31 protein-coding genes, 1 pseudogene and 1 riboswitch are annotated in these 47,606 nt (G+C 67.0%); of the genes and pseudogenes, 18 read left to right on the forward strand and 14 right to left on the reverse strand.

All coding sequences use genetic code 11. The annotated features are described in order from the left end of the window. The 8 genes from I55_RS13650 to I55_RS13685 form a co-directional block, all read left to right on the forward strand. A partial coding sequence (locus I55_RS13650) for an efflux RND transporter permease subunit (protein ID WP_044561133.1) occupies nucleotides 1-1,927 on the forward strand: 1,927 nt, incomplete at its 5' end. A gap of 114 nt (nucleotides 1,928-2,041) precedes the next feature. Beyond that, a complete protein-coding gene (locus I55_RS13655) occupies nucleotides 2,042-4,333 on the forward strand; it encodes a TonB-dependent receptor (protein ID WP_044561134.1) in 2,292 nt (763 codons plus the stop codon). An 8-nt stretch (nucleotides 4,334-4,341) separates the two neighbouring features. Then, nucleotides 4,342-5,991: a carboxylesterase/lipase family protein gene (locus tag I55_RS13660; protein WP_044561135.1), complete on the forward strand. Its 1,650-nt coding sequence runs from the start codon at nucleotides 4,342-4,344 to the stop codon at nucleotides 5,989-5,991. A 63-nt stretch (nucleotides 5,992-6,054) separates the two neighbouring features. Next, nucleotides 6,055-6,762: a TetR/AcrR family transcriptional regulator gene (locus I55_RS13665; protein ID WP_044561136.1), complete on the forward strand. Its 708-nt coding sequence runs from the start codon at nucleotides 6,055-6,057 to the stop codon at nucleotides 6,760-6,762. Nucleotides 6,763-6,765: 3 nt separating this feature from the next. After that, nucleotides 6,766-8,412: an AMP-binding protein gene (locus tag I55_RS13670; protein WP_083901095.1), complete on the forward strand. Its 1,647-nt coding sequence runs from the start codon at nucleotides 6,766-6,768 to the stop codon at nucleotides 8,410-8,412. 125 nt (nucleotides 8,413-8,537) lie between these two features. After that, a complete protein-coding gene (locus I55_RS13675; RefSeq protein ID WP_044561158.1) occupies nucleotides 8,538-9,839 on the forward strand; it encodes a glycoside hydrolase family 1 protein in 1,302 nt (433 codons plus the stop codon). A gap of 62 nt (nucleotides 9,840-9,901) precedes the next feature. Next, entirely contained in the window at nucleotides 9,902-11,095 is a 1,194-nt protein-coding gene (locus I55_RS13680; protein WP_044561138.1) for a DUF3089 domain-containing protein, read from the forward strand. 98 nt (nucleotides 11,096-11,193) lie between these two features. Further along, nucleotides 11,194-12,489: an MFS transporter gene (locus I55_RS13685; RefSeq protein ID WP_044561139.1), complete on the forward strand. Its 1,296-nt coding sequence runs from the start codon at nucleotides 11,194-11,196 to the stop codon at nucleotides 12,487-12,489. A gap of 35 nt (nucleotides 12,490-12,524) precedes the next feature. Here the strand turns inward: I55_RS13685 and I55_RS39030 are convergent, their stop codons facing one another. After that, nucleotides 12,525-15,962, reverse strand: a complete 3,438-nt coding sequence (locus I55_RS39030) for a LamG-like jellyroll fold domain-containing protein (protein ID WP_199902587.1) — start codon at nucleotides 15,960-15,962, stop codon at nucleotides 12,525-12,527. Between the two features lie 195 nt (nucleotides 15,963-16,157). Between I55_RS39030 and I55_RS13695 the strand changes: the two genes are divergently transcribed. Then, entirely contained in the window at nucleotides 16,158-17,477 is a 1,320-nt protein-coding gene (locus I55_RS13695; RefSeq protein ID WP_044561140.1) for a sugar porter family MFS transporter, read from the forward strand. A gap of 204 nt (nucleotides 17,478-17,681) precedes the next feature. Next, the gene (locus I55_RS13700) at nucleotides 17,682-18,659 is read left to right on the forward strand and encodes an NAD-dependent epimerase/dehydratase family protein (protein ID WP_044561141.1); all 978 of its coding nucleotides are present in this window, start codon (nucleotides 17,682-17,684) and stop codon (nucleotides 18,657-18,659) included. Nucleotides 18,660-18,668: 9 nt separating this feature from the next. Here I55_RS13700 and I55_RS13705 read toward each other — a convergent pair whose 3' ends face one another. After that, entirely contained in the window at nucleotides 18,669-19,334 is a 666-nt protein-coding gene (locus tag I55_RS13705) for an O-methyltransferase (RefSeq protein ID WP_044561161.1), read from the reverse strand. Between the two features lie 97 nt (nucleotides 19,335-19,431). Here I55_RS13705 and I55_RS13710 point away from each other — a divergent pair, with 97 nt between their 5' ends. Next, a complete protein-coding gene (locus I55_RS13710) occupies nucleotides 19,432-20,064 on the forward strand; it encodes a TetR family transcriptional regulator (RefSeq protein ID WP_044561142.1) in 633 nt (210 codons plus the stop codon). A gap of 34 nt (nucleotides 20,065-20,098) precedes the next feature. Here the strand turns inward: I55_RS13710 and I55_RS13715 are convergent, their stop codons facing one another. The 5 genes from I55_RS13715 to I55_RS13735 all read right to left on the reverse strand — a co-directional run bounded on the left by I55_RS13715 (nucleotide 20,099) and on the right by I55_RS13735 (nucleotide 27,711). Next, nucleotides 20,099-21,634, reverse strand: a complete 1,536-nt coding sequence (locus I55_RS13715; RefSeq protein ID WP_085940014.1) for a carboxylesterase/lipase family protein — start codon at nucleotides 21,632-21,634, stop codon at nucleotides 20,099-20,101. 97 nt (nucleotides 21,635-21,731) lie between these two features. Then, nucleotides 21,732-22,961, reverse strand: a complete 1,230-nt coding sequence (locus I55_RS13720; protein WP_044561143.1) for an ROK family protein — start codon at nucleotides 22,959-22,961, stop codon at nucleotides 21,732-21,734. Nucleotides 22,962-23,104: 143 nt separating this feature from the next. Beyond that, entirely contained in the window at nucleotides 23,105-25,213 is a 2,109-nt protein-coding gene (locus I55_RS13725) for a hypothetical protein (protein ID WP_044561144.1), read from the reverse strand. Nucleotides 25,214-25,230: 17 nt separating this feature from the next. Next, nucleotides 25,231-26,487 carry an acyltransferase gene (locus tag I55_RS34460; protein ID WP_083901096.1) on the reverse strand — a complete coding sequence of 419 codons (1,257 nt, stop codon included), beginning with the start codon at nucleotides 26,485-26,487 and terminating at the stop codon, nucleotides 25,231-25,233. A 150-nt stretch (nucleotides 26,488-26,637) separates the two neighbouring features. Then, the gene (locus I55_RS13735; protein ID WP_044561146.1) at nucleotides 26,638-27,711 is read right to left on the reverse strand and encodes a putative zinc-binding metallopeptidase; all 1,074 of its coding nucleotides are present in this window, start codon (nucleotides 27,709-27,711) and stop codon (nucleotides 26,638-26,640) included. A gap of 123 nt (nucleotides 27,712-27,834) precedes the next feature. On the opposite strand from I55_RS13735, the gene I55_RS13740 reads away from it, so the two are divergent. The 3 genes from I55_RS13740 (at nucleotide 27,835) to I55_RS13750 (ending at nucleotide 31,976) form a co-directional block, all read left to right on the forward strand. Then, nucleotides 27,835-28,719, forward strand: coding sequence for a Ku protein (locus I55_RS13740; RefSeq protein ID WP_044561147.1), 885 nt, complete (start codon nucleotides 27,835-27,837; stop codon nucleotides 28,717-28,719). Nucleotides 28,720-28,722: 3 nt separating this feature from the next. Continuing rightward, nucleotides 28,723-31,299, forward strand: a complete 2,577-nt coding sequence (gene ligD / locus I55_RS13745; RefSeq protein ID WP_044561148.1) for a DNA ligase D — start codon at nucleotides 28,723-28,725, stop codon at nucleotides 31,297-31,299. 62 nt (nucleotides 31,300-31,361) lie between these two features. Continuing rightward, nucleotides 31,362-31,976, forward strand: coding sequence for a glutathione S-transferase family protein (locus tag I55_RS13750; RefSeq protein ID WP_044561149.1), 615 nt, complete (start codon nucleotides 31,362-31,364; stop codon nucleotides 31,974-31,976). Between the two features lie 43 nt (nucleotides 31,977-32,019). Here I55_RS13750 and I55_RS13755 read toward each other — a convergent pair whose 3' ends face one another. Further along, nucleotides 32,020-32,832, reverse strand: a complete 813-nt coding sequence (locus I55_RS13755) for a Ku protein (protein WP_044561150.1) — start codon at nucleotides 32,830-32,832, stop codon at nucleotides 32,020-32,022. A gap of 167 nt (nucleotides 32,833-32,999) precedes the next feature. Here I55_RS13755 and I55_RS13760 point away from each other — a divergent pair, with 167 nt between their 5' ends. Continuing rightward, a complete protein-coding gene (locus I55_RS13760; RefSeq protein ID WP_044561151.1) occupies nucleotides 33,000-34,547 on the forward strand; it encodes a tryptophan halogenase family protein in 1,548 nt (515 codons plus the stop codon). Between the two features lie 186 nt (nucleotides 34,548-34,733). Here the strand turns inward: I55_RS13760 and I55_RS13765 are convergent, their stop codons facing one another. The 4 genes from I55_RS13765 to I55_RS13780 all read right to left on the reverse strand — a co-directional run bounded on the left by I55_RS13765 (nucleotide 34,734) and on the right by I55_RS13780 (nucleotide 40,944). Further along, entirely contained in the window at nucleotides 34,734-35,675 is a 942-nt protein-coding gene (locus I55_RS13765; protein ID WP_252181135.1) for a cupin-like domain-containing protein, read from the reverse strand. A gap of 76 nt (nucleotides 35,676-35,751) precedes the next feature. After that, entirely contained in the window at nucleotides 35,752-36,465 is a 714-nt protein-coding gene (locus tag I55_RS13770; protein WP_044561153.1) for a SapC family protein, read from the reverse strand. Nucleotides 36,466-36,474: 9 nt separating this feature from the next. Further along, nucleotides 36,475-38,010, reverse strand: a complete 1,536-nt coding sequence (locus tag I55_RS13775; RefSeq protein ID WP_044561154.1) for a tryptophan halogenase family protein — start codon at nucleotides 38,008-38,010, stop codon at nucleotides 36,475-36,477. Nucleotides 38,011-38,190: 180 nt separating this feature from the next. Then, nucleotides 38,191-40,944, reverse strand: a complete 2,754-nt coding sequence (locus tag I55_RS13780; RefSeq protein ID WP_199902588.1) for a TonB-dependent receptor — start codon at nucleotides 40,942-40,944, stop codon at nucleotides 38,191-38,193. Between the two features lie 811 nt (nucleotides 40,945-41,755). Between I55_RS13780 and I55_RS13785 the strand changes: the two genes are divergently transcribed. Beyond that, nucleotides 41,756-42,883, forward strand: coding sequence for an SGNH/GDSL hydrolase family protein (locus tag I55_RS13785; RefSeq protein WP_199902589.1), 1,128 nt, complete (start codon nucleotides 41,756-41,758; stop codon nucleotides 42,881-42,883). Between the two features lie 18 nt (nucleotides 42,884-42,901). Here I55_RS13785 and I55_RS13790 read toward each other — a convergent pair whose 3' ends face one another. Further along, nucleotides 42,902-43,762: a MipA/OmpV family protein gene (locus I55_RS13790; protein ID WP_049974102.1), complete on the reverse strand. Its 861-nt coding sequence runs from the start codon at nucleotides 43,760-43,762 to the stop codon at nucleotides 42,902-42,904. A 499-nt stretch (nucleotides 43,763-44,261) separates the two neighbouring features. Continuing rightward, nucleotides 44,262-44,454, forward strand: a riboswitch (cobalamin riboswitch). A 152-nt stretch (nucleotides 44,455-44,606) separates the two neighbouring features. Between I55_RS13790 and I55_RS13795 the strand changes: the two genes are divergently transcribed. After that, nucleotides 44,607-46,505 carry a TonB-dependent siderophore receptor gene (locus tag I55_RS13795; RefSeq protein ID WP_159107191.1) on the forward strand — a complete coding sequence of 633 codons (1,899 nt, stop codon included), beginning with the start codon at nucleotides 44,607-44,609 and terminating at the stop codon, nucleotides 46,503-46,505. Nucleotides 46,506-46,572: 67 nt separating this feature from the next. Further along, nucleotides 46,573-47,367, forward strand: coding sequence for a fructosamine kinase family protein (locus tag I55_RS13800; RefSeq protein ID WP_252181136.1), 795 nt, complete (start codon nucleotides 46,573-46,575; stop codon nucleotides 47,365-47,367). Here the strand turns inward: I55_RS13800 and I55_RS34465 are convergent. Then, nucleotides 47,281-47,606, reverse strand: a pseudogene (locus I55_RS34465) (hypothetical protein); the annotation flags it as partial. The gene I55_RS13800 and the pseudogene I55_RS34465 sit on opposite strands and share 87 nt — an antisense overlap.

Below are 47,606 nucleotides of genomic sequence, written 5' to 3' on the forward strand. Positions count from 1 at the left end.
GTCGCACCGTGTGCGGGCCACCATCGACGCGGTGGCTGAGGTGGGCAACCCAACCATCGTCGCCACCTTGACGGTGGTCACCGCCCTGCTGCCCATGCTGTTCGTCTCCGGCCTCATGGGCCCGTACATGGCGCCCATCCCGGCCAACGCCTCGGCCGCCATGGTCTTCTCCTTCTTCGTCGCCATGGTGATCGCCCCCTGGCTGATGCTGCGCCTGGCCCGCTGGCGGCGCGGCGGCGGCGGCCCGGATGTCCCGCACGGTGATGACCATGCCGACGGCGGCAGGCTGGGCCGGATATACCTGCGCATGGCCGCCCCCGTCATCGCCAGCCGCCGGCGCGCCTGGTTCTTTCTGGCCGCCGTGGGCGTGGCCACCGTCTTGGCCTGCGGCCTGTTCGCCACCAAGGGCGTGACCGTCAAGCTGCTGCCCTTTGACAACAAGTCGGAACTGGACGTGGTGCTGGACCTGCCCCGGGGCGCCACGCTGGAGGACACGGAACGGAACCTGCAGGCCATTGCCACCGTCGCCGGCGGTCTGCCCGAGGTGCGCTCGCAGCAGATTTACGCGGGCACCGCCGCCCCCTTCAACTTCAACGGCCTGGTACGCCACTATTACCTGCGCCAGGCGCCCGAGCTGGGGGAGGTGCAGGTCAACCTGGCGCCCAAGGGGGATCGCTCACGCAGCAGCCACGCCGTCGCCCTGGACCTGCGCCAGCGGTTGGCCCACCTGTCGCTGTCGGCCGGTGCGGTGGCCAAGGTGGTGGAGGTGCCACCCGGGGCGCCGGTCATGGCCACCCTGCTGGCCGAGATCTACGGGCCCGACGTCCCCACCCGCCGCGCGGTGGCGGAGAAGGTGAAAGGCCTGTTCGCCCAGGTGCCTTATATCGTCGACATCGACGATTCCTACGGCAAAGCGCAGCCGCGCCTGCACGTCGTGATCGATCGCGACAAGCTGGACTACTACGGCGTTGACGAGGCCGGGGTGCGCGACGCGCTCCGCCACCTGCTGGGCGGCATGCCCCTGGGCTATGTCCATCGTGGGGACGAACGCCCCCCCCGGGAGCTGGTGGTGGCTCTATCCAAGGCCGACCGGGCTTGGTCGGCGCGGCTGTTGGCGGCGGTTGTGCCGGCGTCCCGTCATTCCGGCGCGTCCGGCGTGGTCGCCCTGGACCAGCTGATCCATGTGGAGGAGGAGGCCGGCTCCCCCGCCTTGTATCGACGGGATGGCCATTATGCCGACATGGTCACGGCGGAACTGGCCGGGGCGTTCGAGGCGCCGATCTACGGCATCTTCGCGGTGGACGACGCCATCCGCGCCGCCGACTGGGGCGCCCTGCCGCCACCCGCCATCGCCTTCCACGGCCAGCCCACCGACGAGTCCAGGCCCACCCTGCTGTGGGATGGGGAGTGGGAGATCACCTACGTCACCTTCCGTGACATGGGGGCCGCCTTCGGCGTCGCCATCCTGGGTATCTACATCCTGGTCGTGGCCCAATTCGGCAGCTTCCGGCTGCCGCTGGTCATCCTGACTCCCATTCCGTTGACCCTCATCGGCATCGTGCTGGGCCACTGGCTGTTCGGCGCGCCGTTCACCGCCACCTCGATGATCGGCTTCATCGCCCTGGCCGGCATCATCGTGCGCAATTCCATCCTGCTGGTGGACTTCATTCGCCATGGATCGGCGCAAGCGGCGGAAACGGGGCAGCCCTTGCGGGCCATCCTGTTGCAAGCGGGCGCCGTGCGTTTCAAGCCCATCCTGCTGACGGCGTTGTCGGCCATGATCGGGGCCTTGACCATCCTGCTGGACCCCATCTTCCAGGGACTGGCGATCTCACTGCTGTTCGGCCTCGCCTCATCCACACTGCTGACGGTACTGGTCATCCCCGCCGTCTACGTTGTCCTTCGTGACGCGGACAGCGTGCCATAAAACAAATACTGACTTACTCGTCAGTCAGTATTGACGCCTTCCGGGGGATGTGCGAACGTCCTCCCGTTCGCGAAACAGCGCCACCAAGGCGCGATCGCAAACAGGGAGGAAACAATGACCCGCTTAGCTTATGCGGCGTCGCTGGCTGCGCTGCTTGTCGGTGCGTCCGCGGCCCTTGCCCAGACCACGCATGCCCAGACCGGTCCGGCGGAGGCACCGGAATCAGATCAGAGGCGCGATGGCGCGTCGGGACTTGAGGAGATCGTCGTCACGGCCACCCGGCGGGCCGAGCGGCTGCAGGACGTGCCGATCAGCATCACGGCGTTCACCCAAGGCGACCTGAATCGGAAGGGTATCGTCGGGGTGGAGGGCATCGCCCGCGAGACGCCGGGTGTCGTGCTGGACCACCGCAGCGACAACAATCTCAGCGTCACCACCCGCGGTATTTCCGTCAACGGCTATGAGGCTGGCCTGCAAAGCACGACCACGGTCTATCTGGACGATCTGCCGCTGACCACCATCGGCAATTCGGTGACCCTGGATCCCAGCATGTTCGATGTCGAGCGTGTGGAATTCCTGCGCGGCCCCCAGGGCACGCTGTTCGGGTCGGGCTCGCTGTCCGGCGCCCTGCGCGTCCTGACCAAAAGCCCGGACCTCCGGAACTATGACGCGTCCGCCCTGACCGACATCGGCTACACCCCCGACAGTGGCGGCGTCCGCCAGCGCTACAACGGCATGCTGAACGTGCCCCTGGTCGATGACAAGCTGGCGTTGCGCGTCGTCGGCTTCTATCGGCACGAGGACGGGTATGTCGACAATGTCGGTACGGGCGTCAAGAATTCCAACACCTTGAAGGATGGCGGCGGCCGCGCGATCCTGTTGTGGAAGCCCACCGATCGCCTGGGCATCCGGATGATGGGCCTCTATGAGGACAGCCATCCCCAGGACGCCTCGCTGGTCACGCCCTCCTTGGGCGACCGCAAGCGCTACACCACCATGCCCGACCTCTACACCTCCAAGACGCAGCTCTACAACGCGACCGTCGACTATCAGTTCGACTGGGCCCACCTGACCAGTTCCACCAGCTACGGCTACCAGGACGGGCTGTTCGACGTCGATCTGGCCGGCACCTTCGCCCTGGCGCTGCCTTTCAACCTGTTCGACCACGGCATCTGGAAGACCCTGGTCCAGGAAACCCGCCTGGTTTCGGAGAAGGGTGGCCGTTTCGACTGGACGGTGGGTAGTTATTATCTGCACCGCGACCAATACCTGAACGCGCGGGAGGCGTCGACGCCGGCCTATCTGGCCACGCATGGCATCACCGGGCTGCCGGCCGACGGCACCTTCTATTCCAACATCAGCAACTCATCGTCCTATGAATTGGCCGGTTTCGGGGAGCTGACCTATCATATCACCGACACGCTCTCGGCCATCGGCGGCCTGCGCTACGGCAAGTACGCCACGACGGTGGACATCTCGCCCGGCTTCAACTCGCTGTACTTCGCCTACGCCTTGGGTGGCATCAAGGGGCCGCTGGCCCTGACGCCCACCGCCGCCTCCCACACCGAATACCCGTCGGCCGAAAAGGCCTCATGGAAAGCAAGCTTGACCTATGAGCCGACACGGGACCTGACGCTCTATACCACCGTGTCCACCGGCTATCGCACACCCGTCTATAACGCCCGTGCCGGCAGCGTCAGCACGGTCAATCCCTCCGACCTGGTCATTCCGACCGGGGCGAGTTCGGATGATCTCACCAATTACGAGGTCGGCGTAAAGGGGCGCTGGTGGGATGGAAAGCTGCGCGCCAACCTCGCCGCCTACTACATCGACTGGCAGAACCTGCAGGTCCAGGCCAACCGCGTGTCGGACTCCGTGCAGTTCGCCACCAACATCGGCCGCGCCGAAAGCAAGGGGCTGGAGGCGGAAGTGACGCTGGAGCCCGTGTCCGGCCTGGTGCTGGGCCTGAACGGGGCGCTGAATGACGCCAAGGTGACGGAGCTGTCGGCGCAGGAAGCGCAGATTTCCGGCGCGGTGGACGGCACCAGCCTGGCGTCGCCCCATGTGCAGGGGTCGTTCTTCGGTACCTACAGCTACACGCTGTTCGGGGACACGCCCGGCTTCACCAGCTTCCAGGTCCAGCATGTCGGGTCGTTCCCGGTGGGCTTCCCCAACACCCCGGGCAAGCCGGGCACGCCCAGCGCCCTGTATGACCGCACCGACAGCTACACCCTGCTGAACCTGCAGACCGGCGCCACCTTCGGCAAGGTGACGGCAACCCTGTACGGTGAGAACCTGACCAACAGCCGGGCGATCACCTATGTGCATCCGGAGGCCTTCGTCTACAGCCGCTACGCCATTGTCCGGCCCCTGACGTTCGGCCTGCGGCTGGGGGCTGACCTGTGAGGGCGGCGATGACGCGGCGGCGCGGCTGGTTGGCGCTTGCCTGCCTGTGCCTGGCCATCACCTCGTGCGCGGACGCGCCCGTCGGCTCAGGCGACGCCCGGCCCCGGGTACGTACCGCCGGCGGCGTGGTGGAGGGGGTGATGGCTGCCGGCGCCCCCGGCACCGCCGTGGCGGCCTACAAGGGCATCCCCTACGCCGAGCCGCCGACGGGGGACCGGCGCTGGCGTCCGCCGGTTCCCGCCCATGGCTGGACCGGCGTGCGCGACGCGCGGGACTTCGGCCACGCCTGCCTGCAACCGCCACCGGCGCTGGGCAGCGTCTATTACGGCGGCATGGCCTCGATGAGCGAGGATTGCCTGACCCTGAATGTCTGGGCCCCGGCGGACGCCAGGCATGCGCCGGTCATGGTCTGGATCCATGGCGGCGCCCTGGTGGGGGGCGGCAGTTCCGAACCCCTCTACGATGGCGCCAACCTGGCGCGACAGGGCATCGTCGTCGTCTCCATCAATTATCGCCTGGGGCTCCTGGGCTATCTGGCGCACCCGGCCCTCGGCGCCGAATCCCCCCAGCACCTGTCCGGCAATTACGGCCTGCTGGACCAGATCGAGGCGCTGCGCTGGGTGCGCGCCAACATCGCGGCCTTCGGCGGCGACCCTGGCAAGGTCACCATCGCGGGCGAGTCCGCCGGCGGGCTCAGCGTGCTCGGCCTGATGGCCAGCCCGGCCGCGCACGGCCTGTTCCGGGGCGCCATCACGCAGAGCGGCTACATGCCCGCATACCGCGCGCTGCATGAGGATACGCTGGGCCTGACATCCGCCGAGGCGGCGGGGGCCGCCCTGGGCAAGCTGGCCGGGGCCACCGACGCGGCGGCCCTGCGCGCGGCCGACCTGGTGGCGCTGTTCAAGGCCGGCCTGGCCACCGGCTGGCAGCCGGAGCCGGTGATCGACGGCGTCACCCTGCCGCGGCAGTTGGCGGAGACCTTCGCCCGGGGGGAACAGGCGAGGGTTCCGGTGCTGGCCGGCTTCAACGAGGGGGAGATCCGGTCGCTGCCCTTCCTGATGCCCAAGGCGCCGGACACGCCCGCCGCCTATCAGGCGGACGTCCGCCGCCGCTTCGGGGCCGAGGCCGCCACCTATCTCGCGGTCTATCCCGGTGCCGACCCGCGGGCCGACGTCATGGCCTCCATCCGCGACGGCCTGTACGGCTGGGCCGCCCAGTACGTGGCCCGGCAGCAGGCGGCGGTGGGCCAGCCGGCCTTCCTCTACTATTTCCGCCACGCCACACCGGCCGAGAAGGCCCGCGACCTGGCGGCTTTCCATGCCAGTGAGCTGCCCTATGTCTTCGGCCAGGTGGGACCGGATGCCGCGCTGGGTCCCAACTGGCCCCGCCCGCCGCTGACCGACGCGGAAGCCAGGCTGTCGCGGGCGATGATGGGGTATTGGGTCTCCTTCGTCCGCGATGGCGTTCCCGCCGCTCCGGGGGAAGTGGCGTGGCCCCGGTACGATGTGGGGCAGGGCGGCTACCTCGACATCGATGACCAACCCACCGCCCAGCGCGCTTTGCAACCCGCCGCCTTCACCCTTGCCGACACGCTGGTCGCCAAGCGACGCCAACAAGGGCGCGCCTGGCGGCTCGACATCGGCTTTTCCGCCTTTTAACCGTACTGGCGAGGCGGGGCGCCAAGCAGGCGCCCCACCAATCCGGTCGGGAGTTTGGAGCTTATGAGCGACGTCAATCAGCCTACCCGTGGCCGGGGCCACAAAGCCCGCGTCCGCGAAGAGTCCATCGAACGCATCCTGGACGCGGCCGAACAGCTGTTCGCCGAGTTCGGCTACCACGGCTTCACGTTGAAGGACGTCGCCGCGCGCGTCGGGGTCAGTTCCACGCTGATCCACTACCACTTCAACGGCAAGGACAGCATCTGCGAGGCGGTCTGGGCGCGCCGGGCGCCGCTGTCCGCCCGCAACCGCCTGGAGGCCATGCGGCGCTACGCCGAGGAGGTGGGGGACAAGGTGACGGTGGAAGGCGCGCTCAGCGCCTGGATCGACGCCGACCTGGACGTGCAGATCGACGATGCGGAGCACTGGACGGCCTTCGGCAAGATCGCGGCTCAGGCCAACAGCGCCGCCGGCTGGGGCGCGGAAAAGATGACGAAGTACTTCAATCCGGTCGTCCTGGCGCTGATCGACCTGCTGAAGAAGGCCATGCCGGAGTGCGATGAGGAGACGATCTTCTGGGGGTATCACTTTGTCTCCGGCGCCATGACCCACAACATGGCCCGCACCGGCCGCCTGGACGAGCTGTCCCACGGCCTGTGCTCCTCCAGCGATTTCGTTTCCATCAAGCGGCACATGGCCAAGTTCATGGCCGCCGGCTTCGAGGCGATCTGCCGCCAGGCGGCCGCCGACAAGCAGAACCGGACCGGTTGAACGATGGCGGATCGATACAACACCCCCAAGTCCGCGATTTCCGCCCCGTCTTCCGCCTCATCTCCCGCTGGGACGATGCAGCCCTACGCGCTCACGCTGGATCGCTTCATCGACCATGCGGCCAAGTGGCATGGTGCCACCGAGGTGGTGACGGTGGGGGGCGGGGGGCACAGCGGCCGCATCGGTTACGCCGCCCTGCGGGACCGCAGCCGGCGGCTGTCCGGCGCCTTCCGCGCGCTGGGCCTGCGGGCCGGCGACAATCTGGGCCTGCTGGCCTGGAACAGCCAGGCCCACCTGGAATGCTGGTACGGCGCGCTGGGCGTCGGCATCGTGTGCCACACGTTGAACCCCCGCCTGTCGCCCGCCCACCTGGCCGGCATGATCCACCAGGCGGCCAACCGCGTGCTGGTGGTCAGCGCCGACCTGACGGCCCTGGCCGGAACGCTGGTCCAGCTCTGCCCCACCATTGACCATGTGGTGGTGCTGGAGGAACCGGGCAGCGCCGCGGTCCCGCCGGACTACGACCGTGTCACCAGCTGGCTTCATGAGGACCTGCTGGCGAGATTGGGGGCGGAGATGGCGTGGGGCGGCTTCGATGAGAATGCGCCGGCCGGCCTATGCTTCACCTCCGGCACCACCGGGGCGCCCAAGGGCGTGACCTACACCCACCGGTCGAACTACCTGCACACCGTCCACCAGTTGCAGGCGGATGCCAGTGGCCTGACGGCGCGGGACAGCGTGCTGGTCGCCGTGCCCATGTTTCATGCCAACGGCTGGGGCTTCCCCTTCTCCGGCCCGGGGGTGGGGGCCAAGCTGGTCCTGCCCGGGCGCCACCAGGACGGCGCCAGCCTGGCGCGGGTGATCAACACGGAGGGCGTGACCGTGGCGGCCGGTGTGGCCACCGTCTGGCTGGGCCTGGTCGACCACCTGGACCGCACCGGCGGGGAAACGCCCACGCTGCGGCGGATCATGCTGGGTGGTGCCGCCGTGCCGCAGGCCTTGATGGACCGGCTGGAGCGGCGGCTGGGGGCGCTCGTGCAAACCAGCTGGGGCATGACCGAGCTGTCGCCCCTGGGCACCACCGCGTCGCCGACGGCGCCCGTGCGGCGGGCCGCGCAGTCGGGCCGCCCGCCCCTGGGCGTCGACCTGCTGCTGACCGACGCCGACGGCGCGCCGCTGCCTGAGCAGCGCGGCCAGGCCGGGCGGCTGCGGGTGCGTGGCGCCAGCGTCGTGGAACGCTATTTCGGGCAGGACGCGCCCGCGGTGGACGCCGATGGCTGGTTCGACACCGGCGACCTGGCCATCATCGACGCGGATGGCAACGTCAGCATCACCGGCCGGGCCAAGGACCTGATCAAGTCCGGCGGGGAATGGATCAACCCGATGGAGATCGAGGCCATCGTCGGCGCCTTGCCCGGGGTGGCGCAGGTCGCCGTCATCGCCCGCGCGGACGCCAAGTGGGGCGAACGCCCCGTCCTGGTGGTCGAGGTGTGCCAGGACGCCAAGGTCACCGACCAGGCGCTGCTGGACGCGCTGCGGCCCCGGGTTCCATCCTGGTGGCTGCCTGACGCCATCGTGCGGCTGGCCGGCATGCCGCTGGCGGCCACGGGCAAGATCGACAAGGCGCGATTGCGGGCCGACCACGGCTGACACGCTGTGGGCCCGCGACCGGAGCCACCGCAGGTTTCAGGGGAGCATGGCGGACTGGAAGCCGAGGGTAAGCAAAGCGGCTGGCATCTGAGGGACCAAAACAAACCAAAACAAAAGGGATGGACATGACCACGACACGGCGTGATGTACTGGCAGGATTGACGGCGGCCACGGCGCTGGGTGCCCTGCCGGCGCGGGCGGCATCCCGCCCGGCCATGCCCCCGGGCTTCCTGTGGGGGGCGGCCATCTCCGCCCATCAGAGCGAGGGCAACGACGTCAACTCCGACAGCTGGCTGCTGGAGCACCTGCCGGAGACGGTCTACAAGGAACCGTCCGGCAGCGCCTGCGACAGCTACCACCGGTATGAACAGGACTTCGCCATCGCCCGGTCCATCGGGCTGAACTGCTATCGCTTCGGCATCGAGTGGGCACGGATAGAGCCGGAGCCGGGCCAGTTCTCACAAGCCGAGCTGGATCATTACGTCAAGGTACTCGCCGCCTGCCGGGCGCAGGGGCTGCTGCCCATCGTCACCTACAACCACTTCACCGTCCCCCTCTGGTTCGCCAAGCGCGGCGGGTGGGAAGCGCCGGACAGCCCCGACCTGTTCGCCCGCTTCTGTGAGCGGGCGACGCGGGCCCTGGGTGACCAGATCGGCATGGCCTCCCCCTTCAACGAGGCCAATATACATCTGCTGGTCAAGGTCCTGCGGGGTGGCGCCACGCCGGAATACCGCGCTGCCCGCAGCGCCATGATCGCCGCCGCCGCGCGGGCGACCGGCGCGCCGCAATTCTCCTCCATCCTGTTCGCGGATCCCGACCGCATCGACGCCCACCTGCTGCAGGCCCATGCCCAGGCCTATCAGGCCATCAAGGCGGGGCCGGGGGACTTTCCCGTTGGCGTCACGCTGACCACCCAGGCCGTCGAGGCGGTGGGCGACAACAGCCAGGCCCCGGCGGTGGAGGCCATGCTGTACGGCGGCTGGTGGGATGCGGTGAACGCCAGCGACTTCGTCGGCGTGCAGGCCTATACGCGCCTGCGCGTCGGCGCCAACGGCCTGGTGGCGGCACCCCAGGGCGCCGAAATGACGGCCGCCGGGTATGAGTACCATCCCCAGGCGCTGGGGAAGGTGATCCGCCTGGCCGCGACCAAGACCACCAAGCCCATCTACGTCACCGAAAGCGGCATCGCCACCGAGGATGACGCGCGGCGGGCCGCCTGGCTGGACGCCTGCGTCGCGGAGGTGGAGCAGTGCCTGCGCGACGGCATCGGTGTCCACAGCTACATCTACTGGTCGCTGCTGGACAACTTCGAATGGACCCAAGGCTATGGCCAGCGCTTCGGCCTGGTGGCGGTGGACCGCGCCACCTTCGCGCGCACACCCAAGCCCAGCGCCCAGCACTTCGCGGAGATCATCCGCGGCCGTTGAGCTCTTTAATGCGAGTTTTCCGAGAGTTTTGGCAGAGGCATAAACAAACAGGGGACGACGTCATGGCGGGATTTTGGAAGCGCGCGGCGCTGGGCGCCGCGCTATGGGCCGGCGTCATCCCGGCGCAGGCACAGACCACCGCGTCCGGCCCGGCCGACTATGGCGTCGACGCCAACTGGCTCTGCCGCCCGGGTCGCGCCGACGCCTGCGCCCAGGATGAGACGGCCACCGTCATAAGCGCGGATGGGCATCTGACGCGGGAGGCCCACACCCCCGCCACCGACCCGCCCATCGACTGCTTCTACGTCTACCCCACCGTATCGCGCGACCCAGGCGGCAACAGCGACCTGATACCCGGCCCGGAGGAGCGCTTCGTGGTGCAGGGGCAGTTCGCCCGCTTCGCCGCGCGCTGCCGGCCCTTCGCCCCGATGTACCACCAGGTGACCCTGACGGCGCTGCACGCGCGCATGACCGGCGCGACCAGCCCAGTGCCGGACCGCGCGCTGGCCTACAACGATGTGCTGGCGGCCTGGCGTCATTACCTGACCCATGACAACAACGGCCGGGGCGTCGTCCTTATCGGCCACAGCCAGGGCTCCGCCGTGCTGATGCAGTTGGTCAAAAGTGAGATCGACGGCCAGCCCGCGCAGGGGCGACTGGTGTCGGCCATCCTGCTGGGCGCCAACGTGGTTGTCCCCGACGGTGCCGATGTCGGGGGGACGTTCAAACACATCCCTGCCTGCCGCGCGGTGGAGCAGACGGGCTGCGTCATCTCCTACGTTTCCTTCCGCGACACGGCGCCCCCGCCGGCGGGTGGCGCCTTCGGCCGGGCCATGGACCCGCTGTCGCCGCAGGTGGCCGCCCACGCCCACGCCCTGTGCACCAACCCGGCGAACCTGGCGGGGGGTGCGGGGACCCTGCGCAGTTATTTCCCCGCCGATTTCGGCGCCTGGGCTCCTACCGGCTTTTCCTGGATCCAAACGGGCCAGAAGATCGACACGCCCTTCGTGACCACGCCAGGGCTGCTCAGCGGCCGGTGCGTCACCGATGGGCCCGTCACCTACCTGGCCATCCACGTCAACGCGGCCGCTGACGACGTGCGGGTCCACGACATCCCGGGTGATGTGATCGTCGATGGCCGCCTGTTCCCCGATTGGGGGCTGCATCGCATCGACATGCACGAAACCATTGGGGACCTGGTGGATATCGTCGGCCGCCAGGGTGCCGCCTACGCCGCGGCGCATCCTTCCCGGTGAACCAGCGGCGCATGCCGCTGTAGGACGCGATAGCGTGCGCCGGAGGTTTCCGGGAAGCGCCCGGCGTATGATGGAACATAAAAAAAATGGGAGGAGAGATGACTGACACGGCGCCGGCGTCCGGCACGTCCATCGTCAAGGTCGCGGTCACGGCCGCGGCCGCGGCGGCCATCGAATGGTATGACTTCTTCATATACGGCACGGCCGCCGCCCTGGTGTTCCCGGCCCAGTTCTTTCCCAGCGATCTGCCCCCGTTCGTGGCACAGATCGCGGCGTTCAGCACCTTTGCCGTGGGTTTCATCGCCCGCCCGGTGGGGGGCGTCCTGTTCGGACATCTGGGCGACAGGGTGGGGCGCAAGCGGGCGCTGACCGGCGCGCTGCTGGTCATGGGGCTGGCCACCACCGGCATCGGCCTGCTGCCCAGCTACGCCCATGTCGGGGCCATGGCGCCGCTGGCCCTGGTGGTGCTACGCTTCGCCCAGGGCTTGGCCGTGGGCGGGCAATGGGGTGGCGCCGCCCTCATGGCCATCGAGAGCGCGCCGGCGGGCCGGCGCGGCTTCTACGGCAGCTTCGTCCAGATCGGCGTGCCGGCCGGCTTGGTGCTGGCCAACGTCGTTTTCCTGGCCGTCAGCACGGGCGTATCGCCGCAGGATTTCCAGGCCTGGGGTTGGCGCCTGCCTTTCCTGCTCAGCGTCGTGCTGGTCGCCATCGGCGCCTACATCCAGTTCCGCCTGGAAGAGCCGGAGGCGTTCGAGAAGGCCGCGGTGGCGCCCGGCGCGCGGCGGGAACTGCCGCTGGCCCGGGTGCTGCGCGGCCACCTGCCGGACGTGCTGCTGGCCGGCGGCGCCTTCGTCGCCAACAACACCTGCTTCTACGTGGCCATCACCTATGTCGTCGCCTATGGCACCACCACCCTGGGCATCGCGAAGGAAACGCTGCTGACGGCGGTGATGCTTGCCAGCGCGCTGATGGCGCCCGTCCTGATCGCCTGCGGCGGAATATCCGACCGCTACGGGCGCCGGGGCATCTTCATGGTCGGCGCCGTGCTGGCCGGCCTGTGGGCCTTCGCCCTGTTCCCCTTGCTCGAGACCGGGTCGCCTCCGCTCATCATCATGGCCATCACGGGGGAGATGTTCTTCCTCAGCCTGATGTACGGGCCGCAGGCGGCGTTGTTCGCCGAACTGTTCCCGGTGGAGGTGCGGTATTCCGGCGCGTCTCTCGGCTACCAGATCGGGTCCGTCGTGGGCGGCGGCTTGGCACCCATCATCGCCACCGCCCTGTTCGCGCGGTTCCAGTCGACTCTGTCGATTGCGGTCTACCTGGGCGCCATGTGCGCCGTCTCATTCCTGAGCGTTTGGATGCTCCGCCTCAGGGCCCGGCCTTCCCCTGCCTGACCCCCGTCCGCTGGCGGACGGGGGCTGCAAAGGCCTCAGGGTAGCGCCACAGTGGCGGTGGCGGGCTGGGTGTTCCAGCCGCGCAGGGCCACCTTGGGCTGCCCCTGGGCCAGGCCGGCGGGATAGGCGATGGTGACCTCGCGCCGGTCGCCCGGCAGCAGGGAGACGTAGTTGTCGCTGGCGTAGGCGGGCAGCAGGCGGCTGCCGTCGGCGTTCTGCAGGGTCAGCTTGTTCATCAATGACGCGCCAGTGCCGGTGTTGGTCAGGGTCACATGCACCTTGACCTCGTCGCCCACCCGCTCCGCCGTGGTGGCCACGGTGACGGCCTGGGGCGCCAGGTCGTTCAGGCGGCGGGTGGCGGCCTCGTCGGTCACGCGCCAGTAGACGTTCTGCGACACCGGCCCCTTGGCGTCGGCCAGTTCCAGTTCCACCAGCACCAGGCCGTTGGCCTGCAGGGCGGCGGCCAGGTCCAGCTTGGTCACCGCCGTGGCGGCGTCGGCCGGGGCGTCCACCTTCTGGGTGTGGTCGCTGACCGTCTTGCCCTCCACCGTCAGGACACGGGCGCGCAAGATCAGGCCTTTTGCCGCCTCCCGGGTGTTGTTGACCACGGCGACGCCATCATCCGGCGCGTTCAGCTGCACGTGCAGGGGCTCCGCCGCCTTCTGCACGCCGTAGAAGGCGCCGTGGGTGTCGTAGTCGTGGCTCATGATCTGCCAATTGGTGCTGGGCCAGGCCGGTTGCGTCATCCACAGCAGGCGGCCGCTGTTCACCGTCCACAGGCCGGCGTTCATGCCCTCGAAGATGGCCCGGTGGCTCTCATAGTTCATCAGTTGGGCCTTGCGCTCGAAGTCGGCCAGGCTGGTGGCCTCTCCCAGCTTGCGGTCCATCGCCGCCATGAAGCCGTGGGTGTCGCCATTCCCGCTTTGGTGCCAGTCGTGATAGGCCCAGGTGTCGCTGACCGGCCAGCGGTCGGCCTCCGGCACCGCCGCCTGGAACGCCTCCAGCGTGGGGAAGGAGGGCGTGCCCACCTCCACCGCGAAGCCCCGGGACAGCTTGGTGAAGTACAGCGACGGGTCGCGGTAGTCGTAGGGGCCGCTGTCCTGCAGGTTCACCCGGTTGGAACTGCCGCTGTAATAGCGGGTGCCGTCCAGGGTGGTGACCAGGCTTTCCAGTCCCTCGTTCAGCACCGGCTGCGGCACGCCCTCATTGCGGCCGAACCACAGCACGATGGAGGGATGGTTGCGGTAGCGGCGGATGACGTCGGCGGCGTTGTCCAGGAACAGCGGAACGTCCTGGGCCTCGATGTTGTAGTCCTGGGTGCTTTCCCAGAAATCATTCAGCACCATCAGGCCGTACTCGTCCGCCAAATCGAAGAACACATCCTCCGTGTTCTGGCCGACCCAGTTGCGGATGATGTTGACGTGGGCCTCGCGGTGCAGGCGGAAGTAGGGCTCCAGCCGGTCCCGCGACACGCGCTTGCGCCAGTCGTCGGTACCCCAGCTGCCGCCGCGGGCGGGCACGCGCACGCCGTTGACCTTCAGGACCATGTAAGGGGCCAGGCTGCTGTCCTCCAGCGGCTTCACCGCCGGCGATTTCTCGGCTCCCGGCACCAAGGAGGAGACCCAGCCGCCGGCCACCTTGTGGATGCCGGTGTGGCTGCCGTCCACCACCTGCTGGCCGGGCGCCAGGGTGGGATCGACCTCCACCCGGCGCAGGTGCCCGCCCTGGTCCATCAGCGACAGCTCGTAACTGACCTCACGGATGCCGAAACGGGTGTGCTTCTCATCCGACTTGGTGCCACCGGCCGCCGCCGTCAGGGTCAGAGTGTACAACGCCGGCTCGCCCAGACCGTTGGGCCACCACAGCTTGGGGTTCTTCACGGTAAGTTGCGGGAATTCGGCGGGCGTAAGGGTGACGCTGCCGGCACCGGGCGCCAGGGTCACGGTCTTGGCGACCGTCACGTCGTCGAAGGCGGCGCGGATCTCGGCCTGTACCGGCTGGCCGGTCAGGTTCTCCACCGGCACGGTGATGGTGATGTCCGCCTTGCTGGTGTCGGGCAGGGGCAGCTTGGTCACCACCTGGCTGTCACCGATGCGCACCGGGCCGGTGGCGGTCAAGGTCACGTCCTGCCACAGGCCGGTGTTGCGGTCGCGGACGGACGGGATCCAGTCCCAGCCTTCGCTGGCGATGAAGGTGGGACCGTCCAGGGCCTGCATGCCGCCGTTCTCCCCCACACCGGCGGCGATGGACTGCTCATGCGGCAGGCCAGGGTGGGGCGGCGGGGTGATCTTGACCGCCAGCACGTTCTTTTGCCCGGGGCGCAGGCGGCCGGTGACGTCGAACTGGCCCCGGATGAAGGCGCCCTTGACACCGCCCAGCCTCTCCCCGTTCAGCCACACCTCGGCGGCGTAGTTGATGCCCTTGAAGGTCAGCAGCGGATGGCGACCGTCCAGGGTGGCGGGCGCGTCGAATTCGGTGCGGTACCAGTAGGCCTGCCGGTTCAGGCTTTCCGGGATGGCCAGGTTGTTCAGGCCGTAGTCGGGGTTGGGATAGACGCCCCGGTCGACCAGGGTGGTCAGCACCGTGCCGGGTACGGTCGCCACATACCAGGACGCGGCGTCGAAGCCGGGCAGGGAGACGCGGGCGCCGTCGCCCTGCACCTTGGGCCCTTCCGCCAGGCGCCAGCCGCCCACGGTCCACGTGTCGGCACCATCGGCCTTCAGCGCCGGGCCGGTGGGCAACGGCTTGGCCACGGGCTTGGAGAAGGGGGCGCCGGACCTGGGCAGGGTCCAGGCGTCCTGCGGCGTCACCTGGCCCATCATCTGCTTCACCTGCACCGGCCAGGTGGGGCTGGCGGCCTCGAAATTGATCAGGCCGGCATCGGGCTTGTTCTGGGCGGCGGCCCTGGCCTCGTCAGCCGTCAGCGCCTTGCCCATGACGGTGAAGCCGGCGATGCGGCCGGCGAAGGCGCCGCCCGCGCGCGGCGCCAAGCCCACCACGGGGCTGACGGCGCCTTGGGCCGGCATGCCGTGGGCGATCTCCGCCCCATCCAGGAACAGGCGCGCGGTCTTGCCGTCGAAGCTGGCCAGGGCATGGTGCCAGGTTCCGGACTTCACGGCCGCGCCGCCGGTGATGGCCTCAGCGCCGGTACGCAAGGACAGCTTGCCACCGGTCAGCGCCAGGTAGCGGCCCTGGGCCGGGTCGCCCAAACCGGCGACCAGCATGGTGCCGGGCGCCACCTCATCGGCCTGGAACCAAGCGGACAGGGTCCAGGGGCCGGCGGCGGGCAGCGTCACGCCGGTCAGCGGCTTGGTCAGCCCGTCACCGCCCGCCAGGATGACGGCGTTGTAGGGGCCGTACACCGGGGTGGAATCGGCCGCGTGCGCCTCCAGCGGCGCCATAAGGGCGGCAGTCACCATCAGGGATGCCCACAGCAGGCTGCGGCCTGCCTTGTTCGTCTTGGAACCACGCATCTCGAAGACCTCCCTCCCTTGGGGGCTCAAGGCCGAGCCGCCCGTTTTTCTTTGATCTCGAACTGGGGCGGTTTTGGAGCGCCACGTCCGGTTTTGCCAGTTGAAGACGGCCATGATGAAGGGCTATCGACAAACAGGCGATCGCAATTTAATAAAACAAATTGGTTAAATAAAAAAGAGGGAGGAAGCGGGATCATGGTGTTTTTATTCTTAAGCATCGCCACGGCCGCTCTGGCCGGCCTGCTGTTCGGTTTCGACACGGCGGTCATCGCCGGCGTCACCGGCGATCTGCGCATGGTCATGGGTCTGTCACCGGGTGCGGTGGGTGTCACCGTGTCCAGCGCCTTGGTGGGCACCTGCATCGGCGCCCTGGGCGCCGGGCGGCCAGGCGACCGCTATGGCAGCCGTGACTGCCTGCGGGTCATGGCGCTGTTATACCTGGTGTCGGGCGTGGGGTCGGCGTGCGCGTGGAACTGGCCGTCCCTTGTCTTCTTCCGCTTCATCGGTGGCCTGGGCATCGGCGGCTCGTCGGTGCTGGCCCCCGTCTACATCGCGGAGATCGCGCCGCCCCGGCGCCGGGGCGCGCTGGTCGGCCTGTTCCAGCTGAACATCGTGCTCGGCATCCTGGTCGCCTATCTCAGCAACTACGCCGTGGGGGGCTTGGGCCTGGGGGATGCCGAATGGCGGTGGAAGCTGGCGGTGACCGCGCTGCCGTCGGCCGTCTTCTTGGCGTTGCTGGCCTTCATTCCCCACAGCCCGCGCTGGCTGGCGACGAAAGGCAGGGTGGAGGCGGCGGCGGCGGTGCTGCGGCGCATGGGGATGGCCGGCGTGGACGCCGCAGCGCAGGCTTTGGCGTCGGCCAGGCGGGAGGGGGCCAGGCGGGAGGAGGAAGGGCGCCTGTCCTGGCGCCGTCACCGCCGGCCCATCCTGCTGGCGGTCAGCCTAGCGCTGTTCAACCAGTTCAGCGGCATCAACGCCATACTCTACTACCTGAACGACATCTTCACCGCCGCCGGCTTCGGCAAGGTCTCGGCCGACCTGCAATCGGTGGCGGTGGGGGCGACCAACCTCCTGTTCACCGGCGTCGCCATGACGGTCATTGACCGGGCGGGACGCAAGACCCTGCTGCTGATCGGCGCCGTGGGCATGACGGCCAGCCTGGCACCCGCCGCGCTGATCCTGTCCGGTGTGGGCGGCGGTGCCTATCTGATCTGGGCCTTGCTGGGCTTCATCGCCTCTTTCGCGTTCAGCCAGGGGGCGGTCATCTGGGTCTATATCGCGGAGATCTTCCCCACGGCGGTGCGCGCGCGCGGGCAAAGCCTGGGCAGCGCCACCCATTGGCTGGCCAACGCCTTTCTCTCCGGCGTCTTTCCCCTGGTCGCGACATATTCAAAGGGGGCGCCCTTCTTCCTGTTCGCCGCCATGATGGCGGTGCAGTTCGTCGTGGTGCTGCTGTTCTTCCCGGAGACCAAGCGCGTGTCGCTGGAGGAGATGGCCGAACGGCTGGAAACCTGACCGAGGCGACCCCCAGGCCGTCGCCGCCCGGTATTTTGCACCGTTCCCAACCGGGGTGATGATCCCCGCGCGCCGGTATGCTAGCGTGGCCACGGGCAGGTCAGGCGCCAGATAATTTCAAGTTGTCTCGCGCGGAAAAGCGGCCCGCTTCTTGGCTTTATTTGATAATCACGGCCTGGGCGATTTAAGAGTGGGACAAGGGTGATGGGGAAGCGTGTATTGGTGTGCGGTGCCGGCGGTTTTATCGGCAGCCATCTGGTTACCCGGCTGAAGGCCGAGGGATGCTGGGTCCGGGGCGTGGATTTGAAGTTCCCGCGCTACGCGCCCACCGAGGCGGACGATTTCGTCATCGGCGACCTGCGGCAGGCGGACTTCGTGCGCGGCGTCGTCGACCAGCCCTTCGATGAGGTTTACCAGCTGGCGGCCGACATGGGCGGTGCCGGCTATGTCTTCACCGGCGACCATGACGCCGACATCATGCACAACTCGGCCCTGATCAACCTGAACGTCCTGGAGGCGCTACGCCGGCGCAACTGCAAGAGGGTGTTCTATTCCTCCTCCGCCTGCATGTACCCCCAGGAGAACCAGGAGGATCCGGACAACCCGAACTGCGCCGAGGACAGCGCCTATCCCGCCCATCCGGACAGCGAATACGGGTGGGAAAAGCTGTTCTCCGAGCGGCTCTACCTGGCCTATGGCCGCAACCACGGCCTGTCGGTGCGCATTGCCCGCTATCACAACATCTTCGGCGAATTGGGCTCGTGGCAGGACGGCAAGGAGAAGGCGCCCGCCGCCATGTGCCGCAAGGTCGCCCAGTGCCCCGATGGCGGCACCATCGAGGTCTGGGGCGACGGTCGGCAGACGCGGTCGTTCCTGCATGTCAGCGAGTGCCTGGAGGGCACGCTGCGCCTGATGCGCTCTGATTTCACCGGGCCGGTGAACATCGGCTCGGATGAGATGGTCACCATCAACGATCTGATCGACCGTATCGCCCGCATCGCCGGCAAGACGGTGCGCCGCAACCACATTCCCGGGCCCCTGGGGGTGCGCGGTCGCAATTCCGACAATCGGCTGATCGCCGAAAGGCTGGGCTGGGCGCCCAGCCTGCCTCTGAACAACGGTCTGGAGCGCACCTACGCCTGGATCAGTGCGCAGGTCGCCCAAGGAAAGAAGGACGCCTGATCGCGGGGACTACCCCAGGCGCATGGACAGTTCCACATCCTCGGCGAAGGGCGTGGACAGATAGCCGCTTGCGGGCGACCGCACACGGGCCAGGTAGTCGGGGCTGTGGTCGGCGTTGTCGGCGATGATCAGCGCTCCAGGCCGCAGGTGGCTTTCCACCAGGGCCAGGATCTCCGGATACAGCGCCTTGGCGCCGTCCAGCAGCAGCAGGTCGATGCTGTCGGGCAGGTCGGCGCCCAGCGTCTTCAGGGCGTCGCCCTGCCGGATCTCCACCAGGTCGGCCAGGCCACCGGCGGCCAGGTTGGCTTGCGCCCGCGCGATCTTGGATGGCTCGAACTCCGTGGTGATCAGCCGGCCGCCGCCGTTGTCGCGCAGGGCCGCCGCCAGATGCAGGGTGGAAATGGCGAAGGACGTGCCGAACTCCACGATGGCGCGTGCCCCCATGCCGCGCGCCAGCATGTAGAGCAGGGTGCCGGTCTCCCGCGACACCGCCAGCGGCATGTCCTTCAGGGCGCCGTAGAAAGCCAGGTAGTCGGTCTTGCTGCGCATCAGGCGCGTCCGTTCCTCCGGCGACAGGGCGGTCGCGGCCGGAATGGAGGCTGGCGAAGTGGCCTCGGCTTCCGCGAACAGCCGGTCAAGCAAGGGGGCCAGCGGGGTGGTGGTCAGGGTGTTCATGGGCATGGTCCCGGGGTTTGGATCAGGCGCCGTCTTGCGCCGGCCTCAAAATACGACTAATCCGTCAGGTTCCCTATTCGCATTGCCGAAGACGCCCATGGCCGATCGCCGAAGCCCGCAGATTTCCTCACGAAAACAGCCCCGGCAGGCCCGTTCGACGGATCTGGTCGCCACTATCCTGGAGGCGGCGCTTCAGGTTTTGGCGGCGGAGGGGGCGGCGCGTTTCACCACCGCGCGCGTGGCGGAGCGGGCGGGGGTCAGCGTCGGGTCGCTGTACCAGTACTTCCCCAACAAAGCCGCCATCCTGTTCCGCCTGCAAAGCGATGAGTGGCGGCGGACGTCCGACCTGCTGCGCGCCATCCTGGAAGACAGGGGCATGCCGCCGTTGGACCGCCTGCGGGCCTTGGTCCATGCCTTCATCCGTTCGGAGTGCGAGGAGGCGGCGATGCGCGTGGCCCTCAGCGACGCCGCCCCCCTCTACCGCGACGCGCCGGAAGCCGGGGAGGCCAAAGCCTCGGGCGCCGGCATAGTCGACACCTTCCTGCGGGAGGCGCTGCCCCAGGCTTCGGATGCGGTCCGGGCCATGGCGGGGGACCTGATCAAGACCACGCTCAGCGCCGTGGGCAAGGAATTCTCCGAAACCCCGCGTACGGAAGCGGAGATCGTGGCCTACTCCGACGCCCTGGCCGACATGGTTTGCGCGTATTTACGTGATCTGGCCAAGGATTGACGCTTCCCATCCATCGCCTGGACAGGATTTGGCTCTAAGGCATCGGCGGGCGCAGGTCGCACAGGGGACCGCGCAGTCGGGATTTGGCCTGCGGCCCGGCGTCGGTGAAGGCCAGGTAGCCGCCCTTGGGGCCAAAGGCCGGCCAGTGGACCAGGCCCTTGCCGTTGGGGTCGCCGCTGCGGGCGAAGTTGATCCAGTAGCGTTGCACGGTGGGCGTGGCGTCGCCCGGGGCGCCGGCCGGCAGTCCGCTGAACAGGAAGGGCAGGTCGCTGCCGTGGGTGACGGGCCCCTTCGCCGGGCTGCGGTCGAAGTGATAGACCCAGGTGGGGATGTGCCGGGCGGCCTGCGCGGCCGCCACATGCAGCGATGGGCAACGGAAGGTCAGGTCGTCGGCCAGCTGCGTCGCCACGTCGCCCAGGCGCGGGTCGGGGGCCGGCGCGATACCGTCCTTGACGCCATAGAACGCCAACGCCTGCGGGGCCTTGGGACCGAAGGCCCGGTGGATGGTGGGCACCACCGCGTCCGGCCCGCCGTACAGCGTCAACTCGCGCGCCAGGCTGCCGATCATCAGGGGCACGGGGGCGGCGTCGGCCAGCAGATCCTCCGGCGCCTTGGGCAGGACCCAGCCATCCACCACCGCCTGCAACCAGATGAAGCTGTCGTCGGCGATGGTGCTTGGCTTCAGCGTGTCGGTCGCCGCCAGGATGTCGGCGCCGGACAGGGCGCGCAACTGCGCCAGGGTCTGGACGCCCGCCGCGTCCAGCACCTGTTGGCCCAGGGTCTCATTTTCCGCCAGGCTTCGCGGTGGCACACCGAAGCCCGCCGTGCCGCTCTGCGCGATGGCCTTGGCGAACAGGCCACGGGCCTCGGGCGCCAGCATCAGCTGGCCCACATCCTGCCCGCCGGCGGATTCCCCGAAGATGGTGATGTTGTCGGGATCGCCGCCAAACAGGGCGATGTTCCGCCGCACCCAGGCCAGCGCCGCCATCTGGTCCATCAGGGCATAGTTGCCCGAGGCATGGTGGGGCGATTCAGCCGTCAGTTCGGACAGCGACAGGAAGCCGAAGGCGCCCAGCCGGTATTGCAACGCCACCAGCACCACGCCTTGGTCGGCAAGGTTGGAGAGCACGGTACCGTCGGCGCCTCCCGCCCGGTTGGCGCCGCCGTGGATCCAGACCATTACCGGCAAGGCCTTGGCCGGTGTCATCGCCGGCGTGCGGATATCCAGGTACAGGCAATCCTCCTGGCTGCGCGCCGCCAGGGCGTCGTTCCAGCCATAGGGCGCTTGCAGGCAGGGAGGGGAGGGATGGGTGGCCTCGCGGACGCCCGTCCAGGTCAGGGGCTGCGGCGGTTCCCAGCGCAGCCGGCCCACAGGGGGCTGGGCGAAGGGGATGCCCAGGAAAAGCGCGCCGCCTTGGCCCGTGGCTTGGCCTGCCAAGGCACCCGTGCTGGTGACGACGTGCGGTGGGGCCATGGCCTGGGCGGGCCCGGCCGGAAGCGGACACAGGCCCACCATCCAGGCGGATGCCAGGACGCTGATGAAAAATGTCCGGAAACTCCGCCGACGCATGGGCCGCCCTCCCTGGCTCGCTTATGGCGGTCAATTAAATGAATTCGTTTTTGTTAATCAAGCGCCGTGCTCTGTCCTAACAGGACAGAGGGGCGCCTCAGTTGTCCGCTGTCTTCATCAAGGCGGCACGGCTGGGCAGCAGGCGGTCGGTGAAGGACAGCATGCCGGCACCAATGGCGGGGGCGTCGGCGGCCATGGCGGCGCGCAGGACAGGCGCCACCTGGGGTACCAGGTGCCGGTGGTCGGCCAGGCGGCTGTTCAGGGCCGCAGCCAGGCGATCCACCAGCGCGGCGGGCAGCCGGCCACCCAGGAAGACGGCCTCGGGATTGACCAGGCAGTTGGTGGCCACCAGCGGGTCGGTCATCAGGTCGGCGGCCAGGTCTATCCAGTCCGCCACCACCGCCTCCCCCGCCGTGCCGTGCAACTGGGCCAGTTGCTCCGGCCGGTTGATGGGGTATCCGGCGGTGGTCAGGCGGTCATACAGGGCGGACAGGGAAACCGCTTCCTGCAGGGTGCGGGCGGGGGTGCGGTCGGACCGCACGGGCAGGAAGCCAATCTCCCCGCTGCGGCCCCGGGCGCCGCGAAACTGGGTGCCATCCACGACGATGCCGCCGCCCAAGCCGCCGCTGATCAGAATGTAGAAGAAGCTGCGGTGGCGCAGGCCGTGGCCGAACTGCAATTCGCCCAGGGCGGCGGCGGTGGCGTCATTTTCCACGAACACCGGCAGGGGCAGGATGTCGGCGAACAGGCGGGCCACGTCCACGTTGCGCCAGGCGGCATAGCCCTCCGCCCAGTGTGCGAGGTTGACCCGGCCGAGATCGTCCGGCATGGCGACGCCGATGCCGATGAAGCGCGACAGCGGCAGGCGCGTGCGCGCCAGGATGGTGGTGATCTCCGTCCGGAAGAAGTCCGCCACCTCACCCGGAGGGGCGAAGGCGATCTCCCGCGATGCGCGCGCCCGCACCTTGCCCAGCAGATCCATCACCACCAGGGTGACATGGTCGCGGTCGATGTTGACGCCGATGGAGAAGCAACCGTCTGGGTTCATCTCCAGCAGGATGGCGGGCTGGCCCCGTCCGCCATGCTGCCGCCCGGCCTCCACGATCAGGCCGTCCGACAGCAGGCGCTTGGTGATGTTGGCGATGGCCGGCAGGGTCAGGCCCGTCAGTTCCACCAGTTCCGCCCGCGTGGTCTGGCCGCTGACGCGAATGGCCTGCAGGGTCACACGCTGGTTATGGTCGCCAGCCCGTTCCAGGTTGGTGCCGGACAGGCTGGCGGCGATGGTGTACATCCCGTCAGCGTGGGCGAACTGGTTGTACGGCTGCATGCGGCCGAGTCCTCACGGGAATAGGCGGGCTGTGACACTATTGTCTGGGTCACATTGCACTCTGGCTTGTGGCGGTCGTCAAGCCACAAGACGGGCAAAGGCTCTGTCTTTGAAGGACAGGCCCGCCCGGGCCCCGGTGCGCCTTATTGGGCGGATGGGCGAAGGGCGATCATGGAGCCCAGGGGACTGGTCGCCACCGTGTCATATCCGGGGAAAAGGCCCAGGACGTCCGTTCCCAGGGTCACCGCGCTTTGGGGGCCGAGGCCGACGAAGACGCAGGCGAAACGGTGGCTCGTCAGCTGCTGGATCAGGGCATCCTGATCCCGGACCGTCAGCAGCTCGATGTATCCCGGTCCCTCGACCGGGGCGGACAGCCCCGTGGCGGCGTAGTACAGACCCTGGCGCAGGGAGAGGATGACGCACTCCTGGCCCGGCGTGCTGTAGCTGCGGATGAACGCCAACTCATCGGCCACCAGCGGTGAGACGGCAGCCCCGCGACTGGCGAACGCATCCCCGGCGCCGGCCCAAAGCGCGCCGGCATGCGTCACGAAGGGAACGGCGCAATAAAGCAGCAGGCCCAAGGCGACCGATGGCAGGATCAGGTGCGGCCGGCCCAGCCGGCCGCTGCGCACGAAGCGGATCGCCCGGTCGGCCAGGATGGTTCCTATCATCAGCGCCGGCCAGCAGACGGTGATGAGATTCAGAATGTGCGATCGGCCCTGGTAGTACACGAACAGGCCCCAGCCCAGGACGCTGAGATAAAAGACCAGGTCCATGGTTCGGCTGGTGGCGGCCCGTTGCCCCGCGATGGCGGCGGTGACGATGCCCAGCAGGTACACACCCAGGACGGTCATCCAGGGATTGCTGACGCCCAGGGGCAGGGGCAGCATCTGCAGTCCCAGGCCGTAGAACAGCTGTTGGTAGGCCGTCAGCCATTCCCAATGGGGCGCGTGGTCACCCTTGACCAGGATATAAAGCGCCGTGACGCCCAGAACTCCCAGGAAGATGGCCGCATGCAGGGCCGCCGCCCTGATGAGATGGCGGCGGGGGGCCGTCGTGCCCGCATGCCCCAACAGGCACAGCCATTTCACCGCCAGGAAGGCAGTGAAGGCGCCGGCGATGACCAGGCCGGAATCCGCATTCCAGATGCTGCCGACCGCACCGATGAGGGATACGGTCGCGGCGCGGCCGAGGGTGGGCCGCAGGCGATAGAAATGAAACGCCAGCACCGACAAGGCGGGCCACAGGAAACGCAGTGGCCAATATTGGAAGTAGAATTCCGCCACGTCGTTGATCCGGATGACCGTCTCGAACGTCACCATGACCAGTGCCAAGGCAAAGGCGAGTTGAAGGACCAGATGCAGCGTGTGCTTCAGGATCACCTGGAACAGGGCGGCCAGGGCGAAGATCTGCATCAGGGCGAAAAGCGACGTCATCTTCAGGACGGAAAAGCCGATCATCCTGAACAGGTTGCCCAGGAATTCCGCCGCGAAGCCGTATTGCGACGGCAGATCGACGAGAATGGTCCTGCCGGAGATGACCTGGGCGATGGCGTAGGTCACGGCGTCCATGTGGATGGACCAGGCGATGGCTGGTTGCATGGAGGTCTCGCCCACCACGCGCCAGGACACCTGGGTCGCCAATGCGACGATGAACGGTCCCCAGGTCGCCGCCGCCAGGGAGGCCGGTGCCGGCCGGGGTAGCCGCTGTTTCCGGCCAGCGCCCACCCACGCGAAAGTCCAGGCGGCCGCGAGGCCGACGCATCCAAGAAGGATGGGCAGGGAACGTTGGTCCAGGGCCGCCTTGCCTTTCAGCGTGGACAGCCCGAAGTCGAATTCGGAAAAGCCGATCAGGATCAAGGCCGCGATCATCGCGTACAAGGCAGCCGACAGGGCTGCGCAACCCCGCCGGGAAAGCGACACCGCCATGGTCCCCCCCATGGCCACAAGCACCAAGGCCGCGGCCGGCACCAGCACGGACCCCAGCATGAAGGCGAAGCGTTCCACTGGCTCCGGCGCCACGTTCGGGCGAAGCTTGGGGATGATGATGTCGGCCGACGGCAAGGTGGCGGGGACGCCATGGAAGGTCACGGCCGCGATGGCGACGCCGATGGCGAAAAGGACAAGAACGGAAAATGTCAGTGTGACTCGGAAGGCGGATATCTCAGTTCCGCTGGCGGGCGGAACATCCGCGGCCGGCCGTATGCTGATTTCCGCTGGCAGACCCACCGCGTCAGAACCGGTGTTTTCCATATCGTAATTCCAATGACTCAGGGCGTCGCGGTGGATTTGGCCGGGCTGTCCAGAACGACGGCGGACCGCTTCAGCTTGGCTTTGCGGCTGAGGTAAATCGCCGGCTGGTCGACAAACCGATGGAACAGGATGGCGGCCGGCAGGGATACGGCCGTGCCGACGCCGGTGGCGAGCAGGGCGGCGGCCAGATAGCCCATATGCGGTTGGGCGACGACAAACGTGCCCACCCCGACGGTGAACAGCAGCGGAAAATGTGTCAGGTACAACCCGAAGGAAATCTTGCCCAGCCAGACGGCGAAAGGTGTGGAAAGAAAGCGGCGCAGCCCGGGCAGCAGAATGATGCCCGCCAGTATCAGGACGGCACCCAGCTCCTTTTGTATCTGCACTCCCGCAAAAGCCTGCATCCAGACGAAAGACCGGAAGCGGTCCTGCAGCCAATTGAAGGGAGCCGAGCTGACGCAGCTGGGGATGTAAATGCCGGCCGCCAGCAACAGAAGGCCGATGATGGTGGTGGCCATGCCCCGCCGGCTATCCAGTAGCCGATCCCGGTGGATGTAGGTCGCTAAGCCAATGAGGAACAGGGAATAGAACCCCACGCCGGTCAAGTATAGCAGCAGGGCGAATACGGACCAGAAGGTGCGACGGGATACCCGTCGGTAGAGTTGCGCGACCCCCAGCACCAACAGTGATCCCCAAAATTCCGTGTGAATGGTCCATAAAGGGGGATTCAGGCCGGAGGTCAAAGGCAAAAGGCCGGGAGTTGATAGTCTCATGGTATCAAGAACAGTGCCATTCTTGTAACCAATAATCATTGAATTAAAAAATATCTCACCGAAAAACGAATATGAAAATAAATCAGACACATTGTAGAGGCTGCGAGCCCAGCCGGATATACTTACTGCTTGGAAAGACAGGCGAATGTCCCGGAAATTATAAATAAGCACAGCAGAAAAAATTAAAGAGAAGAATACTGGAATGTATAAGCGAATGAATCTCTTGGCTATTTGCTGTGTCACCGTGAGTTCGGAGTTGATAAAAACGCCGCCGAGCACAAAACCGCTCATGGTAAAGAAGATGAAAACGGGTATTCCGCCATCAAAAAGGAACACTATTGGGCTGTCAATTGCGCGTTTCTCCCACGAAAATTGAGGCGCTCCACCAACGCGAGCAAGAGCTGGAAAGAACGCGCAGCAGTAGTGTGTAAATAAAACCTGCAACGCGCTAAAGCCGCGAATGCCTTCGATGAATTTAATTTCTCTATTATCTTTTTTCATCGTAAATGTGACGATTTCTGACGATAGGTGATAGTCTTGTGACCAGAGACACTTACTATAATTGGTTTAAACCGTTTGTGGAATGTGGTGGATTATCTTTATTTGGAGTTACCCGATTGGAAGAGGGGGGCCCCAACCGGTCTATGACCGTTAGGTGCCGGTCGCCCTGTCAGCCCCCACCAGGCTGTGGATGAAGCCCAGCTTGGCGATGACCGGTTCCGTCAGGATGAAGGGGTAGACGTCGGTCTGGCCCATGCTGCGGTTGATGTTGTTGACGGCGAAGGCGATGGGCAGCCAGGCGTCCACAATGTCGGCGATGGTGCCGTGGCGATAGGGGTTGAAGTCCACCCGGCCGGACAGGTCGCCGGTGGGGTCAACCGCCGGGCGGACGTGCATGCCGAAAGCGTGCGCCGTTTCCAGCGTGTCGACGATGTGCAGGTAATGCGCCCAGGTTTCGGCGAAGTCCTCCCACGGGTGGCTGGTGGCGTAGGCGCTGATGTAGGACTGCTGCCAGTCGGGCGGAGGGCCCTGGTCATAATGGCGCTGCAGGGCGGCGGCGTAGTCCTGGCGCTCATCGCCGAACAGGGCGCGGGCGGCCTCCAGCCTGTCCTCGTCGCGTACCAGGCGGTCCCAGTAATAATGGCCGATCTCATGCCGGAAATGACCCAGCAGGGTGCGATAGGGTTCGTGCAGGCGGGTACGGCGCGTCTCCCGCTCGCCATCGTCGGCCTCTGACAAGGCCAGGGTGATCAAGCCATTGGCATGGCCGGTCATGACCGGCCCTTCGGATGCCCCGGGGGCCGGATCGCCCAGAAAGTCGAAGGCCAGGCCGCTGTCCGGATCGTCCGACCGGTTGGCCAGGGGCAGGCCCAGCTTGATCAGGGTGTAGAACAGGCGATGCTTGGCCAACTCGATCTTGCGCCACTGGGCCAGCGCCTGGGCGTCGGACACGTCGGGGATGGTATGGTTGTGACGGCAGGCGGCGCACAGGGGCTCCTCTGATCCTGCGGGGACCAGCCAATTGCAGGCGTCCTGCTCGGCGTTGGCGCAGAACCGGTACAGGCGCTGCGGCGCACCCAGCGCGTGCCAGGCCTCGCCCTCCGCCTCCAGCGCATGCATCCTGTCGTCGTCGGGGAGATAGCCCAGCCGATGTCCGCAGCGTTCGCAGACGCGGTTCTCGAAATACAGCATCTGGCCGCAAGCCTGGCAGTTGAACAGCTTCACCCCACCCCTCCCTTGAAATGGCCCTCGCTAAACCGGGAAGGCCTGACGCCGGTTCCCCGGAACCCACGTCCCATCACCGGTGTTGAGTCGCGTTCTTGAACGTCGTGGTTCGGGAGGTGCGTCATGGCCCCCAGGGCGAACTGGAAGGGGTTTCTGAAGATCGGTGAGGTCAGTTGCCCCGTGGCGCTCTATACCGCCGCCTCGGCGTCGGAGCGCATCGCCTTCCACACCGTCAACCGCGCCACCGGCCACCGCGTGCAGCGCCAGTTCGTGGACAGCGAGACAGGAGAACCGGTGGATCGCGAGGACCAGGTGAAGGGCTATGAGGTGGCGCGCGGCGATTACGTCATGCTGGAACCGGAAGAGGTGGCGGCCGCCGTGCCGGAAAGCGACAAGACCCTGTCGGTCATGGCCTTCATCCCCTGTGCCGATGTCGACGACGTCTTTTTCGACAAGCCCTATTATCTGGCGCCCAGTGACCGCCATGCGGACGAAGCCTATGCCCTGATCCGTGAGGGCATGCGGGCCAAGAAGGTGGTCGCCTTGGCGCGGACGGTGCTGTTCCGCCGCGCCCGCACGGTGCTGATCCGCCCCCATGACGCCGGCCTGATCGCCACCACGCTGAACTTCGATTACGAGGTGCGCGCCGCCGCCCAGGCCTTCGATGAGATCCAGGATATCAAGATCGAGGGGGAGATGCTGGACCTGGCCAAGCACATCATTGGAACCAAGAAGGGCACGTTCAATCCCGCCGATTTCGACGACCGGTACGAAGCGGCGTTGGCCGAACTGGTAAAGGCCAAGCTGGAGGGCAAGGCCCTGCCGGCGCTCAAGCGCGCGCCGCCGAAGAAGACCACGGACCTGATGGCCGCGCTGCGGGAAAGCGCCGGCCTGGGCGCGGCGGCGAAGAAGCCGCCCACGAAAAAGCCGGCAGCGAAGAAGACAGCGGCGAACGCCAACCGCGTCAAGCCGCGCAAGGCCGCCCCCGCCCGGCGGAAGGCGGGCTAGGCCATGGCGCTGGAGACCTATCACAAGAAGCGCGACTTCGCGGCCACGCCGGAACCCCGGGGCCGCAAGGGGCGGAAGGCCGGGCACAGTTTCGTCATCCAGAAGCATGACGCCACGCGTCTGCATTACGATTTCCGGCTGGAGATGGACGGCGTGCTGAAAAGCTGGGCCGTCACCCGTGGCCCCAGCCTGGTGCCGGGGGAAAAGCGCCTGGCCGTCCATGTCGAGGATCACCCGCTGGACTACGGCGACTTCGAAGGCACCATCCCCCAGGGAGAGTACGGCGGCGGCACCGTCATCGTCTGGGACCGGGGGGAATGGTCGCCAGTGGGCGACCCGCACAAGGGCTATGCGAAGGGACACCTGGATTTCGAGCTGCACGGGGAGAAGCTGGGCGGCCACTGGCATCTGGTGCGCATGCACGGGCGCCCGGGGGAAAAGCGGGAGAACTGGCTGCTGATCAAGGGCGACGACGAAGCCGCCCGGGCCGAAGGCGATCCCGATATCCTGGAGGAGCGGCCGAACTCGGTGAAGACCGGTCGCGGCCTGGATGAGGTCGCGGGGGAGGAGCCGGGCTGGTCGTCCAAGACGGGCAGGATCGTGAAGAAGGCGCGCGGAGCCGCCGGCAAAGGGCCTTCTGCCAACGCTTCCACTGCCCGCGAGACGGCGGCCAAGGCCGAGGCTGTGGCGGTGCCCAGGCTAAAGGGCGCCAAACCGGGCGAGCTGCCGGATTTCGTGGAACCGGCGCTGGCCACCCTGCAGGCCAAGCCCCCCACGGGTGGGCGCTGGGTGCATGAGATAAAGTTCGACGGCTATCGCCTTCAGGCGCGGATCGAGGCCGGGCGGGTGAAACTGCTGACCCGGAGCGGCCTGGACTGGACCAAGAAGTTCGGCAAGGCCGTGCCCGAGGCCTTGGCCGCGCTGCCCGTGGGCCGGGCGCTGATTGATGGCGAGCTGGTGGTGGAGAGTGCCGCCGGCGCCTCCGACTTCTCTGCGCTTCAAAGCGACCTTAGCGAGGGGCGGCAGGACCGCTTCGTCTTCTACGCCTTCGACCTGTTGTACCTGGAGGACCAGGATCTCCGGGGCGTGGGACTGGAGGATCGCAAGGCGGCGCTGGCGGCCCTGCTGGCCGGGGCGGGCGGTCCCGTGCGCTACAGCGCGCATTTCGAGGAGAGCGGCGGCCTGGTGTTGCAACACGCTTGCCGGTTGAGCCTGGAGGGCATCGTCTCCAAGGTGCGGGACGCTGCCTACAAGCCGGGCAGGGGCAAGGGCTGGATCAAATCCAAGTGCGGGAACCGGCAGGAATTCGTGGTGGCCGGCTACGTCCCATCCACCACCGCCCGCAAGGCCATCGGCTCCCTGGTCATGGGGGTGTATGAGGACGGCAAGCTGCGCCATGTGGGCCGTGTCGGCACCGGCTATACCGTTTCGGTAGCGGAAGAATTGTTTCGCCGCCTGGAGCGTATGCGGGTGCAGGACAGTCCCTTCGACGACAGCCTGACGACAGAGGAGCGGCGCCTGGTGCGCTATGTCCGGCCCGACTTGGTGGCGGAGGTGGACTTCCGCAGCTGGACCGGCGACGGTAACATCCGCCACGCCGCCTTCCGCGGCCTGCGCGAGGACAAGGACCCGAAAGACGTGGTGCGCGAACCGGTAGCCAACGCGCCGGCGGGCAGGCCCCGCCCCGCGCCCAAGCCCCAGGTGACGCTGACCCATCCGGATCGCGTGTATTGGCCGGATGAGGGGGTGACCAAAGCCGGCCTGGCCGATTATTACACCGAGGTCTGGCGCCACATCGCCCCTTTCATCGTCGGCCGGCCCTTGGCCCTGCTGCGCTGCCCCAGCGGCATCACGGGTGAGAGCTTCTTCCAGAAGCACGCGTGGAATGGTTTGAACAAGGCCATCGTCCAGGTGCCCGATCCGACCGAGCCGGGAGAGGGGCCCTTGATCGCCGTCAACGACCTGGACGGCCTGCTGGGCTTGGTCCAGGCGGCGGTGCTGGAGATCCACCCCTGGGGAACGACCCTGACGGATTGGGAGCGGCCGGACACCATCACCCTGGACCTGGATCCGGGGGAGGGGGTGGCGTGGCAGGCCGTCATCGACGCCGCGCGCGAGGTCAAGGACAGGCTGGAACAGGCGGGGCTGGCCGCCTTCGTCAAGACCACGGGCGGCAAGGGCCTGCATGTGGTGGCCCCCTTGAAGCCCCAGGCGGATTGGGAGGCGGTGAAGGCCTATACCAAGGGCATCGCCGAGGCCATGGCCGCCGACAGCCCGGACCGCTTCGTCGCCACCATCACCAAGGCCAAGCGCAAGGCCAGGATCCTGGTGGATTATTTGCGTAACCAGCGCGGCGCCACCGCCGTGGCGGCCTATTCCACCCGGGCGCGGCCGGGTGCCGCCGTGTCCATGCCCCTGGCCTGGGACGAACTGAGCCCCGCCATCGGGCCGGCCTATTTCACGGTCATGACGGCGCCCACGCGCCTGGCGACCCTGAAGGCCGATCCGTGGGCCGATTTCCGTGCCGCCGCCCGGCCGCTGGAGGAAGGGAAGGGGCCGTCGCGCAAGGCCAGGCGCTAAGGGCTGGCGCCCGTCGCCGTTTCAGGCAGAATGCGCCTCCCCACATGAAGGAGGCTCGCCCCATGCGCCTGATCGGTATGCCAGATTCCCCCTACGTCCGCCGTGTCGGCATCTCGCTGGTGGCCATGGGCCTGACCTTTGAGCATGAGGCCGTTTCCGTCTTCCGCCACTATGACACCTTCGCCGCCATCAACCCGGTGGTGAAGGCGCCGACCCTGGTGCTGGACGACGGCACCGTCCTGATGGACAGCACCTTGATCCTGCAGGCGCTGGAGCGGCTGGTGCCGGCGGACAGGCACCTGATGCCGGCCGACCCCGCCGCCTTCATTCGCGCCCAGCGCATCATCGGCTTGGCGTTGGTGGCGTGCGAGAAGACGGTGCAGGTGGCCTATGAGCTGAACCTGCGGCCGGAGGACAAGCAGCACCAGCCTTGGCTGGACCGCGTCCGCGCCCAGGCCGTCACCGCCTTCGACCTGCTGGAGAAGGAGGTGGGCGACGGTGCCGCCTGGCTGGGCGGCGACCGCCCCGACCAGGCCGACATCACCACCGCCGTCACCTGGTATTTCACCCAGAACATGACGCCCGGCCTGGTCGATCCCGCCAAGCACCCGGGCCTGGTCCGCCTGTCGGAACGGGCGGAGGCGCTGCCGGAATTCCAGGCCGTGCCGTACGCCTGAGGCCGGGGAAACAAGGCCGACATCGATCTGCAAGGGCATCGGTCTAGCGCCGCTTGGGCGTGCCCTTGCCTTCCGCCGCCAGGCTTTTTTTCAGCGCGTCCATGATGTTGATGACGTTGCTGGGGGCATCCGCCTCCACCGCCTTGGCCTTGGCCGGGCGCTTGCGGCCCTTTTTCTTGGCGGCGATCAGGTCCAGCAGGCGCTCCTGCACCGGGTCGTCCACCAGGGAGGGGGCCCAGGCCTTCGTGCGCTCCTCGATCAGCGTCTTCACCAGGGACAGCAGCTTGGGCGCCGGCTTTTCCTCGCGGATATCGCCGAAATAGGCCTCGGCGTCGCGCACCTCGTCGCCATAGCGTAAGGTCCAGACGATGATGCCCTTGCCCTGCGGCTCCAGCATCACCGCGCGCTCCCGCCGGTACATCACCAGGCGGGAAATGCCGACCGTGCCGGTGGCGGCCATGGCCTCACGGATGACCGAGAACGCCTCCTCCCCCACCGGGTCGCTCGGGGTCAGGTAATGGGGGGTGTCATACCAGATCCAGCAGACGCTATCGCGGGGCACGAACATCTCGATGTCGATGGTGCGGGTGCTTTCCAGCGCCACGGCGTCCAGTTCGTCATCCTCCAGGATCAGGTAGTCATTCTCGCCCCGGGGATAGGCCTTGGCCTCGTCCTCCTCCTCCACCGGGTCGCCGGTGCCGGCGTCGACATAGCGGCTGACCACGCGGTTGCCGGTGTGGCGGTTCAGGGTGTGGAAGCGGACCTTCTCATTCTCCGACGTCGCCGGCGTCATGGCCACTTGGCAGGTGACCAGCGACAGCTTGAGATAGCCTTTCCAGAACGAACGCGGCGCCATCGTGGCGGCCCTCCCGGTGGTGATGTCACCAAACCGTCAGGGGGCGAGGGTGGTTCCGGGGCTGCCTCCCCCGCATTCGTGACGCCTGCCATAAAAAGTTGTAACGCGGCGCCCCGCGCCAGGATAGAAAGGGGGTACAGGGAGAAATCGCCAGGACCAAAAAAGACATGGCCGCGCCGCACGCTGAAGATGATAACGCTAACAGCGGTCCTTTGCGCCGCATCGTCATCGTCGGCGGGGGCACCGCCGGCTGGATGGCGGCGGCCAGCCTGGCCAAGTTCCTGCACAACCTGAAGTGCGACATCCAGCTGGTGGAATCCGAACAGATCGGCACCGTCGGCGTGGGCGAAGCGACCATCCCGCCCATCATGAACTTCATCCGCGTGCTGGGCCTGGATGAGGACGATTTGATCCGCCAGACCAACGCCACCTTCAAGCTGGGCATCCGTTTCCAGGACTGGACCCGCGTCGGCCATTCCTATTTCCACCCCTTCGGTCACACCGGTTTCGAGATGGAAGGGATAGGCTTCCCCGCCTACTGGCTGCGCCAGCGCCTCATGGGGGACGCCGCCCCGTTGGAGGAGTATTCGCTGCAGGCCGTGGCGGCGGCGCACAACCGCTTCATGCGGCCGGTGCGGGCGCCGGGGTCACCGCTGGAGGGCATCACCTACGCCCTGCACTTCGACGCCGCCCTGTTCGCCCGCTATCTGCGGACCTATTCCGAGGCGCGCGGCGTCACCCGGGTGGAAGGCAAGGTGGTGCAGGCCGAGCTGCGGCCGGAGGACGGCTTCATCGCAGCCCTGCAATTGGAGGACGGGCGCCGGATCGAGGGCGATTTTTTCATCGATTGCAGCGGCTTCCGCGGCCTGCTGATCGAGGAGGCCTTGCAGGCCGGCTATGAGAACTGGCAGCGCCACCTGCCGTGCGACAGCGCCATGGCCGTGCCCAGCGAGCGCGCCGGGCCGCCGCCCAGCTATACCCTGGCGACGGCGCGCGCCGCCGGCTGGCAGTGGCGCATCCCTTTGCAGCATCGCGAAGGCAACGGCCTGGTCTATGCCCAGGACTTCCTGGACGACACGGCGGCGCGCGACACGCTGCTCGCCAACCTTGCGGGCAAGCCCCTGGCGGATCCCCGGGTGTTGCGCTTCGTCACCGGCCGGCGACGGGAGACGTGGAAGCGCAACTGCCTGTCCCTGGGCCTGGCCAGCGGCTTCCTGGAACCTTTGGAGTCCACCAGCATCCACCTGATCCAGCGCGGCCTGGCCCTGTTCATCCAGATGCTGCCCGACCGGCGGTGTGAGCCTGCGGACATCCAGCGTTACAACCGGATGCTGGCCTTCGAGTATGAGCGGGTGCGCGACTTCCTGGTGCTGCATTACGCCACCGGCGAACGGCGGGACAGCGACTTCTGGCGCCACTGCGCGGCCATCGAATGGCCGGACAGCCTGAAGACCAAGATCGAGCTATTCCAGAGCCACGGCCGGATCCAGCGGGAGGACAGCGAACTGTTCCCGGAGCAGAGCTGGCTTTACGTCTTCACCGGACAGGGCCTGATTCCGCGCCGCTACGACCCGCTGACCGACCTGCTGGATCCGGAGAAGATGCGCGGTGCCCTGGCCAACATCCACGATGTCATCGGCCGCGTGGTCCAGACCATGCCCCACCACCAGGCCTTCATCGACCGGCACTGCGCCGCCCGGCGATTGAGGGAATAAAATCAGCGGCACGAGATATAGACTCGTGGCGCTGTAGCCCGCGACTGCGGGCGCCGGAGCTTTCCGGGGAGCGGAGCGGACTGGAAAGCGAGGATCAGCCAAGGCGGACGGATGTCCGCCGCCCGGCGCATGAGGGGACGTTTGAGCGGTTACGATCAAATGTCACTGTCATAATAACAGCTTCTCTCATCCACCCCGCAGCAGGTGCATCACCCGGGCGCGGATGCGGCCGTAGTTGCCGGCCTTAAGGGGGCCCAGCACGCCGTGCTTCTCCTCTGGCAGATGGGCCAGGGGATGGCCCTGTTGGCGGAAAGCGTAGTGGTCGAAGAAGGCGCGCCAGGCTTGGCGCTCGGCCGCCGGCCGTTCCGCCAGGGTGATCATGGCCAGCAGCAGGCTGGTGAAGGGTGCGTCGGGGCCGGTGGCGTGCGCGTCCCACCAGTAGTTGACCATGGCGTTGAAGGGGGCCGTCGCCTCCACCTGGTGCCACCACAACTTGGGCAGGAACAGCGCGTCGCCGGGCATCAGGTCCGCCACCAGCGCCTGGTCGCGGATGGCCTGGAAGCGGGGATAGGCGGGGTTGTCGGGGTCGGACGCCGCCAGGCTGACGGGCTGGCCCGACAGGGTGTTGTCGATGGGCCCGACATAGAGGTCGGCGATGGCGGCGGGTGGATAAAGGGTGAAGCGCCGGCGGCCGGCGGCGACGCAGGCCAAATTCTCGAACGCGTCATAATGGGTGGCGACGGTGGAGGCGTGGCCCAGCCAAACGCGGCCCTGCGTGCCCGGCGGCAGCAGCGGCATGGCGTTTTCGTCGGTGAAGCCCGGCAGATGCTGGTCCACCGTCAGCGACCCGGCATAGAGCGTGGGACTGCCGGAATCGCCCAGGCCGCGCACCATCATGTCCAGGGCCTCGCCCAGGCGCAGGGTGCGCCGCTCGAAATTGAAGCCCTGAAGGTCGGCGCCGTAATAATAGCGGCCCTTGATCTCCGGTGGGCCGACGAAGGTTTCCATGGCCACGCCGGGACCGAAACGGGCCAGGTAATCACGGAAGGCCGCCGGCGTGGCCGTGGCCGCCGCCGGCCAGTGGCCCACCAGCCCACGCAGCACCAGGGGCTGGCACCTGTCGACCACCTCGCGCTGAAACTGCTCGCGCGAGGTGATCTCCCGCCCGTCGCGGTGGCGATCGGTGTGGTCATGGGGGGCGCNGTCAGCCCCAGGCGGGGGCCGAGGACAGCCCGGCCGTCAGCCGGCGGTTCCTGCGCTCCGCCATCAGGGGGATGTGCTTCAGCGACGCGATCATCAGATAGATCAACTGCATATAGCCGCGGCGGAACAGGTCCAGCACGGCGGCGTCGGGCAGGGCGCGCAGGGCCTCCCGATCGATGGTGTACAGGTCGGTCAGTTCCCGCTGGGTGCCATCGTCGAAGCGGAGGCTGATGTCGACGGGCTCCACCAGCTTCAGGGTCATCAGCGTGTCGATGAAGCGCTTGGTGCGCTCCAGCCCCGGCCGCAGCTCCTGCATCGCGGCGATGATGCTTTTCAGGTAGGGCGTCATCTCGCCATTGGCGGCGAACAACGGCTCGCCGGCGTCTCGGCCGACGCGGGCATCGTCCAGGTCGATGGCCAGGTCGTCACCCACGGTATAGAAGGGGCCGCGTTGCAGGTTCAGGGGGCGGTAGCCCTGCCAGCCCTCCGGCGTCAGGAACAAATTCTCCCCCTGGTCGAAGCCCAGAACGGCGCCGCAGACGAAGGCCCCGGTCTCCGCGTCCTTGGACAGCAGGATGGGGCATTGGACGGCCAGCAGGGGGAATTCCGCCACGATGACGGTGACGAAATGCCGGGCGTCGAACGCCGGGCTGGCCTTGGCCTTCACCTGCAGGTCGCGGTGGGCCTGGTGGTTCACGATGGCGATATTGGTCATGGGGTCCGCTCAGATCGATTGCATGCCGTGGTCGCGGATCTTGCGCACAAGATCGCGGTTCTTGGGCAGGTTGGCCCGCATCTTCTGGGCCATCGCCGCGTTCTCTTCCAGGATGCGGCTGGCCAGCGTCGCGCTGGCGCCGTTGTCCATGGCGTCCACCTCGGTGCGGAAGCCCATGCCGTACAGCACGTATTGGTAGCTGGCGGCGGGGAACACCTCCTCCAGCCGGTCGAACTCATCCAGGAACCAGGGCGCGCGGTACTTCCACAGGCGCAGCAGATCCCGCAGGCGCTCCGGTACCGAGGCCGGGTCGACATTGTCGCGCCAAAAGGCCGTATCCGTCCGCTGTGTCAGGACATAGTGCAGCTTCAGGAAATCGATGATGCGGCCCCAGCGGTACAGCGTCACGTCGTTGAAGCGGCGGGCCACGATGTCCATGACACTGCGCCGGGCCGGCAGCTGTTCGGCGATGATCTTGGCCGACAGCTCGATCAGCATGATGGCCGACGCTTCCAGGGGTTCCAGGAAGCCCGCCGCCAGGCCCACGGCCACGCAGTTGTTCTTCCAGAACCTCTCCCGGTGGCCGGCGCGGATGGGGATCTTGCGCGCCTCGGCCTGGGTGCCGGCATAGCGCGCCAACTCGGCCCGCGCCGTCTCCTCATCCGTGTGGTCGCTGGAATAGACGTAGCCCAGGCCGCGCCGGGTGGGCAGGGCGATGTCCCAGATCCAGCCGGCGGACTGCGCCGTGGCGATGGTCTGCGACGCCATGGGCGCGTCCTCACGCTCGAACGGCACCTGGACAGCCAGCGCGGTGTCGCAGAACAGCACGTCGCGGCATTCCTTGAAGCCCACGCCCAGGGTCTTGTCGATCAGCAGGGCGCGGAAGCCGGTGCAGTCCACGAACAGGTCGCCCGTGATCTCGCCCGCCTGTTCGGTCACCAGGCTGGTGATGTCCCCGGTCTCGTCCTGGTTCACCTGGGTGACGTCGGCCAGGACATGATGGACGCCCAGCTTCTCGGTGCAGTGCTTCTGCATGAAGCCGGCGAACTTGCCGGCGTCCAGATGATAGGCGTAGTTGGCGATGCCCCGGTATTCCGGCGTGGCGATGGTCTTGGGCGCCAGCCCTTCCTCGCAGATGGCTTCCTGCGGGCAGACGGCGTCGGAGAAGGTGCGGCCCCGCGCGTCCTGCAGCCAGTGGGGCACCAGGTTCACCTGGGACCAGCCGTGGGGCAGCATCAGCGGGTGATAGTAGGCGTCGCCCGGGGCGCCGGTGGTCCAGCCCACGAACTTGCCGCCCTGCTTGAAGGCGGTGTCGCAATGGCGGAAGAACTCCGTCTCCGACACGCCCATCTTCTCCAGCGTGGTGCGCATGGTGGGCCACGTGCCCTCACCCACGCCGATGATGGCGACGTTGGGGGATTCCACCAGGGTGACTTTGAAGCCGGCGGGCATGCGCGCCCTGTGGCGGGCGGCGATGATGCCCGCGGTCAGCCAGCCGGCCGTGCCGCCGCCGACGATGACGATGTGCTGGATGGGACGATCCATGAAGGCATCCTGGTTCAGGGACGCCGGCCCCCTCTCCCTGGCAGGGACTCCCGGACATCCGATTTCGTGCCAGTGTAGAGCCTTTCCTCCATCCCCCGGGAGGGAAAAAAGGGGCCGCCACGTGCCACGGCGGCCCCTGTTAAGTTTAGGAGGAAGAAGAGACGCTCACAAACAAACCACTCAGTACTTGAAGTGGGCGCCGATGGTGTACCGCTGCCCGTAGGCGACGGCATCCAGCAGCTGTTCCTTGAACCGGCCGTGCGTCGAGTAGGTCTCGTTGCTCAGGTTCAAGGCCTCGAAGTAGACGCTCACATACTCGTTCACGTCGTAGCTGGTGCTGAAGTCCACTTCCCAGGCCGGATCGACGAAGGTCGGCTCGGACCCGAAGATGGAACCGCCCTGCGCTTGGCCGAAGTGGTCCAGGTACTCATCGCGCCAGTTCACGGCGACGCGCGCCTGGAAGCCATGCTTGTCGTAGAAGGCGACGAAGTTGGCGGAGTTGGCCAGACCCGTGACGGCGAAGTTGCTGACCGCCAGGTTCAGGGGATCATAGGGCTTGTTGGTACCCACCACCGTGGCGTTGGCCTGGAAGCCGAAGCCGGTGTCATCGAACACGTGCTGGATGGCCATTTCCAGCCCGTAGATCTCGGCCGTCGGTCCATTGACGTAGGTGCTGTAGCTGTACTGCATGTCCTTGCCCGTGGTCGGGTCAATGACACCGGCGAAGGTCTTCTGCGATGTGCCGCCGATGATGAAGTTGCTGACGCTCTTCATGAAGCCATCGAGGGCGATGTAGGAGTTGCGCTGGTAATAGTACTCGGCTCCGATGTCCAGGTTGTCGGACAGGTAGGGCATCAGGTTGGGGTTGCCACCCGAGGCCGACACGGTGCCGACGCGCTGGGTTGACAGGCTGTACACCGGGGTCATGTTGTTGAGCGGCGGACGGGTCAGCGTGCGCGACGCGTTGAAGCGCACCTGCAGATCGTCCGTGACGCCCAGGGTCAGGTCCAGGTTGGGCAACATGTACTGGTAATTGTTGGTGCCTTCGACCGTGGAGACGGGGCCGTAGGCCACCGTGAACGCGGTCTTGTCGCCCGGCGTGACGGTGAAGCTGGTTGGCGTCTGCCCCAGGCCGGAAGAGATGACGTGGGTGATTTCCTCACGAACACCGAGGTTGACCTTCAGCGGCATGTTGGCCACCTGGGTCTTGAACGTCGCCGCGATATACGGGGCGTAGGTCTCTTCCTCGATGTTACGCTTGGAGCCCGGGTCCAGGATCATCCGGTACACGCCATCGAAGGGCGGGGTGCAGCAACCGGTGTTGAAGCCGGGGATGGTCTTGGTCTGCGGGTTGCCCAGCGATTGCAGGTAGTTCAGGATCTGGTACGGATTCGCCATCAGGATCTGCGAGGGCAGGTTGCCATTGTTGGCGAAGCCGGGGATGAAGTTGGCGGTGCTGAAGGTCTTGGTGAACCAATCCTGCGGCAGCGCCACGCCGGTGGGCGAACCCGAGGCCGGGCCATAGCCGCTGTAGGCCTGCCAGTCGCTGTTGGCGAAGCTGTTATAGGCCGACAGGTCTTCCTTGTTGTCGATGTACTGGGCGCCAAAGCGGATGGTGGTGTCGCCGCTCTTCCACTCGCCCTCGACCTTGCCCTGGTCGATGACGTTGTAGTTGCGGGTCGAGCTCATGGGCAGCACGTGCGACCCGATGAAGCCGTTGGTGAAGTGCGAGGTGTCGCCGTTCGGGCCGTAGACGGTGGGGTAGGGCAGGGACCCGGCCGCCACGCCGACGATGCCGACATTGTTGGTGTTGATGCAGGTGCCGCTGGCGCAGGAGCCATAGCCGACGTCAGCGTCCAGGCTGGTCAGTTCGTTGCCAGGGTTCTGCCAGGATTCGGAGCGGGCGGCGTCGACCGTGATCTTCCAGTTGTTGGTCGGCGTCCATTTGACGTTCAGGCCATACAGGTTGTTCCTCAGCACCTGGCTGTTGTATTGCGCCTGGAAATCCGTCGGCGTGTTCGGCTGGACGAAGCTGACGACCGAACCGTTGCTGTTGGTCTTGACGTTCTGCAGGCTGCCGGAATTGAACCAGATGCTGTAGCCGTACTGGTTCTGGTGGGCGTCTTCCTGCTGGAAGTCGTCGTTCAGGGTGATTTCGATCTGATCGGACGGCTGCCACTGCAAGGCCAGGCGGCCGGACTTGCGGATGGTGTCGCTGTGTTCCTGATAAATGCCGTAGTCCTGGATGAACCACGCCGGGGTGCCGGAAGCCGTGCCGGAGGCCAGGCTGCCGAACTTGTCCGTGGTGGTGCCGATCCAGCCCTGGTTGTTCACATGGTTGCCCAGGGTCTGGGTCTCGTTATAGCCCGCCGCCACCAGGATGCCGAAGGTGTCGTGGGCGAAGGTGTCGCTGACCAGCAAGGCGCCGTTGGGCGAAGCGCCATCCGCGTCACTGGCGTAGGAACCGGAAACCGAGCCGGCGGCCCGGAAACCGGAATGTTCCAGCGGCTTGGGGAACTTGATGTTGACCGTGGCGCCGATGGCGCCGGCGGACAGGGCCGCGTCCGGTGACTTCAGCACGTCGATTTGCCCGACGAAGTCGGAACTGACGGAGCTGAAGTCGAACCCGCGGCCGGAACTGGCGGCCGTGGCCGAAACACGGCCATCGAACAACGTCTCGTTGAAGCTGGGGCCAAAGCCGCGGACCGTGATGGCGGTGGCGTCACCGGTGGAGGTGGGCACACCGCCCATGCTGCTGGTGCCGCGGCTGATGGACACGCCGGGGATGCGCTGCATGGATGCCGCGACGTTGGAATCGGGAAACTTACCAATGTCCTCGGCGGAAATGGCGTCGACCAGGCCGTCCGCCTCGCGCTTGATATCCAGGTTACGTTGCAAAGACCCGATGATACCGGTGACGATGATGTCTTGCATGACATCAGAATTGGCGCCGCCCTGAGCCGGATTGGCCTGCGATGTTTGCGCAAGTGCAGGCGTTGCCAGGCCCGTGATGGTGGCCAGCGAAACACCAGCCAGGATGGCGTTGCGGAAATCCGCCGCCAAAGACTTGGACGCTCCCTTTTTTCTTTGGAATCTCACCATGTTATCCCTCCCTAGTTTCCGGATATAGAATTTTGTTTGTGATATTCGACGCGGGCGAACAAATACGGCAGCGCCAACGTTTCCGCTGTTAGCGCTATCATATTTATATGAAAATACCCGCGTTCTGTATTATCTGGCAGGCGAGCGGCATGATTAGCCCGCCAGCATTCTTCCTCCCGTTTGCCAGAGTAATTGTGCAGCCGCCCCTATCGTGGAGAGCCCCCAACCCTATGCAATGGTAACGCTACCACAGGGTGCGGCGATGGGCGACAAAAAATTGAAGATTACGTTTATGATATTATCAATGTGGCGTTTGTACCAATCGCCGGGCGACTGATACCGGTCTCAGTCGGGGAAGGCGCAAGGCCTTTCGCAACTGCACAGGCGGGACTCCGGGTTTGTGTGCGGCGCAACAACCTTGGCGGGTGGCAGATGACGGGTGAGGGCGGGCGGCGCCTCGGGCCCATGCAGGTCTGTCATCGGGCAACCGATCCGGTCGGCGCCCGGTGCCCGTCTGGAATCCCTCCCCCCGGTCAAGTGCCAGGGTGCCGAACCCGGCGAAGCGCCAGGCTAGTCGCGGCGGTCCATTCCCGCTACTCTCCCGCCGTTTTGACATATAAGTCTGATGACGGGAGCGTCGGCGGTGAAATCCTTGTTCGTCTTGTCGGTGGCGGCCCTGCTGGCCACCGGTCCCGCGTTGGCCGAGACGGCGGCCCCCAAGGTCGCCCCGGTGGCCGACCTGCCCGCTGGCGCCAAGGCCCTGCCCAGCCGCATCGGCGGCCGTGTGTTGGCCGACGGCGCGGATAGCGGTTTCCGCCGGCAATGGCCGGGCACCTATGTCGAGACCCGCTTCAAGGGCGCCGCCGCTCTGTTCCGCGTGGGCCCCGGTGATGTCAGCCTGCGCGTCAGCGTCGACGGCGGGGCGCCGGTCGCGTTGGTGAGGCCCAAGCCGGGCGTCTACCGCGTCGCCGGCCTGAAGCCGGGGGTGCACACGTTGCGCGTCGACACCGCCAGCGAAACCCAGGCGGGGCCCAGCGTCTTCGGTGGCTTCTACGCCCCGGCCGGCACCGTGGCGCTGCCGCTGCAGCCTCGCGCCCGGCAGATCGAGTTCATCGGCGACAGCCACACCGTGGGCTATGGCAACATCGCCGACCAGTCGGCGTTCCAGGCGACCTGCACCACCGCCGAGGTGTGGGACACCACCGACACCTCGCAGGGCATCGCCCCGCGCCTGGCCGGCCGCTATGGCGCCGACTATCAGGTGAACGCCATTTCCGGACGCGGCATCGTGCGCAATTACAACGGTTTCGCCGCCGACACCCTGCCGCAGGCCTACCCCTACACCTTGTTCGAGCATGCCGCTCGGTATGAGGACGCGGCCTGGCATCCTCGGGTCATCGTCATCGCGCTGGGTACCAACGACTTCTCCACCGCGCTGAACCCGGGGGAGAAATGGGCCACCCGTGATGCCCTGCACGCGGACTATGAGACCACGTATGTGGACTTCGTCACGGCCCTGCGCGCCCGCAACCCGCAGGCCTATTTCCTGCTGTGGGCCACGGACATGGCCAATGGCGAGATCGTGGCGGAGGTGGCGAAGGTCGCGGACAGGCTGCACGCGGCCGGTGAGAACCGCGTCGCCTTCCTGCCCATGCACGACATCGCCTTCACCGGCTGCCATTCCCACCCCGGGCTGGCGGATGATGCCAAGATCGCAAAGGCGCTGGGCGATTACATGGACGCCCATCCAGAGGTTTGGGCCGGCCAATAAGCCGGCCCTGTTCGGACGTCAGAACCGATAGGCGACGCTCAGGTTCATGGTCATCTGGACGTTGGACCGGGTGATGGGGCTGTTGGTGATGTCGCCCAACAGCCGCTGCACGGCGCCGTCGGCGGTGAAGAACCAGTGGTCGGTCAGAAACCACACGGCGCTGGCGCCGAAACCGGCGCCGCTGAAGCCGCTGCCGGGCTTGAAGGCGGTGTAGCCGCTGCGTGCCGCCTGCTCCGGACTGACGCCGAAATAACGGCGGACGTAATTGGCGTCGGAATAGGTGGCGGTGGCGCCGGCGAAGGCGAAGAAATGCTCATTGCCATAGACCGGCAGATAGGCGCTGAGGTCACCCACCCAGCCGGTGTTGCCGCCGAAGCCGCGCCGCCCGGCCAGCCTGACCACCACGGGGAAGACGGTGTATTCCGCGAAGATCTTGCCCTCCGCCGCGGGGGCGATGTCGCCCATGCCCTTCAGGTGGTCGCTGTCGTCCTGGTCGCGGCCGATGTCATAACCCAGTGCCACGCCGGCGCGGAAATTCTCCCCACGCAGCACGTTCACGCCCAGGCCTTCGCCCATGGAGAAGAAGGCGATGTCCTCATAGCGCACGTCCAGGTTCATGCCGGGCTGCACCCTGTACTGTGACGCGCCGGGGTAGCGCGGCTGGAAGGTGCCCGCGGCGCCGACGCTGACATCCCAGGTGGGCAACGGGTTCTCGAACTTGGACCGCAGGATGACGCCCGCCGAATACTGCCACTCGCTGAGAGGCGAGGGGGTTTGCGCCTGGGCCTGGCCGGGGTCGAGCAGGCAGAGGAGGCAGAGCGTGAGACCGAGCAGCGTGCCCAGCAGCGTTGGCCGCCGGAAGGTGTCACGCGAAATCATACGGCCGGGGGGATACATCGGGGTTTGCCTCCGAAAGAAACCGCTGGGGATGAGGTGGACGGAAAACGGGCGTGGTAAGAACGCACCGCCTAAAACGTCGAAGCCGTCCAGTCGGTTCCCGTGTCGCGTAAGATAATCATCACGCCGCGCGCGGGTGGGTTGAACGCGTCCACTGAAGCCAGCGGCGTAGGGGCGATTCTATATTGAGAAAGCGCCGATAAAGTTGAATCACAATATATGTCAATTCACATCGGATGCCGGCCCAAAGAAGGGGCGGAAGCGGACAGGAGTGTCCACAAAGATGCCCTATCGCCACGGCGGACGCCGGCGCCATAATATAGTCAAATATTGGTCACGGCACCGGCGACGCCTTTCGACCATCGGTTGGCGGGAGGGGTTGTGCCTTATTTTGATGGGGATACTGGCGCAATTGGTAAAAGTCGCCGCTCCGGCGGCCATGGCCTGCCGCGGCGATTGACCGCCGGCCGGCTTTGCGTATGCTGCCGCGCAGGTGTCAGGTTCCCCGCGAGGGGATCAAAAGGGAACACGGGGTGTTCAAGACCGTGGCTGCCCCCGCAACTGTAGCCGGTGAGCGAGCGTCCGATATGCCACTGGGGCCCCATGGCCCTGGGAAGGCGGACGTGAGCGGCGACCCGGAAGCCAGGAGACCTGCCTAGCACCGTCGTCCTGTTTCCGGCCGGGGTGCGCCGGGGGCTGCGGGGTCAACCGTCGCGACGACAGTGTTGGAGTCGTCGCGGGGCCGCGGGGGGATGGACAGCATTATCCGCAAGACCGCCTACCGGCCTGCCGGCTCCTGGATTCAATGCCAGGGGAACGCACCATCATGCGCACAGCCATCTTGTCCTTACGCCTGCCGCTCGCAACCGCCACCCTAGTCGCGCTGGGCGCACCGGCCTGGGCCGCCGACGTCGACACCCTGTCGGACGTGGTGGTCAGCGCCACCCGCCTGCCCACGCCGGAACTGCAGGTGGCCAACAGCGTCACCGTCGTCACCGCCGCCGACATCGCTGCGCGGCAGGAACAGACCCTGCCCGACGTGCTGAAGGACGTGCCCGGCCTGAACGTCGTGCAGACCGGCGGCCCCGGCGGGCAGGCCTATGTCTTCATGCGGGGCACCAATTCCAACCATGTGAAGGTGCTGATGGACGGCATCGACGTCGGCGACCCCGGCAGCCCCAACGGCACCTTCGATTTCGGCCAGTTCCTGACGGCGGACATCGACCGGGTGGAGGTGCTGCGCGGGGCGCAGAGCGGCCTTTACGGCTCCGACGCCATCGGCGGCGTCATCAACGTCATCACCAGGGACGGCGCCGGGCCGGCGACGTTCAGCGCGGGTCTGGAGGGCGGGTCCTTCGACACCTTCAACCAGACGGGTGGAGTCAGCGGGGCGACGGGGCCGTTGCGGTACCGCGCCACCGTGGCCCACTTCCGGTCGGGGGCCACGCCGGTGACGCCGGCCAACCTGCTGGCGGCGGGGGAGGCGCGGAACGACGACTGGTATGACAACGTCACGGCCTCGACCAAGCTGGGCTATGAGGTCAGCGATGTCGTCGACCTGGGTCTGGTTGGCCGCTACACCAAGACCCGGCTGCGCTTCACCGGGGACGATTTCAGCACCTACCCCGCCACCCCGGCGGCGCAGCAGAGCACCAACGACACGCTGCAGTACTACACCCGCGGCACCGGCCATCTCAGCCTGCTGGACGGCCGGCTGAACCAGACCCTGGGTCTCGCCTACGGCAGTGTGAAGACCAGCGCCACCACGCCCGGCAGCGCCAACACCTACTACGCCGGCGACCGGGTGAAGCTGGACTGGCAGGCGGACTACGCCCTGGCCGCCGGCCACACGGTGGTGGTGGGGGCGGAGCATCAGCGCGATGGCATCCGTCAGCCTACCGCCGCCCACACCACCTTGAACGCGGGTTATGCCGAGTTGCAGTCCACCCTGTTCGAGAACTTCCACGACACCGTCAGCGCCCGCTACGACGACAACGACCGCTTCGGTGGCAAGGCCACGTACCGGGTGGCGCCCGTCTACATCGTCGCCACCACCGGGACCAAGCTGAAGGCCAGCGTGGGCAGCGGCTTCAAGGCGCCCAGCCTGAGCGAGATGTTCCAGGATTATCCGGCCTACGGTTTCCACGGCAATCCCAAGCTGAAGCCGGAAACCAGCATCGGCTACGACGCCGGCTTCGAACAGCCGCTGGTTGGGGGCGTCGTGCGCTTCGGCGCCACCTACTTCCACAACGACGTCACCAACCTGATCACGAACAACGCCAACTACACCTCCTACGACAATATCGGCAAGGCGCACACCGAAGGGGTGGAAGGCTTCCTGACCGTGAAGCCCACGGACACGCTGACCGTGCGCCTGGACCACACCTACACCCTGGCCTACGACGACGTGCTGAATCAGGAGTTGCTGCGCCGGCCCCGGCACAAGGGCGATGTCGACGTCCGCTGGCAGGCGACGGACAGGCTGTCCCTGGATCTGACCCTGCTGGCGGTGGGATCCGTTATCGACGGTAACCGCGACTTCTCCATCCCGCGCCTGAAGGCGCCGGGCTATGCCATCGTGGACGTCGCGGCCAGCTATGACCTGAATGACCAGTTCACCGTCTATGGCCGCATCACCAACCTGATGGACCGGGATTATCAGAACCCCACCGGCTTCCTGCGGCCGGGCCGGGGTGTGTTCGGTGGCATCAGGACCCGGATCTGAGGGGATCTGGGGTAAACTTCCCCCCGATGCGACAGTGGATGCGACGGTAAGGTGGGGAATGGACGCCATGAAGGACGCGCTGGCATCACTTCTGGGGCAGCGCGTGGTCGCCGTCCGCCGGATGGCGGGCGGCGACCTTTCCCAGGTCCATGAACTCACGGTGGCGGACGGTCGGCGGGTGGTGGCCAAGAGCGGTGGTGACGCCCGGGCGGAGGCGGCGATGTTGCGCGCCATCGCCGCGCACGGTGTCCCGGCACCGGCGGTGCTGGCGGTCGACGATCACTGGCTGGTGATGGAAAAGCTGGCGGCCGATGGCGGCCCGGCCACCGCCTGGGATGACCTGGCCGTGGTCCTCAATCGCCTGCACGCGGGCACGGAGGAAGCCTACGGCTGGCCGCACGGCCATAGGCTGGGCCGCGTCGACATGCCCAACCCCCGGAGCGGGGACTGGCCTGGATTCTGGGCGGAGCATAGGCTGCGGTGCCACACCCCCCATGTCGGGGCCGATCTGGGCGGCCGCCTGGATCGGTTGGCCGGGCGGCTTGGGGATCTCCTGCCCCAACGCCCGCCGTCGGCGCTGCTGCACGGTGATCTCTGGGGCGGCAACGTCCTGGTTTCCGGCGGTCGGGTGACGGGCCTGATCGACCCCGCCTGCTTCTTCGGCGACCGGGAGGTGGATATCGCCATGCTGACCCTGTTCGACCATCCGCCCGCCGCCTTCTTCGACGCCCTGGATCTGAAGGTGGGATGGCGCGACCGGCTGCCCGTCTACCGCCTATGGCCGCTTCTGGTCCATCTGCGCCTGTTCGGAACCGCCTATGCCGGCGCTGTGGATGCCGACCTGCGGCGCCTGGGCGTCTGACGCCCGGGGCCGCGTCTCCGGCGCCCGGGCGATGACCGGCAGCACCGCCAGGGCGACCAGCGCGATCATGGCGCCGGGGGCCGGCGGCCAACCCGTGTGCGCCACCAGGGCTTGGGCGGCAAGCGGCGTCAGGCCGCCGAACACGGCGGGGGCCCCGGTGGCGCCCAGGGCCAAACCCGTCAACCGGCCCTCGCCGGGGAACTGTTCGGGCGTCGCCACCGCGCCGACGGCGCTTACCC

It is taken from the genome of Azospirillum sp. B4 (genome assembly GCF_000333275.1).
In the GTDB taxonomy this organism is placed as follows: Bacteria; Pseudomonadota; Alphaproteobacteria; order Azospirillales; family Azospirillaceae; genus Nitrospirillum.

Bases quoted from the DNA above. Each gene is read 5' to 3' on its own strand.
- I55_RS13750 (WP_044561149.1), top strand. From the start codon at position 31,362: ATGCGCCTGATCGGTATGCCAGATTCCCCCTACGTCCGCCGTGTCGGC.
- I55_RS13710 (WP_044561142.1), top strand. From the start codon at position 19,432: ATGGCCGATCGCCGAAGCCCGCAGATTTCCTCACGAAAACAGCCCCGG.
- I55_RS13760 (WP_044561151.1), top strand. From the start codon at position 33,000: ATGGCCGCGCCGCACGCTGAAGATGATAACGCTAACAGCGGTCCTTTG.
- I55_RS13670 (WP_083901095.1), top strand. From the start codon at position 6,766: ATGGCGGATCGATACAACACCCCCAAGTCCGCGATTTCCGCCCCGTCT.
- I55_RS13780 (WP_199902588.1), bottom strand. From the start codon at position 40,944: ATGCAAGACATCATCGTCACCGGTATCATCGGGTCTTTGCAACGTAAC.
- ligD (WP_044561148.1), top strand. From the start codon at position 28,723: ATGGCGCTGGAGACCTATCACAAGAAGCGCGACTTCGCGGCCACGCCG.
- I55_RS13800 (WP_252181136.1), top strand. From the start codon at position 46,573: ATGAAGGACGCGCTGGCATCACTTCTGGGGCAGCGCGTGGTCGCCGTC.
- I55_RS13720 (WP_044561143.1), bottom strand. From the start codon at position 22,961: ATGCAGCCGTACAACCAGTTCGCCCACGCTGACGGGATGTACACCATC.
- I55_RS13680 (WP_044561138.1), top strand. From the start codon at position 9,902: ATGGCGGGATTTTGGAAGCGCGCGGCGCTGGGCGCCGCGCTATGGGCC.
- I55_RS13715 (WP_085940014.1), bottom strand. From the start codon at position 21,634: ATGCGTCGGCGGAGTTTCCGGACATTTTTCATCAGCGTCCTGGCATCC.
- I55_RS13755 (WP_044561150.1), bottom strand. From the start codon at position 32,832: ATGGCGCCGCGTTCGTTCTGGAAAGGCTATCTCAAGCTGTCGCTGGTC.
- I55_RS13675 (WP_044561158.1), top strand. From the start codon at position 8,538: ATGACCACGACACGGCGTGATGTACTGGCAGGATTGACGGCGGCCACG.
- I55_RS13700 (WP_044561141.1), top strand. From the start codon at position 17,682: ATGGGGAAGCGTGTATTGGTGTGCGGTGCCGGCGGTTTTATCGGCAGC.
- I55_RS13740 (WP_044561147.1), top strand. From the start codon at position 27,835: ATGGCCCCCAGGGCGAACTGGAAGGGGTTTCTGAAGATCGGTGAGGTC.
- I55_RS13790 (WP_049974102.1), bottom strand. From the start codon at position 43,762: ATGATTTCGCGTGACACCTTCCGGCGGCCAACGCTGCTGGGCACGCTG.
- I55_RS13695 (WP_044561140.1), top strand. From the start codon at position 16,158: ATGGTGTTTTTATTCTTAAGCATCGCCACGGCCGCTCTGGCCGGCCTG.
- I55_RS13655 (WP_044561134.1), top strand. From the start codon at position 2,042: ATGACCCGCTTAGCTTATGCGGCGTCGCTGGCTGCGCTGCTTGTCGGT.
- I55_RS13685 (WP_044561139.1), top strand. From the start codon at position 11,194: ATGACTGACACGGCGCCGGCGTCCGGCACGTCCATCGTCAAGGTCGCG.
- I55_RS13705 (WP_044561161.1), bottom strand. From the start codon at position 19,334: ATGAACACCCTGACCACCACCCCGCTGGCCCCCTTGCTTGACCGGCTG.
- I55_RS13795 (WP_159107191.1), top strand. From the start codon at position 44,607: ATGCGCACAGCCATCTTGTCCTTACGCCTGCCGCTCGCAACCGCCACC.
- I55_RS34460 (WP_083901096.1), bottom strand. From the start codon at position 26,487: ATGAAAAAAGATAATAGAGAAATTAAATTCATCGAAGGCATTCGCGGC.
- I55_RS39030 (WP_199902587.1), bottom strand. From the start codon at position 15,962: ATGCGTGGTTCCAAGACGAACAAGGCAGGCCGCAGCCTGCTGTGGGCA.
- I55_RS13775 (WP_044561154.1), bottom strand. From the start codon at position 38,010: ATGGATCGTCCCATCCAGCACATCGTCATCGTCGGCGGCGGCACGGCC.
- I55_RS13725 (WP_044561144.1), bottom strand. From the start codon at position 25,213: ATGGAAAACACCGGTTCTGACGCGGTGGGTCTGCCAGCGGAAATCAGC.
- I55_RS13770 (WP_044561153.1), bottom strand. From the start codon at position 36,465: ATGACCAATATCGCCATCGTGAACCACCAGGCCCACCGCGACCTGCAG.
- I55_RS13665 (WP_044561136.1), top strand. From the start codon at position 6,055: ATGAGCGACGTCAATCAGCCTACCCGTGGCCGGGGCCACAAAGCCCGC.
- I55_RS13660 (WP_044561135.1), top strand. From the start codon at position 4,342: ATGACGCGGCGGCGCGGCTGGTTGGCGCTTGCCTGCCTGTGCCTGGCC.